We start from the raw sequence: 57,671 nt of genomic DNA on the forward strand, positions 1-57,671 counted from the left end.
GCTGAAAAGCCTTTTTTTCTGTTACCTGCACAAAAGCAAACGCCCCGAACAAGTCGGGGCGTTTGCTTAGGCCGCCTTCAGCGTGTTTTCACACACTCTGCGAAGCGGGTTTTTTGTCTATCCAGTCAAACAGCGCCCGACCTTACAGCTCGGAGAAGCACTCTTCGATGATCGCCAGACCTTTGTCCAGTTGCTCATCCGGCGAGGTCAGCGGTACGAGTACGCGCAGAACGTTGCCGTAGGTGCCGCAGGACAGCAGGATCAGGCCCTTGTCGCGAGCCTTGGCCACAACGGACGCCACAGCGGCAGCGTTCGGCTTGTGGCTGTCGCCGTTTTCGAACAGCTCGACGGCGATCATTGCGCCCAGGGCGCGGACTTCGCCGATGACCGGGTACTTGGCCTGGATGGCTTTGAGGCCAGTGACCAGTCGCTCGCCGACAGCCTTGCAGCGATCCAGCAGTTTTTCTTCTTCGAAGACTTCCATCACCGCCAGAGCCGCCGCGCAAGCGATCGGGCTACCGGCGTAAGTGCCGCCCAGGCCGCCTGGAGCGATGGCGTCCATGTATTCGGCCTTGCCGCACACACCGGCCAACGGGAAACCACCAGCGATGGATTTGGCGAAAGTGGTCAGGTCGGCAGCAACGCCCATCTGTTCCATGGCGAAGAACGTACCGGTGCGGCCAGCGCCGGTCTGCACTTCGTCAGCGATCAACAGAATACCGTGCTGGTCGCACAGTGCGCGCAGACGCTTCATGAACTCTTTAGGCGCGACGTAGAAACCGCCTTCACCCTGAACCGGCTCGATGATGATGGCAGCGATGTCACGCGGCTCAGCGTCGTTCTTGAAGATGCGCTCGATGGAAGCGATCGAATCGTCGATGCTCACGCCGTGCAGTTCGTTAGGGTACAGCGCGCGGAAGATGCCGCCTGGCATCAGGCCCATGCCGGCCGAGTAAGGCACGACCTTACCGGTCAGGCCCAGGGTCATCATGGTGCGACCGTGGTAAGCGCCGGTGAAGGCGATCACGCCGGCACGGCCAGTGGCGGCACGGGCGATTTTCACAGCGTTTTCCACCGCTTCGGAACCGGTGGTGACCAGCAGGGTTTTCTTGTCGAAATCACCTGGCACCTTGGCGTTGATTTTTTCGCACAGCTCAACGTACGGCTCGTAGGCCAGCACCTGGAAGCAGGTGTGGGTCAGCTTGTTCAGCTGTTCGGTCACGGCGGCGATGATTTTCGGGTGCACGTGGCCGGTGTTCAGTACAGCGATACCGCCAGCGAAGTCGATGAATTCACGACCTTCAACGTCCGTCACGGTAGCGTTCTTCGCGGATTCGGCGAAGATCGGGTGAATCTGGCCAACACCACGAGGTACGGCAGCGGTACGGCGGGCCATCAGTTCAGCGTTAGTCTTGCTCATTACAGTCCTCATTCGCCGCTCATCGGGCGGCGCGGTTCAAGGATTAAGCGGGAGGAAGCGACGGTGGCAGCATGCGATGATCGACTGCCACGGCGTTCCCGGCCGCAGAGAAAATTCCGGTTTGAAACGACGCAAAGGGACAGCGCTCTCGTGCCCTTTGCGTTTGCAGCAATCCCTTTCTCGGCTTAGATGCCCAGGCAGAGGTATTTGATTTCCAGGTAATCTTCGATGCCGTACTTGGAGCCTTCACGGCCCAGGCCCGACGCCTTGATGCCGCCGAATGGCGCGACTTCGTTGGAGATCAGCCCGGTGTTGACGCCGACCATGCCGTATTCCAGGGCTTCCGCCACACGGAACACACGGCCCAGGTCACGAGCGTAGAAGTAAGAGGCCAGACCGAACTCGGTGTCGTTGGACATCGCGATCACTTCGGCTTCGTCTTTGAAGCGGAACAGCGGCGCCAGCGGACCGAACGTTTCTTCCTTGGCGACCGCTGCGTCTTTCGGCACGTTGGTCAGGATGGTCGGCTCGAAGAAGTTGCCTTCCATCGGCTTGCCACCGGCCAGCACGGTGGCGCCTTTGGCCACGGCGTCAGCGATGTGTTCTTGCACCTTAGCCACGGCTTTTTCGTCGATCAGCGGGCCAGTGGTGGTGCCGTCTTCCAGACCGTTACCGATCTTCAGCTTGGCTACTGCCACTTTCAGCTTCTCGGCAAAGGCGTCGTAGACCGAATCCTGAATGTACAGGCGGTTGGCGCAGACGCAGGTCTGGCCATTGTTGCGGTACTTGGAAATGATCGCGCCTTCGACGGCCTTATCCAGATCCGCGTCGTCGAACACGATGAATGGCGCGTTGCCGCCCAGTTCCAGCGAGACTTTCTTGATGTCCTTGGCGCATTCGGCCATCAGTTGACGACCGATTTCGGTCGAACCGGTGAAGGACAGCTTGCGCACGATCGGGTTGCTGGTCAGCTCGCTGCCGATGTCGCCGGCGCTGCCGGAAACAACGCTGAACACGCCCGCAGGAATGCCGGCACGCTGGGCCAGTTCAGCCAGTGCGAATGCGGAGAAAGGGGTTTGCGAAGCAGGCTTGAGCACCATGGTGCAACCGGCAGCCAGCGCCGGGCCGGCCTTACGGGTGATCATCGCGGCCGGGAAGTTCCACGGGGTAATGGCTGCGGTCACGCCGATTGGCTGCTTGATCACGATCAGGCGTTTGTCCGGCTGGTGGCCCGGAATCACGTCACCGTAGATGCGCTTGGCTTCTTCGGCGAACCACTCGATGAACGAAGCGGCGTAAACGATTTCGCCCTTGGCTTCGGCCAGCGGCTTGCCCTGCTCGAGGGTCATCAGGCGAGCGAGGTCGTCCTGGTTCTCGATCATCAGCTCGAACCAGCGACGCAGCTTGCCGGCACGCTCTTTGGCGGTCAGTGCACGCCAGGCCGGCAGCGCTTTATCAGCGGCTTCAATGGCGCGGCGGGTTTCGGCAGCGCCCATCTTCGGCACGGTACCGAGAATTTCGCCGGTGGCCGGGTTGTTGACCTTGATCGTCTGACCGTTGTCCGCGTCGACCCAAGCGCCATCAATGAAGGCTTGCTGGCGGAACAACAGGGTGTCTTTAAGCTGCATGTCGGCTTTCCTTAACAGCACCGCGGCCTGCGCGGAGCAAATTATGATTGTAGAAAGGCGCCTCGCAAGGCTGCCGTCAGGGAAATCAGTGACCGGGTGAGGCGCATCAATCGTGCACGACTCGAAACACCTGCGCTTCAACGCCCAGTCAACGAGCGTTTGAAATCTCAAACGGATCGTAGGAGCAAAGGGTTTAAAGGACAATAGGGCGTTCGAAAAAAAGAACAAAAACGGCGTGTTTGTGAAGTTTTTCAGATCAACGAGCAAAACGCCCCCACCGCAGGAAAACCATAGAACACCCCCGTCAAAGCGCCAAGCGAGGGTTTTGCAGGACGTTACCGCTTTATGGAATACAGCGACTCCAGCCGACACGCGCACTGACAATACGCCCCAAAACCCAGCATGGACGCCCTGACCCGACCTAGGTATGATGTCGCCCGCTGCACCAGTAGCTCAGCTGGATAGAGTACTGCCCTCCGAAGGCAGGGGTCGTGGGTTCGAATCCCGCCTGGTGCACCACGAATAGAAATGAAAAAGCCCCGGACTGTAATGGTCCGGGGCTTTTTTGTGGGCGTTGGCTTTTCGGGTGAATAATTCCAGCTTTTTGATCAATGAAGCCTCGGCCGGGCGGGCAGTTGTCAACTTAGAGTTGACAACTGCCTTCAAACGCAACGACCAAAAGCCATGAGTTGCTGGGTTTCACCGAGCATCCAAACTTCAACCATCACTCCGTCGTCCAATCAAACTCGTCGTAATCCTCATCCTCGTCCTCTTCCTCCCCAACCTCCTCTTCAAAAACGTCCTCTTCCTCGGGCACATCCTCTTCCTGCTGGCTCAGCAGAAATTCCTTACGCGCTTCGGTAATCGCGCGGCGCATCTCTTCGCCCTTTTGCGGGCAGTTGAGGAGTTGGGCGATGCGGTCGATTTTTGGTGCCACGGTGTTCTCCAGCGATTCAGCTATGGCCCGATATTGCGCGTTTTTGCGGGGCAATGCCAAATGGCTGGGCGAACAGGCGGTCAGTTCTGCTGGATTTGCTTGAGCCGGGCGTCGAGGTCGGCGTTCGGGTAGCGTTTGTGCAGGTGGTTGAACAGGGTGTCGGCCGCTTGTGATTGGCCGGATTCGCGCAGGCGCAGGACTTCGCGCAGTTGTTCGTCGACGCCGTTGGCGGGGGCGGCGGCGCGTTTGCTGAGTTTGGCTTCGTCGGCTTGGATAGCCTCGCTTTGCATCGGCGCGGCCATTTCTGCCATGGGTGCGGGGGCGGACAATGCTTCAGGCGCTTGTTTGCGTGCCATTGACGCAGCCGGTTTAGGCGCCGGGGCGAAGTCGAATGGCGGCTGTGGTCCGGGGACGCGTTGCACCAGTGACAGCATCAGGGCCACGCCGACGAGACTGGCGAATGCGACTTGCCAGCGCGGTTTGCGGCAGGCGTCGAGCCAGCGTTGCCACAGGCCTGGCTTTGGTGCCGAGACTTCGCGATGGGCGGCATTGAGGATGAACGCGTCGAGGTGCGCGGGCGGTTCAGCATTGTGCTGTTCGCGAACATGTTTGATCACAGGATCTTCGGGTGTCTGGCGGGCGTCAGTCATGTCAGTACCTCCTCGGCCAGCAGCCGACGCAGTTTTTGCTGGGCGTAGCGCAAGCGGCTCTTGACGGTTTCCAGCGGTGTTTCGGTGAGGCTGGCGATTTGTGCCAGGTCGAGGTCGCCGTGGGCGCGCAGCAGGAACACTTCGCGCTGGTCGGCGGGCAGGTTTTGCAGGGCGGTTTCGAGGCGTTGGCTGTCGCGGCTGAGGCTCAACAGTTGCTCGGGATCGGTCGCCTCGTCACTGACAGCGTGGGTTTGCTCATCGTAACTGTCGTGCAGCGGTTGCTGGGCGCCGTGCTTGCGCCAGTGATCGATCAGGCGATTGCGGGCGATCTGGAACAGCCATGTACGAAAGGTCGCCCGTCCTTGTGGCTGACTGGCGCTGCGAATCAGGCTCAGCCAGGTTTCCTGAAACACTTCGTCGGCCATTTCGGGTTTGCCGCTCAAGCCGAGCAGGAACCGATACAACGCTTGGCGATGGCGGGCGTACAAGATCTCGAACGCCGCGCCGTCGCCCTCGCGGTAGCGCGCCAGCAACGCTTCATCGCTGCTGGCGGTTGAGCTGTCTGGCGAAGCAAACAGCTGACTGATGAAGCCTTTCAGGCGACTCACTATTCAATCCGTCGCTCAGTGGGCTGCGCACTCGATGCGGTTGTGTGGCGCAGGCTCTGCGCCAGTTCGACCAGTTGCACGAACTCATTGCGCAGGCCAAAACGATCGTCACCCCGGGCACCACGGGCCAGCGCTTCGGTGTCCTTGAGGTTGAAATCGCCGGTGTAGCGACCGTCCTTGAGTTGCTGGGAAAACGCAGCAACCGCCGCCGCAAAGCGCAGGTCTTCGCTGGCCGGTGCAACCTGATTGGCAATCGGCCGCTCGATCAGCAGACTTTTCCCACCTTCGGGCTGTTGATATCGCACACGCAGCATCGCCAATTCTCCGTTCTTCTGCGCAACAACCGCACTCGATTGACCATAGCGCAGTGGCTCCAGCCAGCCCTTCTCGCCTGCCGGAACAATTTCGTACAGCGCGGTCACCGTGTGTCCTGCGCCGATTTCGCCTGCATCGACTTTGTCATTGCTGAAATCCTCACGCTTGAGTGCACGGTTTTCGTAGCCGAGCAGGCGATATTCACTGACCTGCGCCGGGTTGAACTCCACCTGCAATTTGACGTTTTTCGCCACGACGGCAAGGGTCGAGGCGAGTTGATCGACCAATACTTTGCGTGCTTCACGCAGGTTGTCGATGTAGGCGTAGTTGCCATCGCCAGCGTCCGCCAGTTGTTCCATCAGGTGTTCATTGTAGTTATCCACACCGAAACCCAGGGTGGTCAGGGAAATTCCGGTTTTACGTTTATCCACAGCCATTTGTTTAAGGCTGTCGAAGTCGCTGACGCCGACGTTGAAATCACCGTCGGTGGCCAGCAGGATGCGGTTGATGCCTTTGGGGATGAACGCCTGTTGGGCCATTTGATAGGCCAGTTCGATACCCGACGCGCCAGCGGTCGAGCCGCCGGCGGTCAATTGCTCGATGGCGTTACGAATCCTGGCTTTTTCCCGCCCGGATGTTGGCTCAAGCACCACTCTGGACTCGCCGGCATACACGACCAGCGATATACGATCCTGCTCACGCAATTGATCGACCAGCAGTTTCAGTGTGCTTTTGACCATCGGCAGGCCTTCGCGACGATCCATCGAGCCGGACACGTCCACCAGAAACACCAGATTGGTCGGGGCCAGTTCTGCCACGGCGCGGTCGGACGCCTTGATGCCGATGCGCAACAAGCGAGTGTGCGGGTTCCATGGCGACGCCGCCAGTTCGGTGGTCACGCCAAACGGCGAGCCGTCGCTGGACAGCGCATAGTCATAGGGGAAGTAATTGACCATTTCCTCCAGCCGCACCGCACCTTCCGGCGGCAGGCGTCCCTGATTGAGCAAGCGGCGGACATTGGCATAGGCGCCCGTGTCGACGTCGGCGCTGAAGGTCGAGACCGGGGTTTGGGCCACGCTGTGGATGGGGTTGTCGGCCAGCGTTTGATATTGCTCACGCGGCTCGTCGCGATAGCCTTGTGGATAACTTTCCCGCGCGGGCATCGCTGCGAAACTGGCAATCGGTGCAGGGCGAACACTGCGCTTGGCCTGCGCACTGTCGGCCAGCATCGCCTCCTGTTGAACCGATGGCTGGGCCGGCGCGGGGACAGCAACGGATTGCGGGTTGGAGGAAACACCGCAACCGGCGATGGACAACAGCACGCTGACCGCAGCAGGTCGCAGAAAAGGCAGGGAACGGGACATGGGGGCTGACCTCGGGATGAAATTGATCATTCATCCACTGAGACGGGCAGTCCGTTGCGTTCGGGTTAACGCCGTTGAAATATTTCTGCTGTGGATAACGCCGCAGACTACGCAGCGTTCTCGGCGCATTCAAAACAGGCTGAGCGGTACATTCGCCACCAGACGGAACTCGTCGTAACTGCCGTCGATCTGCCCGCCACTCGCGCGGTGGTTATAGACGATACTGCGCAGCGCCGTATTTTTCAGGGTGCCGGACTGCACCACGTAGGCGAGCATCAAGCCATTTTCGTTGTGCTTGGCACCGTCCAGCCCGCGCACGTTGTAGCCGGTGTTGCGTCCGTCGCGGTCGCCGCTGTAGTGGGTGCCATCGATGCCCCAGCCCTTGGCGTGCCACAGGCTGGCGGTCAGGCCCGGCACGCCGTAGCTGGCGAGGTCGAAGTCATAGCGCAGTTGCCAGGATTTTTCGTTCGGACCGTTGTAGTCCGAGTACAGCGAGTTAGCCATGTAGTTGCCTGTGGACTCCCACACGTAGTCGAAATATTCGTTGCCGAACACCTGCTGCCACGCCGTAGTCAGAGCGTGCGCGCCATGGGCGGCGGTGATTGCCAGGCTGTAGGCGTGGTTGTCGATGAAGCCCAGGTTTTGTTCACCCTGATCGCGTGTGCGGTAGTAGTTGAGGCTGGTTTTCAGCGCGAGGTTGGCGCGATCCCCCGTTACGTGAGTCGCGCCCAGATAGTATTGCTGCCACATGTCCTCGAACCGCGAGCCGTAAGCGTTCAATGTCAGACCGTAGGGCGCTTTGGCTGTCGCGCCGAGATAGCTGATACGTGAACCGCTGTAGGCGCGATTGCCGAAGGTGGTGGTCAGGCGTTCGCTGCCAGTGCCGGTACGCGGGATGGCGCGCTCGAAGCTGCCCGCTTGCAGCGCCAGCCAGTCGAGTTCGTTGCTGTTCAGGCCAATGCCCTGAAAGGTTGACGGCAAGGCACGGTTGTCCTTGTAGCGCAGGATCGGGTTTTCCGTGAGCATCCGCCCGGCCTTGAGTTCGGTGCTCGACACTCGCAGTTTCACGTCGCCGACACCCAGACGACTCCAGCTCGGGACCGCGTCGCCATCGCTGTCGACCAGCACCCGGTCACCGCCATTGGCCACCGCACCGTGCCCACGCTCAAGGGTCACTGCGCTGAACAGCGAGGCATCGACACCGAAGCCCACCCAACCTTCGGTGTAGCCCGAGATGTAATTGAGCATCGCGGTCTGCACCCAGGTGTCGCGCTGGCGTGTGGGCTGTGCGACGCCGGCCTTTTTGATCACCAGGTGGGTACTGCGCTGGGTGTGCTGGTTGGAATAGTAGTGGCGCAAATTCAGGTTGAGGTGGCTGCCATCGATCAGACCTATCGCCTGATCCTGCGCTGTGACGGGGTCACCGGCACAAGCGGGCTGGGCGATGAGCAGCATTGGCAGCAACGCCCGACGTACATGTGATTGCATGGAAAAAGGCCTTTAAAAAAGAGTGCACGCAGCCTAAGCGTCTGGCGCTTGAGCGGCCTACGGGCACGGCCAGGGATCAGTGGGGTGGCGCAGACGGCCAGTGTTTGATCGGGCCGCGCCAGCCTTCGTAAGCCTTGGCGCACTGCAATAACCATTGATCGGCAAACCGCGGTGCAACCATTTGCAGGCCGATCGGCATACCCGCTGATGTGAACCCGCAGTTGATCGACAAGGCCGGTTGCTCGCCCATATTCCATGGCAGCGTGAACACGATGTGTTCAAAAGGCTGGCGCGGGTCATTGCCGGGCGAGGGCCATTCAGCGGGAAAGCTGCTGACCTGATTGGTCGGCGACAACAGCAAGTCGACGTCGCCGAACAACTGCGCGCAGCGACGACGGATTTCAAAGGTCTGATTGAAACCTTCAACCGCATGCACCGCGCTCATCTCGGCCGCCGGTGCCGCCCAGTCCTGAATGTAGGGCAAGACGTTGTCGCGTTGCGCCGTGCTCAAGCTTTGCAGTTGCGACAGCTGGCGGGCGCGCCAGAAATCATCGAGGCCGTCGAGCAATTGTCGATCCATCAGCGACCCGATCAAGTGCACCTGCGCGCCATGCGCCTCGAACATTCGCGCGGCATCTCGCACCGCTTCACAGACTTCATGTTCAGGCTGGAAGCCGCAGCCGGGGTCGAGCATCAGCCCGATGCGTAGACCCTGCATCGACGGTGTTTGCAGGTTCCAGTCCAGCGCTTGCGCCGGCAGGCTGGTGGCGTCGCGCGCATCCGGTAACGCCAGATAACGCATCATCAGCGCGCAATCATCCACGGTGCGGGTCATCGGCCCCGCGCAACGGCCGGTGTAATACGGATCAATCGGGATCCGTCCAAGCGTTGGCTTGAACCCCACCAACCCACACCAGCCGGCCGGCAAGCGTACCGAGCCGCCGATGTCGGTGCCGACATGCAGCGGACCATAACCCGCCGCCGCCGCAGCCGCCGCGCCGGAACTCGAGCCGCCGGGGTTTTGCGTGGTGTCCCACGGGTTGCGCGTGATGCCATGGAAACTCGACAACCCCGACGACAGCATGCCGAAATCCGGCACCGTGGTTTTGCCCAGAATGATCGCCCCGGCTTCACGCAAACGCGCGGCCGGCGGCGCGTCGGCAGTCGCCGCGATCAACGTCGTGGCGCGCGAACCTTGGGGGATGCAATCGCCCTCAGTGGCGATCAATTCCTTGAGTGTCACCGGGATGCCGTCGAGCATGCCGCGCGGGGTTCCACGACTCCAGCGTTCAGTCGACGCGCGCGCCTGATCGAGTACGCGCTGCGGATCGAACGCGTACAGCGCATTGATGCTCGGTTCCCAGCGCTCGATGTGCGCCAGCAGGTGATCGTAGTAGTCCAGCGGCGACAACTTACCGCTGGCAAACAAGGCCAGCAGTTGTGCCGCCGACAAGTCATGTAAATCAGTCATCCAATAGCCGTCCGTGCAAAACCATAGTGCGCAGGCTGCAAAATGTCTGCCTTAGCGCTCGGCAACCAGCGTCTGACTGGTTTGAGCCGTATCGCGCCCACCGAAATATGCGGCGCAGGCGACGCCCACCGCGCCCATCACCAGGCTGTACGCCACACACACCCACGGGCTCCACGGCATCAGCCCGATCAACAACAGCGGCGTGGTGCTCGCCCACAGTGCATAGGCAATGTTGTAGGTAAACGAAATGCCCGAGACGCGGATGTGTGCGGGAAACAGGCTAACCATCACCGACGGCACTGCGCCAACCACACCACAACCCAATCCCGCCAGCGCATACGCCAGCCCCAGCCACGCACCGCCACTGATCAGGCAGCCATAAAGCAAGGCCACGCCGACCGGCAGCAGCACGCTGTACAACATGACCGTGCGCCAGGCGCCGAGCCGGTCGACGATCAACCCGGCCAGCACACAACCGATATTCAGGAAGACAATACCGAGGCTGCTCAGGGCGAATGTATGGCTGGGGCTCATGCCGAAGCTTTTTTGCATGACCGTCGGGGTGATCACCACCAGCACCACCACTGCCGACGTCAGCACGCAGGTCAGAATCATCGCCGGCAACAACATGTGCCGATGCTCGCGCATCACGGTGCGCAACGGCAGTTCGGCGTCAGCCTCACGGCGCGCCTGCAAAGCCATGAACACCGGCGTCTCGCTCAGCCAGCGACGCAGCCAGACACCGATCACGCCGAACAGTCCGCCGAGCAGGAACGGAAAGCGCCACGCGTAATCGAGAATTTCCGCGGGAGTGAACACTTGCGCCAGCAGGGTCGCGGTCAGCGCTCCGAGCAAATAGCCAAAGGTCAGTCCGGCTTGCAGGAAACCCAGCGCATAACCGCGATGACCGGCCGGCGCGTGCTCGGCGACGAACACCCAGGCACTCGGCACTTCCCCACCGACTGCGGCGCCTTGCAACACACGCAGCAGCAACAGCAGCAACGGTGCGAAGTAACCAATCTGAGCGTAGGTCGGCATGATGCCAATGAGCAGGCAGGGCAACGCCATCATCAAGATGCTCAGGCTGAACACGCGCTTGCGCCCCAGCTGATCGGCGAAGTGCGCCATCAGAATTCCGCCGAGCGGTCGTGCCAGATAGCCAGTGACAAAAATGCCGAAGCTTTGCAGCAATCTCAGCCACTGCGGCATCTCTGGCGGAAAGAACAGCTGACTGAGGGTCAGTGCGAAAAACACGAAGATAATGAAGTCGTAGATTTCCAGTGCACCACCCAGGGCTGCGAGGCCCAGGGTCTTGTAGTCAGACCTGGAAAACCGATGGGATCGCGAACCGGTCAGGGCAGTCATGGGCAAACTCTGAATAGACAGATAGAGAAAACGACGCCTGCCAACAGGGCCCGAACGAACGGCCCCCCAGGTGCGCCAACTGATCAATTTCAACAGCGCGACATCGTCCACGCAAAAGGTCATGCAAACAACCAAACCGAGGCTCTGTGTTGCTTTTTAGCCGAAATCTGTACATTGAGTTTTCTTCCGATTAAACAATAATCAGGCCTCCCTAACTCCCTGAATATCTGGCCAATCATGGAAGAAATTACAAGTAACTTCGCCGATTTTGCTAATCCTGACATAGAATCCATTGCCATCGTCCGAGGACGTGTCCTACAGGCGTTACAACAATATTTGCTTGAGCGTGACTTCAAACAGTTGATGCCGATTCTGATGTCGCCCATCACAGATCCGCTGAATCACGCGGTGTATCCCGCTGAACTTCAATATGAAGAACGGCGCCTGAAACTGACCGCCAGCATGATCTTCCACAAGCAGTTGGCATTGACCGCCAAAGGCCACGACAAGATCTTTATCGTGGCGCCGAACATCCGCCTGGAAAAGGCCGAGATCAAGGATTCGGAAAACCATTTGCTGGAGTTCTCGCAGTTCGATTTCGAGATCCGCGACGGTGACATGCATCAGGTCATGGCCCTTATTGAAGGCCTGATAAAGCATGTGTTCGCCGAGGTCACTCAGCACTGCGCCGCCGAACTGTCCCAACTCGGCCGCCAACTGCCGCATTTCGCCACAGCGTTCCCGATCTACAGCTCCGACGCGTTGCGCGCCGAACATGGCGACGACTTCGAGAAGATCATGTCGGCCAAAGCGCACACGCCGTTTTTCGTCACCAACTACCGTCGCGAGTTCTACGATCGCGAAACCCCGGGCAAGCGCGGCACGTACAACAACTATGACCTGATCTATCCCGATGGCTATGGCGAAGCCCTGTCCGGCGCGGAGCGTGAGTTCGAATACGAGCAGATCGTCTACCGCATGAACGAGCTGTCGATGGACCTGCAGCCGTTCGCCAACTACCTGGAAGTCGCTCGGCGCGGCTTGCTGCACCCGAGCGCCGGTGGCGGTCTGGGCATCGAGCGTCTGCTCAAGTTCATCTGTGGCAAGCGACGCATCCGCGATGTAGCGCTGTTCGACCGCACGGTCGGTACCCGCTTCCTGTTCTGATCCGGACCTGACTCTCACAGCCTGCTCCGCTGCCGCGGCGGCAGGCTTGGCCATGGAGAAACATAATGTCTGCACTGCGTATTCACTGGTGCTCACCGCTCGATAGCGGTCAGCAAAAGGCCTCGGAAAAATACGACACCGGCGCCCTCGACTTCGCCGGGATCGTCGATTTCGCCAAGGAAGCCGATGAGCTGGGCATCGACTCGCTGTTGATGGGCATCAGCTACCACATGCCCGATCCGCTGCCGATGATTGGCGCGCTGGTGCGTGAGACCGATCGCGTCAAATTCATTCTGGCTTACCGTCCGGGGCTGGTGCCGCCGACCCTGTTCACGCAGATCGTCAACACCGTGTCGTGGATGTCGGACAAGCGTATCTCGCTGAATCTGGTCGCCGGCATTTCCCCGGACGAACAAGCCTATTACGGCGACTTCGTGGCGCACGACGGACGCTATGAGCGCACCGGCGAATTCCTCGACATCCTCAATCGGTTCTGGAGCGGCGAATCACCGCTGACCTACCACGGCAAGCACTACCGCATCGAAAAAGCCCAGCTCGGGTTGCCGTTCAAGGATGCCGAGCGTCCGCGTATTTATCTCAGCGGCGCCTCGGACGTTGCCCAGCAGATCGCCATCCAGCACAGCGATTGCTGGCTGCGTTACGGCGATACACCGCAAGGAATTGCCGAGGCCGCCCGCACGGTTTTGCAGTCCGGTTGCTCGGTGGGAATTCGCATGCACGTACTCGCCCGCGAAACCCGCGCCGAAGCGCTGGCGGCGGTCGAGAGCATGATGGAAAACCCGGACGAACAGCATCGCGAATGGGTGCGTGAGTTCGTCGGACGCTGCGATTCGGAAGCGGTGAAAACCTCGTTCCGCCTTGCCGACAAAGCTGAACACGACTGGCTGTCGCCGATGCTCTGGTCGGGTGCCGTGGCCTATCGTGGCGGTCCGGCATTGTGCGTGGTCGGCAGCTATCAGGAAGTCGCCGAATACTTGTTCGAGTACAAAAAAGTCGGCGTCAGCGAGTTCATTTTCTCTGGCTGGCCAACCCGCGACGAAATGCGCCGTTTCTGCACATACGTGCTGCCTTATCTGCGCGAGCTGGAAACCGTCTGGGACCACGAGCATGCATGACATCAACGACGCTGCACGCAATAGCGCGATTCGTTGGTTCGGTGCCGGGTTGCTGTGTGCCTTGCTGGCGGAGCAGACCGTGCTGTTTGCCGTGCCGTTGATGATTTTCCAGCTCACTGGCAACGTGCGCTATTCCGGCGTGGCGTTTGCGCTGGAGTGGCTGCCGGCACTGATTGCCTATCCGTTCGCCGGGTTGCTGGCTGACCGGTTTGGTGGGCGCCTGCTGTTTCGCGGCGCCAATACTGCGCGGGGACTGAGCCTCGCCGTGACACTGGGGATCTGCTGGTATCAGCCGCAATGGATGATCTGGGCGTTGATCGGCAACGGCATCGTATTGTCGGTGCTAATGGCGCCGGTGCGCATGGCGGTTGAAAAAAGCGTGCCGCTGATCGCCGGCCCTGAACGCCTCGCTCACTGTCAGTCGCTGGTGCAGAACATGGAGCTGCTGGCCATGGCACTGGGCCCGGCACTCGCCGCCGGGTTGGCGATGTATGCCGACAAGCGCTGGCTGCTGGGGCTGGCGGCAGTCGCACTGTGTGCTGCGGCGCTGTTCTGGACAGGTTTGCCGACGGCGCGCTCCGTCAGTCGCCCGACCAGCGTGTTCAAGGATCTCGCGCTCGGCTGGCGCCTGTTGCTTGGCAACCCGCCAGTGCTGTCGCTGGCCGGGCTGAATTTCAGCATCAATCTGGCATTCGCTGCCGTGCTCAGCGCCAACGCGTTCGTCATCAGCGGCGTGTTCAGCGCCGCCGACGGCGTGTTTGGTCTGATGAATGCAGGGGCCGGCGCGCTGGGTCTGTTGAACTTCATTCTGGTGCCGCGACTGTTGGCGCGCATGTCGATTTATCGACTCGGTGCACTGGGTTTTGCCTTGCTGTGCCTGGGCCTGATCTGCATGGGCGTGGCCAGCGGTGTGTTGCTGTATGCCCTGAGTTTCCTGCTGGCAATGGCCGGATGCGCACTGTTCAACGTGTTCAACCGTACGCAGCGGATCAAGGCGATCGAGAGCGCTCATCTGGGCAAAGTCATGGGGCCGTTTTATCTGGTCAACCTGCTCTCTTATCCCCTGGGTGGTTTGCTCACCGCCAGCGTCGGCCACGTCTACGGCGTGCAGGTGCTGATTCTGGTGCTGGCACTCGTGCTGACCGTGCCCGGCACGCTGCTGTTCATTTTAACCACCCGGCGCTTTCGCCTCGCCCTCGAAGGTCCATCGCTCGCCATGGAGGCATCCCAATGAAAACTCGGCCTCACTGCCTGCTCGCCACCGTCGAGTCTGACTCGCACATGTGGAATCTGGTGTACCTGCAACTGTGGCTGGGCGAGCACGGCTTGAACGTGAAGAACCTCGGCAGTTGCACGCCGATGGACACAGTGCTCAGTGCATTGCAACAGCGCCGCACGCAGTTGCTGGTGGTCAGCAGCGTGAATGGCCACGGTTACTCCCAGGGTCTGGAGCTGATCCGCAAGGTGCGCCAACTGCACCCGCAACTGGCCTGCGTGATCGGCGGCAAGCTGACCACTTCCGAAAATGAAACCCTGGCAGTCCGGCAAGCCTTGATCGATGCCGGTTACAACCAGGTGTTCGTCGGCCCCGACGCTATCGACACCTTCAGCTGCTATCTGGGCTCGCTGCACGCGCAGCCCGACGCTGACTCCGTACTCGCCGACAGTGTGACGTCCTGGGGCTGACCCTCCGGCCACGACTGACTTCACTCATTCAAAGGATTACCACGATGCACATCGTAATCGTCAACCGCTGGCCGCGCTTTCGTGATGGGCGCCGCTGGGACAACGAACTGACTCGCTACGAAGATTTCTTCGACCATCAACAACACCGGATCAGCTACGTGGTCGATGCACTCGGCGCCGACGGCGTACTCGCTCCGGCGCAGCATATCGCTCATCAGGTGCAGGTCGCTGACGTCAACCAATACGAGCAACTGCTCGGCGCGGTGCAGGAAGTCATCGAACGCGTCGGCCCCGTCGATCAGTTGATTGCCCTGTCCGAGTTCACCCTGGAAATCGCCGCGCGCGTGCGCCAGACCCTGAACATTCCCGGACACGGCCCGGATGAAGTGGCGGTTTACCGCGACAAGGCACGCATGAAGGAAATCCTGCAAAACCATGGCCTGCCGGTGCCGCCGTTTGCGCGTTGCGAGTCGGTGCAACAGGCCGTGGATTTTGCCCGGGAAATCGGTTTCCCGCTGATCGTAAAACCAGTGGACGGCGCCGCGAGCATGGGCGTGGAGAAAGTCGAAAACGAGATTGAACTGCGCACGCTGCTCAATAGCATCGACCTGTCGCGCTATGAGATCGAAGGCTTCATGCACGGCCAGACCTACCACATCGACGGCTTCGTCGATGTCGACGGCAGCGTGCCGTTTCAGGTGGTGTCGCGTTACATCAACAGTTGCCTGGATTTCGCCAAGGCGCAGCCGCTGGGCTCGGTGATCGTCCAGGCATCGGCCCTGCGTACGCGCATCGAGGCTTTCAGCCAACAGATCATGCGTGCCCTCGATCTGCGCTGCACGGCGTTCCACCTGGAAATTTTCGTCGAACCGAACGACTCGCTGGTGTTCCTCGAAATCGGTGCGCGGGTCGGCGGCAGCGAAGTCCCGCACCTGATCAACAAAGTGTTCGGAGTCAATCTCTACGAGCATTGGCTGCGCCGCCTCGCCGGCGATCAAGTGCCGGTGCCCGCCGTCAGCCACGACCCGAGCGGCGGCTGGCTGGTGATCCCGAAACCCGCTGCCCTGCCGTGCCGGGTAGTGCAAGCCGATTCGTTGCGCGAAACCGTGCCCAATCTGTGGCGCGAGTTGCTGCCCGAGCCGGGGCAGATTCTCGAGTCCGGCGGCAGCTACGACGCCCTGCACAGCGGACGCTTCATTTTTGTCGGCGGCAGCGAAGTGGCCACTGAAAACGATATCCGCCACACCACTCAGGTATTCCAATTCCAGGCGGAACCACTATGAACGCCCCCACTTCCCAAGCCTTGAACGACGAACCGCTGCTGGGTCAGATCAACCACTATTTGCGCGCCGACGAACGTCGCGCAGTAGCTGTCCTCGGCGAGCGTCTGATTGACGCTGCGGGCGGTCTCGACGGGCTGACCGGCTACAAATTGATGGTCGCTTACGGCGGCGGTAAAGACAGTTCGTACACCGTGGCCATGCTGCGCGCCACCCAGTTACAGCTGTCAATCCTGCATGGCCGTACCTTTCAGTTGCGCATCGCCAACATGCGCCATGCCGGCGTGCCGGATGCGGTGATGGCCAACATTGATCGGGTCTACCGCGCGCTGCACCTGTTCGATGATCCGCGAGTAGAAATGCTGGTGGTCGATCACCGCCAGATTCGCCCGTTCGAACGGCATCTGCCGTTCCCCGACGATGTACAGGCGATGAACCGTTTCGACGTGCTGATGAACGGCCACCGCACCGCTGGCGACGGTCGCCCGACCTTCTGCAACAGCTGCAACCTCGCCGTGGCGGATTTCTATGGTCGCGCCGCGTGGTGGCAGGGCGGCGTCAATGCAGTGGTCACCGGTGATTCGCGCAAAGAGCAGAAGCACTATTTCACCTGGATCATGCGTCTGGCGCAGCGTCTCGGGCTGGATGTCGAAGAATGCCGCCGGCAGGGCTTTCGCGGGTTGCTGCAAGCACTGGATGGCGTGGCCCAGCGCTATTTCATCGAACTATTCGGCGAAGGCTTCGATCAGCATCGCGAGGAACGACGCGTTGCCTGCGGTGACGACAACGCCGATCCAGCGTTCATCAGCATTTATGATCTGGTCAGCTACAAGGTCGAGGATCATTGGGAGCTGATTACCGAATTCCTCGATTTTCGCTTCGAAGAGCTGGCATTCAGCTTCACCGAATCCGATTGCGCCAACCCGATGTTGATGGCGCACTTTCGCGGGCTGAAGGCCGAGTACGTGCAGGGTCGCAGCTACAACCAGGGGATTGCCGAATACCTGGAGCTGGCGCAGGCGCTCATGCGCAAGAAAGAAATGCCCCAGCGCCTGATCGATCTGGCCATGTCGGCCTATGTCGATGCGCCGGGCATGCAGGCGCGCCGCACGCTCGCCGAGCGCTTCGCCGAGCAGGCGTTCGGTCTCAATGAAATGCAATTGGTGTGTATGCAGTTTGCGCCGTTCGTTGATCGTGGCCGCGAGTTCTCCAGCTTCGTCGGGCTATGCCATCCGCAGCGTCTGGCCGATCTCGACAACCTGCACCGAGTGCTCGCAGGCGAGCACGACGAGCCGGCCCTCTGTCAGTGGCTGAGCGAGGTCAGTGGCCTGCCGCTGCCGGCGTTGCGCAGTCTGTACGCCCATCAACGCATCGATTTCGACAGCGACGTCACGCTGATCGCACGGGTGCGCGCCGGTGATCCGCACAAGGGACGCATCAGTCGCTACGACCCGGCGACCGGTGAAACTGTGGTTGAACTGGTCTCGGGACGCTAAAGCATGACGGCGTTCAACGGCGGCCATTTTCAACAGTTCATCGAGCGCGCCCGCGTCCGAAATGAGCTGGTGGTGCAACCGCGCATGGGTTTTGGCGCACTCAGCCAGATGCGTGCGGGGCTGGCGAGCGTCGCCGCCCTGCCCTGCGCGGCCATCGGCACCATCACGCTCGACAGCTACACCCGGGTCGGCGATTACCAGAGTGCGTTGCAATGTCTGAACAGTTCGGCGCCGATGAACGGGTTCCCGATCATCAGCCATCCGATCGAAGCGGTACGCGGCATGCTCGCCGGACTGTACAGCGCAGAGTTTCCGATCCAGATCCGCCACGGCACGGCCAAACCGCAGAATGTGTTCCAGCGTCTGGCGGCATTGGGTCTGGACGCAACAGAGGGCGGCCCGGTGTCGTACTGCATGCCCTACAGCCGCCTGCCGTTGGCCGAGGCGGTCAGTGCTTGGGCGCAAAGCTGTCAGGTGCTGGCCGGCGCAACCGAACATGCGCATATCGAGAGTTTCGGCGGCTGCCTGTTGGGGCAGTTGTGCCCGCCCTCGCTGCTGATCGCCATGACCTTGCTGGAGGCCCTGTTTTTCCGTCAGCACGGGGTGCGCGGCGTCTCGTTGAGCTACGCCCAAGGCACTTCGATGGAACAGGATTTCGGCGCGTTGCAGGCATTGCGCGAATTGGCCGCCCAGTATCTCGACGGCGATCACTGGCATGTGGTGGTGTATTCGTACATGGGCGTGTTCCCGACCTCCCGCCACGGCGCACGGCGTTTGATTTGCGACAGTGCGCGGCTGACCAAGGCTGCCGGTTGCGAGCGGTTGATCGTCAAGACCGTCGCAGAATCGCGGCAAATTCCCTCGGTCGAGGACAACCTTGATGCCTTGTGCATGGCCGCCGAAGTCGCTGCTGGCGAACTCCCGACGGTAGACGCGGGCAGCGCCGCCTATTACCAGGAAACGCTGTTCGAAGCGCGGCGACTGGTGGAGACCGTGCTCAATCTGCACGCCGACATCGGCGTGGCGCTGGTGCAGGCCTTCGCGCGCGGCTTGCTCGACATTCCCTACTGCCTGCACCCGGACAACCCGGGCCGCGCCACCACCCGTATCGACGACCAGGGCGCGTTGCGCTGGGGCAACACCGGCCGTTTGCCGTTGCCTCGCAGCAGTGGCTGGTCGGTCGACGGCCCCGGTATCAGCTCGTCCGAGCTGTTTCAGATGTTGCATTACACGGTGAACCGTTATGACCAACCCTTGCATTGATTCCAGCGCGGCGCCGTTGATTCTGGTCGACGCTTACTCGACCGGAGCCCTGCTGGCCCGCTCACTGGCCGGACAGCGGCCTCTGCTCCATGTGCGTTCACGCGCACACATGCCGGCCGCATTTGCCGCGAGCTGCCCGACAGAATTGTTCGCCAAGGACTACAGCGTCGCCGAGGAAGGCCTTGAACCATTGTTGCTCAAGCTCGCCGCCTATCGCCCGGGCGCCGTGCTGACGGGCAGCGAATTCGGCGTAGAACTGGCGGACTTGCTGGCCGCACGTCTGGGCCTGCCCGGCAATAATCCGGCGACCTCCGCCGCGCGTCGCGACAAGTCATTGATGGCTGAACGCGTGGCCGAGGCCGGGTTGCCAGTGGCGGCACAGCTGCGCACCCGCTCGCTGGAGCGAGCGCTGGTCTGGTTCAATGCCCGCGGCGGCGAAACCGTGGTGGCGAAACCGCTGGACAGTGCCGGTTCGGATAACGTGTTCATCTGCCACGATGCGCTGCAACTGGAAGCCGCCATCGAGTCGATCCTCGGCGCCACCAATCTGATGATGCTCAACAATGAACAGGTGCTGCTGCAGGAATACCTGACGGGCGCCGAGTACGTGATCAACAGCGTCAGCCACGCGGGCGAGCACTGGATCACCGACGTGTGGAAATGCTCGAAGACCTTCGCCGCCGACGGCCGCAAGATCTACGACCGCGAGGACCTGCTGCCGGCGGACGCCCGCGAGCTGCCGCAACTGATTGAGTATGTGCAAGGCGTGCTCGATGCGCTGGGGATCGTGCATGGCCCGGCGCACACCGAGTTGATCCTGACCGGCAATGGCCCGCGCCTGCTGGAAACCGGTGCACGCCTGTCCGGACTGGCCTGCCCGCCCGCCCTGCAAGCGGCCACCGGCAACGATCAGGTAGCCCTGACCTGCCAAAGCTATCTGGACCCGGCGCGTCTGGCGCAGTGGCCCAAACGCTATCAGCTGTTGCAACACGCGCGGGGCATGAACCTGATCGCCCACCGCCACGGGCTGTTCGCGCAAGCGCATGTGCGCCAACGCCTGGAAGCCTTGCCAAGTTTTCACAACGCCAGGTTCCGCTTCGCCGAAGGGGCAAGGATTGCCCCCACCGTAGACCTGAACAGCTCACCGGCTGCGGTGTTTCTACTGCACCCACAGAGCGAACGCATCGACGCTGATTACGACGCATGGCGTGGATGGGAAAGGGATTGGTTGTAACCACTGACGCCCCCGACCACGGGGCTTAACAAGGAAGAGAGCCATGAGCCTGCATACCCGAACCAAACGACTTACCGTTCCTCAATTGGTCGCGATGAAGGGGCAACAGAAAATTGTCTCCCTGACTGCCTATACGAGCTGGATGGCCAGATTGATGGACCCTGTTGTCGACTTCATCCTGGTGGGTGACTCGACCAACATGGTCGGACTTGGCCGCCACTCAACGCTGGACATGAGCCTGGAGGAAACCATCGTTTTCACCCGCGCCGTGGTCAGCAGTACCCGGCTGGCCTGCGTAATCGCCGATATGCCGTTTGGCAGCTATCAGGAATCGCCGCAGCAGGCCTACCGCAACTGCGCGCAGGTGATGGCGCGCACCGGTTGCGATGCGGTCAAGCTCGAAGGCGGCGCGGTGTTCGCCGAAACCGTGGAGTTTCTGGTCAAACGCGGCATCCCGGTGATGGCGCATCTCGGCCTGATGCCGCAATACGTCAACACCATGGGTGGCTTCAAGGCCCAGGGCATGAATGAGGCTGGCGCCATGAACCTCGAAGCCGATGCACGCGCACATATTGAGGCCGGTGCGTTCAGTCTGTTGCTCGAAGGCGTGGCCGAAGGCGTGGCGCGCCGGATCAGCGACTTTTCCCCCGTGCCGACCATCGGCATCGGTGCTTCACCGGCGTGCGATGGTCAGGTGCTGGTGACCGAGGACATGCTAGGACTGGGCGGTGATCACGTACCGCGCTTCGTCAAGCAATACACCGATGTTGGCGCGCAGATTCGCCAGGCGTGTGAGGCGTTCGCCGACGAAGTGCGCGCCGGCACATTCCCCGAACCCCGGCATTGCTATGGCATCAACTGAGCGCCGGCCATCGAACCTTCATCCTGAATGGCCTGAGTCAGCACTTTCAGCGCGTGGGTGATGTCCTTGCTCCAGTCGATGGTGTAGCTCAGGCGCAAATGATGCTGCCACGCCCCCTGCTGGCTGAAGATTTCGCCGGGAGCAATCACGATGCGTTTGGCCAACAAGCGCTCAAAAACCCGGCGCATGTTCACCGGGCGCGTGGCCTCGATCCAGAACGCCGCGCCGCCCTGCGGGGCGACAATGCGTAACTGACCCTCCGTGTGTTCGTGCAGCATGGCTTTCATGCGCTGCATGCGGTCGATCAGCATGCTGCGCAACATCTGCGTGTGTTGGTCGATGCGCCGCGTGGTGTAGAGCTTGGCAATCGCTTTTTGCCGAATCGGCGACAAACGAAAGGCACGTTCCAGAAACAGCCGATGCAGTTCGGGCCCTTGAAAGCGACTGAGCACAAAGCCATACGGCGCCTCCGAACCGATGATCTTGTCGAACGTGGAAAACACCAGCAGCCGTTCCGGGTCGGCAAAGTCACGGTAGCGCGCGGCTTCAGGGACGAAGCTGAATTCGCCATAGCAGTCATTTTCGAACAGCCAGACCCGCCGTTCCGCCAGCCAGCGGCAGATCACTTGCTTGTCTTCGGCGGGCATCAGGCTGCCGTGGGGAATGTTCACGGTGGAGGACAACACCGCCAGAGTGATGGGTTCTCGCTGCAACAACGCCTGGACTTTGAGCAAGTCAAAGCGGCCATCGTCACCCAGCGGCACTTCGATGACGCGGATGTTCGCCGCGTGCAGTTGCCGCAGAATCGCCCACGAGCACGGCGATTCCACCAGCGCCACAGTGCCGGTCAGCTTCAACGCCTCAAGGGACAAATCAAGCACGCTGCGCAGATCGGAACCGATGTAAACGTGCTCGGCACGCCAGTAGCAGCGCGTCGAACGGGTGTAACGATCGGCCAGAACACTGCGCAATTCGGTTTCGCCAAACGGTTGATACAGCGGCGCATGCGAGCGCGGGTATTGGCGCGTCAGTTCGCGTTCGGTCATCAATAACGGGTTTTCCAGCGACAGCAGCATGGCCGGGGCATCACTGCTCAGCGCCAGCATTCCCGGTTGCCGGGCGTTGGAGAACACGTTGTCGAGCAGGTTCGGCGAGCCTTCGTTGATCAGCGCGGATGGCATAGCGCGGGTGTAGTAGCCAAGCTTCGGCCGGGCGTAGATACGCCCTTGGTCTTCCAGCAAGGAATAGGCGTATTTGGTCGTGGACACTGACACATTCAAGCGCTGCGCCAATTGTCGCAACGACGGCAGCTTCTGTTCTCCCTCAGGGCTCGCGGCTTCGATCAGTTCGACGAGATAGCGGTATACGGCCTGATAGGCAAATGTCGAATCTTTATTTGGGTTCATGCTCAATCGCTTTAAATCCTGGTGCGTTAGGTACTGCGCCTACCACGCGCGGTCGGGACCACGGGGAAAACGCTTGCACTCGGCCATCCATGCCAACGCTCGGGCATCGAACGGATGCCCGCAGGTTTAAAAACATCATCAGCAATGGACGTTGCGAAGGGGTGAAGTCGCTATCTGGAACCAGCGGGGTGTTGCGCAAGTTTTCCGCTGGATGAATCACGCACATCATCCATAGGGTAAGCCTCCTGCCCGGCGTCGATCGTCAGGAACAGCGCCGATAGTGCTCGCTTTTATCAGTCGATACCAAGCGCAACCGCGCATCCCGGACGGAACGCGCGGCAGGAGAGCCGCATTCAGCGATGATAACGCCGCACCACGCTGCTGTTACGCAGCACATGGCCTTTGATTTTTTCCATCAGCTCGGCGCGGGTCAAACCGGCAGGCAAGGCATCCGGGGCCAGATCCAGGGCGTAGATCTGGATGATGTAGTGGTGCGCGCTGTCACCCACCGGTGGGCAAGGTCCCATGTAATGAGTGTTGCCCTTGCTGTTGGTGCCACCGACGCCTTCAAGCGCCGATTTGGCGCCGACACCGGCGGGAATCTGCCGGGTCGTGGCTTTGATGCCGTAGTGAATCCAGTGATCGACGCCCAAACCTTTCTGGCCGTCCGGGTCGTGCATGACGATCGCGTAGCTTTGGGTACCGGCAGGTCGAGTACTCCAGCTCAGGGCCGGCGACTGGTTCTTGCCGTTGCAGCCCGGCGCATCGCTGGCCGCTGCCGAGGTGAACAGTCGATTATCGGAAACACCGGGGATGCTGAGCGTGAAACGCTCCTGGGCCTGCGCCGGAAACTGCACGCAAAGGGCAACGGCAATGGCCGCCAGCCAAGGGTTGAGAGAGGTCAATCGGGTCATTCCGGGAGCACCTTGTACAGTGAGGCCGTCGTCGGCCTGCAAACTATAGCTGTACCTTCCGTGCCATGGCAGCAGCAAATGCCCGAACCTCGCACCGCGCCGCACACTCACGAGAGCAATACCCGAGAGGAAGCCCTGTACCCTGCCGCCCGTTCAGCGGCTCATGGGCTCAGCGGCTGACGATTGTCGTCGGCCTCGGCATGCAGAAAGATCACGCGCGGGTGCTCCAGCGGCGCCAGGGGTGGCGGTAGCTCCGCCGGTTCTACCGGCCGGAAATTCAGCACCACGTTGCTCACGTCACCCTCTTGATCGTTGTGAATGGTCATCACCCCGGGCGTGCGCAGTTTCTGCAAACGCTCGTCGCACAGCTTGAAGCTCTTGCTCAACCCCTCGTCATCGGCCACCGGCGCTGGCAAACGGCGTTGAGCGAAACGGCGGCTTTTGCGCTGTTGGTAACGCGCCCAAGCGATCAGGATCACAGCATTGACCACCGCCACCCACAGATAAATCTGCAAGGTGGCCAGCGCATCAAACGCCGAGCTATCGATCCGCGGCGCACCTTCGTGGCTTTCGATCAGCGGCCACAACCCTCGCGCCATAAGATACAACAGACCAACCCAGGCAATAACGGTAAAGAATGCATCGACCACGACCAGAAACGGCCGCTGGCGAGTCCGGATGATTTTCATTTGATGACCTCCTCTTCGTCGTCCCCGATCGGTTTGATACCCCGATCAGGACTGACCCAGCGCGCACGCTTCTGATGTTGACCAAACAGCACCTTGGGGAAACTCACAAGCGTGGTCAGCAAGCTGACTAGCCAGAACGCAATCGGGTACCACACCACCCAGAACATGGTTTTGCCCAGCCCCGGTTCGTAGCGCCGATCAATGATGATGCTGACGGCGAACTGCACGAGGCAGACGAAGGCCAGCAACAACCCGGTAAACGCCGGCGGCATCAGGTGATCCACGGCGATGGCTTCGGGCATGACCACGAACTTGCCGACACCCCAGAAGATCACCGACAGCAGGAAGGTGAACGCCCAACCGGTCGACAAGCAGTATTCGAACAACAGCGGCCACAGATAACGATGGCGGTATTGCCAGATGCCGCGGATGTTCTTGAACAGCACCTCGGCGCCGCCCTGGGCCCAGCGCAAGCGCTGCTTCCACAAACCACCGAGGGTTTCCGGCATCAGGATCCAGCACAGTGCGCGCGGCTCGTAGAAGATGCTCCAGTGGTCCAGTTGCAGCTTCCAACTGATGTCGATGTCTTCGGTGATCATGTCCGGGCTCCAGTAACCGACCCGGTGCAGCGCGGTGCGGCGGAACGCGACGATCACGCCCGACACGGTGAAGATCCGCCCGAATACCCGCTGCGTGCGTTTGATCAAACCGATGATCGAGGAGAACTCACCCACCTGCACCCGCCCGACCAGCGTCGAGCGTGTACGAATCCGTGGGTTGCCGGTGACCGCGCCGAGGCGGTTGTTATCCAGCATGGGCGCCACCAGATAGGCCGCCGTGTTCGGCGCCAGCAGCGCGTCACCGTCGATGCACACCAGATATTCGCTGCGCGCGGCGATAGCGCCCATGCGTAGGGCAACTGCCTTGCCCTGGTTTTCTGCCAGGTGCAGAACCCGCAATCGCGGGTCTTCCTTGGCCAGCCGGTCGAGCACTTGGGCGGTGTTGTCCTTGGAGCCGTCATTGATCGCGATGACTTCGATGTTCGGGTAATGCTGGGCCAGCGCCGCATGGATGGTGTCGGCGGCGTTGTCGCCTTCGTTGTAGCAAGGGATCAGGATCGAGATCAGCGGCTCGCCGGCCAGTGGTGGCGGCAGCGTGTCGTCCTTCCAGGGCCAGTGGCGTTCCCAGTGCAGCCAGAAATACAGGCCACCGGCAATCCACAGCCCCGACATGAACAACGGGTAGAAGAACACGAAGTCCATCAGGAACTGCCCGGTGACGAGGAAAATCAGTCCCAGCGGTAGACCGAGGACAAGCGCCAGAACAAGCAGGGCTAACAGTCTATCCAGCATGTCATGGGTTCCATTTGTTGGAGAGCGCAGGCCGGACGGTTTTCAGCTCCGGCAGGTTGTCGAGGAAGTTGTCCGGGTAATAACCGAAACTGGTCGCGCCCTGACGTTTGAGACGGCTCATCCAGTCAGCCAATTGCTGGCTGTCGATGTCGGCCTGGTCCTTTTTCGTCCAGTCCCGTGCCTGCAATTCGAACACCGTGCGATCCAGTGCGCCGGGACGGGCCTTGACCGTGTCGACCAACGTTTCGAGCCACGGCCCGGATTGCGCCTGAGTCTGTTTTTCCATGAGTGGCATGGCCATCGGGGCCGTCCAGTCGTAGGTGGCGAGGAAGTCGTCGAGGTTCTGCGCGTACCACGCTTCGCTCTCGGGATTGAGCATCGGTTCGGCAAAGATATTGCGCGCGGTCTTCACCTGCGGGCCGCGAATGGCGCGAACCTTGGCCGTCAACTCGTTGGTGAAATCGATCAGGTAGCGGCTCTTGAAACGCGTCCAGCGCTGCATGGCCGCCGGATCATCACGCAGCGCTGCAATCGAGCCCGGCAAGCCGTTGGCCGCGTAGACTTTGAGCGCCGCCGGGCTGGCGTCTTCGAAGTCCGAGAGCACCGCGTCATCGTGATAGAGAATGCCGTCGACCGACGTCAGGCGCGCCACGTCCTCGTAGATTTCACCGATGATCCGTCGTACTTCAGGGTCGAACGGTGACAAGCGTTGATACTGATCCGGGTCCACCGAAGTGGTGCCGGTTTTCGGGTCCCAACGGGTCACGCGCGGCAGTTTTGAGTCCAGACCAAAACTCAGCACCGGCATCCACGCGAAGACCTTCACATTCGCGCGGGTACGCAGTTGCCAGGCAACGCGGTCGAAAATGTCCGCACGCATGGGCAGATGGCGGTTGGGGAAGTACAGCGAGTGCACCAGACCATCGCCCTTCGGGTCGCCGAACGCCTGCAGGAACACGGTATTGGCACCCATGTCGGCCATGCGCTGGATCAGCTTGCCGAGGTTGATTTCTTGCTGCGCCGGGTCCGGGTCGTAGACGTTGTCCAGATCCACATGCACCACCCGCATCACCGCATCGGACTGCACCTCGACGACGCTGCTGGCGAAATGTTCGCCATCCGGGTCAGAGGCGACCAAAAAGCGCGGGCTGCTCATCAGGTTTTCGAGGCTGTCTAGGCCGTCGTTCAGAGTCAGGGCCATCTGATAGCCCTGTTCATCGACCACCGTCAGCGACGTGCCGTCTGCCGCACCGTAAGGCCAGACCCAGACACGCGGCTTATGGCCGGTGACCTTGCGGATTTTTTCCGTGATGGCCGCTACGTCGGTGCGAATTCGCGCCTGAAATTCGGCCTCGGTTTCGTAGCGTTTGGTCTGAGGGTTATAGCCCCGGGTAGCCGCCGCAGGCTGCAAATTGCCTTGCGGGTTGGCCAGGATGCCTTTGTGGCTGGCATCGGTGTGGGCGGCGATTTCCACCAGCCCGGAGCGCGAGATTTCGCGCACCTGATCCCAGGTCAGAAAGTCGGAGCGAGCACGCGGCGTGCCGGCGAAATCCACCGGTTGATCGAGCGGTGTATCGAGCCAGGTGCCGACTGGCGCCAGCAGCGCATGCCAGTTGTAGGCGCGCAGCACTGGCAACACACGGGTGTAGAAACTGGCATAACCGTCGTCGAAGCTGAGCAGTATGGCCTTCGCTGGCAACTCCGGCCCGCCCTTGCGTGCAGCCATGATCTGATCGACCGTAACCGGCTGGTAGTTGTTCTCCCGCAGCCACGCGAGTTGCTCGATCAGGCGCTCGGTACGCACCGCCACCACGGCCTGATCGGGGTCGACATCCTCGACGTCGTGATAGGCGATACCGAGTACGTAATTTTTCGGCCACGGTTTTTCGCTGGCCGCCACCGTGCGCTCGGACGGCGGGGCGAACGCCGGGGCTTGCTGGGCACAGGCGCTGACCAGCAGCACCCCCAGCAGAAGGATGAAACGCGAAGTCAAAGGCATCTTCAAACTCTTCTAGAAGCGGAAAGTGAGGTCGACGAGCAAACGCAGATCGGATTCCCGGTCACCGTCGTAAGGCCGGTTGATCACACTCAACATGCCTCCCACCTCGAATACGTCGTTCCAGGCATAGCGCTGACCATAACCGAGCAACGCCATGCCACCGGTGCCCTGGTCGCGCTGGCTGTAAGTGCCTGCCCCGACCTGGAACTGCTGACTCCACGAGGTTTCGTAGCGGTGGTAGAGCACATGATTGACGTTCAGCAGCGGCATGACGCTGAAGTCCGCCTTCGGGTTGAAGTACGGCACGTCTGCGGAGTTGGAGTTGTGGCTGGTGCCGACCTCAAGACCGGCGTCGACCTGCACGTTCGGTGCGCTGTAGAGACCTTCACGCCCGGTCAGCAAGGCTTCGACCCGGTTGTTGCCATCGCTGAAGTGCGAAGGGCTGACGGACAGGCGCCACTCGCGACTTTCATTGGCGCGCCAGCGAATGAAGCCGCTGCCGCCATTGGCGGTGATATCGCTGTTCAAGGCCCGCAGCGGGGTTTGCGCCGACAGGTATTCGAGGCTGGCGCCGTACTGCCAGTGGTCGTTGATATCGCGGGCAATCGCCAACCGCGCGCCCAGCTTGTCGCCGAAACCATAAGCGTGATTGGAGACCTCGGCTTCCAGGCTCATGTCGCGGGTGCGCCGCTCCAGACCCACACGCTGAAAACGGTGATGACCAGTGCCTTCGGCGAAGTCGCCGGTGGCATAGCCGACACCGGCGAACACACGCCAGTCTTCATCGATTGGCGGGCTGTACAAGGTGCTTTCGATACCGAAATCCTTGCTGCCGGTAACCGCCCCGGTATCGCCGCTGTTGCCGCCGTAAGCCTTGCCACCATAGCTTTCGACACGCAACTCGGCCATGTCATGCACGTCGCGCTGGCGGGCCAGGCGCTGTGCTTGCCGGTTATCCGGGAAGCGCTCGATCACGTCGTCGGTCAGCGCCTCCATTTGTCGCCATTGCTGCAACTCCATCGCCGTTTGGGCTTGAGCGATTTCCAGGCCCATATTGCGCGGCGCCATGGCCTCGGTTTCCTTGAGCAGGTTCTCGGCGCGGCGCGGCCAGTCACGGGCCAGGTACAAATCAGCCTGGGCCAGACGCAAACCGATGTTGCCCGGCGCCTGCCCGACCAGCACCTGCAAACGTTCTTCGCCGTGGGACAAATCGGAGCCGTAAGTGCCGGCCTGCGCCGCGAGTTGCTGGGCATCCATCCATTCGTCGTTGGGGTTGCCGATGGGCAGACCTTTGAGCTCGATACGCGGGCGCTGAGACTTGGCTGCATCCTCGGCCACGTTTCGGGCCTCATCGGCGCGATCACTTTCGAGCAGCGAGTAATACAGCGCGGTCGTGTCTTCCAGGCGATCACCGACATCGGCGTCCGGTGCCGAAAGCACTTGGCGGTAGAGGTCAGTGGCGATTTCCGGTTCGCGTTGATCCAGATACGAGGACGCCACCCAGCGTTGGGCATAGGTCGGCACCGTCACGCCTTCGGCTTGCAGCTTTTCGTATTCAGCAATGACGTCTGCGGTACGCGCCCGCGCCTTGAGCGCGCCCATGCGGTCGATGCGCCAGCGGATCACGTCGTCGTGAGCCGTCGCGTCCGGTGTCCAGGTGGCGAGCAGTTTGTCGTAATCGGCCAACGCCCGGTCAGCGATCACATAGCGTTCTTTTTCGCTGCGGGTGGCCAACTCCGCCAGACGCACGCGCTCGGCGGCCAGATCGCCTTCGAGGCGACGCAGGGTCACCGGATCGATCAGACCCGGACGCTGATGGGCCAGCCGCAGCGCCGGCTCCGGCAAACGTGCCTTTTGCAGCGCAACCACGTATTCGCGGGCGACTTCAGGTTTGTTGCCGGCGCGAATGAACGCCTGATCGTATTCAAACAGGGCGTCGTAAGGTTTGTTGGCGCGGGTCAGGGCATAGCCCAGGGCGAGGCGGCGTGACGGGTCGTCGGGTTTGGCGGCCACCAGCGCTTTGGCGCGCGAGACCGACTCATCGGGCTTGCCGGCGTCAGCCTGGGTCAAGGCCAGGCCCAGTTGCAGGTCGGCATTGTCCGGCTCCAGCGCCAGTGCCTTGTTATAGACCTGAGTGGCCTGATCCCAACGTTTGAGGTTGCGATAAGCACGGGCGGTGGCGGTCAGCGCCTGAATCGGCAGTACCCGGTCGCGGCCCTGGGTTTCATAAACCTTGACCACTTCGGCGTCGAGCCCGGCCCAACCGGCAATTTGCAGGTGATCGCTGATCTGCCCAGTGGTTGCCAGACCCGGCGGCACCTGACGCAGCACGGTCAGCGCAGGCGTGTAATGCCCCGCACGGGCATCGAGCACCCGTTGATCGTATTCAGTGTCGGCAAGCGCCAGCGCCGGCCACAGCAACTGGCTACAGAGCGCGATTCGAATCCAGGGGCGTAGACCACGATGTAATACAGGACCATCAATACGCGGCATTCGTCAGCATCCTTACATGGCCAGCCGGGTCGTCATGCCCTTTTTGCCCAATTCGTAACGGAGACTGGGTGAAAAACACTCAGCCAAGCTCAGTCGGGCAGTTTTGCACGCAAGCATGGACCTGGATTCAGAACACAATAATTGTTCAGATTCACGGTAACGGCTTAGCCGGGATGCCGAAAAGCCAAACGCCAGACAGCAAAACGCCCGGCGTCTGCGCAATGCAGAGGCCGGGCGTTGCTATTTAGAGCGCAGTATTACTGCACTTGCGTGACGCCTGCGAACTTGCTCATCAGGAAGCCAACGAACTGCTCAACGGTCATCTTCTGGCCGTTGAATTCCACCTGATTGGCGGCGTAATGCAGCTTGGTCACGACGTTGGTGCCATCCACGGTCGCCAATTGCGAACCAACGGCCATGGCGGAGAACATGTCGGCGGTGCCGCTGGCCCCATCGACGATGGCTTTGGCGTCGGTCTGACCATCAAGCTGCGCCTGTACGCTGAGCAGATCGACCAGCATCGGCTTGGACACCGTGACATTGAGGTCGAGCAGCGCGATCAACTGTCTGGCCAGTTGATCCGGTGGCAGATCCATCGACTGCGGCTTGGTCAGGTCGATCACCAGATTGGCGCGGCTCTCACCATTGGCGGTCTTGAGCGACAGGTTTTCCAGCGCCACTTGCGGGCCGGCGGCCAGCAACTTCTGCAAGTCGGCTTTGACCTGGGCCGATTCGGCTTCGGTCAGGTTCAGCTCCGGTGCCGGCAGGCCAGCAGCGGCCGCTTCGGCCGCGGCTTTTTCGTACGGCTGCAATTTGGTCTGGTAGACCTGCATCAGCGACATCGTCGACGGGATGTCGAGGTTCTTCAGGCTCATGGCCATGCTGGCCGAACCGATTTTCTTGTCGTTGAGGGTGACTTCGCCGATCTGGTAGTCCGCACGGCCGGACGCATTGCTGCCGTTTTCCTCGGTGAGGTTCTTCATTTCGAAGTTCTTCACGCCGAGCACCGATTGCTTGGCGCCGAAGGTGGTTTTGCTGCTGGACAGTTCCAGGGTATTGCTGCCGGTGTAGTAGCCGTAGCTGCTCTTGGTGAGGTTGCTGGCCAGGGTCAAACCGTTGAGTTCGATCTGCACCGGCGCCTGATCTTCAGCCACAGTGACCAGTTTCAGGCTGTCCATGTAACCGTCAGCCTTGACCTTCTGCGCTTGGGCGCTGGCGGAGATGTCCATGGTCAGGCCAGAAAATTTCAGGCTCGACTGCTCATCCAGAGCGATTTCCAGTGGCAACAGGTCGACGGTGCTGGTGGTGGATTCGTCGTAGCCGATGTTGGTCACGCCTTTGAGCGGTGCGGCGCCCTTGGTGGCGGCGAACCATTTTTCGGTGGCCGGACTCTTTTCGAGTTCGTAATTGCTGGTGGCCATGACCGGCAACCACTTCAGCGACACCAGACGCGAGAACGGCAGCGGGCCATGCTCGAGGTGATCGACAAACAGCAATTCAACCGGCGCATCGCCGAACATTTCACCTTCGGCTTTGAGGCGATAGTGCGCGGTGCTGGTGAAGGTGTGACGTTCCAGCGACACCAGTTCCAGCGACATCGTGCCGTTGGAGCCGGCCATGGCGGTTTGCAGCTCTTTGTTGGTATTGGTGACGGCGTTGTTCAACACGCCTTCGATCTTGGTCCCGGTGTACCAGGCCCCGCCTGCACTGATCGCGCCGATGGCAACAACAATTCCGAGTAGCACGCCTGCTGATTTATTCATGAATGACCTGATCGATTTCCGTGGCTGAAAGTGGGGTCGTCTTCCCTGAACCCGTGACCGGGTTGCGGCTCGACTCCGCTTGAATTAGCGGTGGAGATTAGCACTGGGCGCGGGAGACGGCCCAATGTTTAAAGGTTAAAGAGTGTCTATGGGGAGTGTGGACAGTTGGCAAGCCTGGAGAGTTTCGGTGTCGGCACTGACGCTATCGCTGGCAAGCCAGCTCCCACAGGGATCTTTGGTGAACACAAAATCTGTGAACACCACAAAACCTTGTGGGAGCTGGCTTGCCAGCGAAGGGGCCGGTTGATTCAGCCGAGATTCAGGAATACTGGACTTCTATCTCATCGAGTTGATGATCAAAGCTTTTGAGGCGTGCGGTCCAGGTATACACCAGCACTTCAAAGTCCCGATCGATCACCGCCCCGCCCGGCCCATCGGCGCGCGGGTCGCAGTAGTCGAGTTGATAGCGCTCGCGGGCCATGGCGGTGGCGACGTCGGACAGTTCACGGGCATTGTTCAGCCAGTGCCAGCCCTCGCTGTCGATCTGCTTGTCGAGTTCCAGGCACTGCTTCTTCAGTGCTTCGAGGCTTTTTTCCAGCGGGGTGCCGGTGAGTTCGCCCATGACGTCGGCGAACGTGCGGCCGGGCTGCCAGTAGCTGCCCCAGAAATACCGGTCGAACACGGTTTCGACCCGGCGCAGAGCGACTTTGGTGTCCCAGATCAGCACCAGCGTCTTGCCCTGTTCAAGCTGTCTTTTTTTGACTCGCTGAACCTGGACCGACGCCCACGCCACCACGACGATTGCCATGACCGCAATCAGCGCCACGGCGCTGTCGAGGAAAACCATGGCCTTGTCGATCTGGTGGGCCAGCATGATGCCGTAGAAATAGGTGGCCGAGAGCAGCACCAACGCTGCGAGGGCGCACCAGAAGCCGAGAGCGTAAGGGTTTTTCATTATTGGTTTCCCCTAGACCAGCGCTAGCAATGTGCGCTGAAGGGGCGCTTTGCTCGGGGCGCCCTTTCAACACTTCAAAGCATAGCTATGGCCTCAGGGTTTGCTCGGGCTTGAAGCTTGCGTTCGTCCGCTTTCCCAACCGCCGCCGAGGGCGAGGAACAAATCGATCTGGCTCATGGCGACTTGCGTGTTGGCAGCGGCCAGTTGCGCGGTGACATCGGTGTAAGTACGGGTCGCTTGCAAGTCGGCGAGAAACGACTCGCGACCGGCCTGGAAGAAGCGGTGCGTCTGGTCGGCGGCCAGTTTCGCCGACTGCTCGGCATCGGCCAGCGCGTCACGGCGTTGCAGCACAGCGCTGTATTGCGCAAGGCCAGTCTGGGCTTCACGGATGGCGTTGAGCACCACGCCGTCGAAATGCGCCAGTGCGCCTTGCGCCGCCGCTTCGGCTTCGCGGATGCGCGCGCGGGCGCCGTTGGTCGGCACCTTCCAGCTCAACGACGGGCCGAAGCCCCAGCGGTTGGTCGAGGGATCACCCAAATCGTCAATGATACCGACAGTGCCGATGGTCGCGCCGATGCTGATGTCGGGGTACAACTCGCCCGTGGCGACGCCGATCCCGGCCGTCGAGGCCGCCAGACGCCGTTCCGCCTGACGAATATCTGGGCGGCGCTTGAGCAGCGCGGCGCCATCGCCGACCGGCACCAATTGGGCGATTTTCGGCAACTCGGCACAGGTTGCGGTGCCGGCCGGCAACTGATCGACCGGTCTGGCCAGCAGCATCGACAGGCGAAACAGCCCGGCCTGACGCGCCGCTTCATAACGCGGCATTTCAGCGCGCAAGGATTTGAATTGGGTTTGCGAGCGGGTGACCTGGGTTTCATCACCACGCCCGGCATCGCGCAAGCGCTGGGTCAGCGTGGTGCTTTGCGATTGCAAGTCGAGGGAATGCTGGGCGATTTCTCGCTCTTCATTGGCCGCGCAGACCTGGGTATAGGCGCGAACCACATCGGCCACCAACGTGATACGTGCGGTGTCAGCAGCGGCTTGAGTTGCATCGGCATTGGCCTTCGCGCCTTCGATCCCGCGTTGCAGGGTGCCCCACAGGTCGAACTGATACGAAGCGCTGAGGCCTATGTCGGCGACGTTGGCCACTGGCACTTTCTCCGGCAGCAAAAACGCCTGACCGGATTCCTGCAAACGCTGCGCGCCCATCTTCACCCCAGCGCTCCAGCCACCCGCGGCCTCGGCCTCGTCGACTTGAGCGCGCGCCCGCGCAAGGTTCGCTGCCGCCACGCGCAGATCCGTGTTGGAGGCCATGGCTTGCTGCACCAGTTGATCCAGGCGCGGGTCCTTGTACAGCCGCCACCAGTGCGCCGGCACCGGCGCCGACACCACGGGTTTGCCGGCCACCGCCAACTCACCCTGAAAATCCTTGCGCTGGACCGCCGCGTCCTCGGGCACCTGATAGTCCGGCCCGACCATCTGACAGGCCGAGAGCATCACGCCCAAACCGGCGATCATCAGGGCCCTGTTCATGGCGCGGGCTCCTGTTGCTGATCATCGATGATCGACACCGTCGCGGTACGCCCGGCAATCATGCGAAAGTCCGCCGGCACATCATCAAAGGCAATGCGCACGGGAATCCGCTGCGCCAGACGCACCCAACTGAACGCCGGGTTGACGTTGGGCAGCAGGTTGCTGCCGCTGGTGCGGTCACGGTCTTCGATGCCGGCGACGATGCTTTCGACATGCCCGCGCAGCCGGGCGCGGTCGCCGACCACGCGGATATCCACCGACTGGCCGACATGGATGCCGTCGAGTTTGGTCTCTTCGAAATAGCCGTCGATGTGGAACGAGTTGCTGTCGACCAGCGACAACACCGGACGCCCGGCGGTAACGAATTCCTGAGCACGCGGCGCACGGTCGTTGACGTAACCGTCCACCGGGCTGCGGATTACCGAGCGGTCGAGGTTGAGCTGGGCGCTGTCCACCGTCACCCGCGCTTCGGCCAGTGCCGACTGCGCACGGGCCACGCGAGACTGGCTTTCTTCCAGTTGTTCGGCCGGCACCAGGTTGCCCAGACCACGATTACGCTTGGCTTCGCGTTGTGCTTGCGCGAGCGTCTCTTCGCGATCGGCGGCGGCCGCTTTGGCTTGGCGCAGGGCCAGTTTGAATCGATCCTGATCGATGCTGAACAGCACCTGACCCCGTTTGATCAACTGGTTGTCTTTCACCTCGACCTGCTGGATCAACCCGGAAACGTCCGGGGCGATCTGCACGATGTCGGCACGGATGTGGCCGTCACGGGTCCACGGCGCGAACATGTAATACATCACCATGCGCCAGACGAGGACAACGGCAAAAGTCACGATCAGCAGGGTCAGTACCACGCGACCGATGGTCAAAAACGGTTTTTTCATGTCATCAGGTATCGACTGAGTGAGTCCACGCCGTACAGCAGCACGGCGTAGAGCGCCACGTTGAACAATGCCCGGTGCCAGACCAGACGGTAAAAGTGCAGACGCGTGAGCACGCCATGCACCAGCAAAAACAGCACATACGTGATGCCCATCAACACCAGCAAGGTCGGCAGGAAGATGCCGCTGATGTCCAGATCACCAATCATAGGGGCGCTCCATCGGGCAACGGTTCTTCGGGCTCGGCGCTGGAAACGAATTCAACGCCGGGCAGCAGCGCCAGACGCAAACCGCTCAAGGCGTGCAACAGGTGGAAACGGGTTTCTTCGTCGCCGTGGCCATTGAGCGCGCGGCGCGTGCGATCCATGGTCATCAGCAGCGGACTCGGCGCCGGCAGGCGTTCGCCAGCCTTGAGGCAGGCGCGAAAATACTCGCCGACTTCGGCCACCACTTGCTGCAACAGCGCCTTCGGCACGCCGTTGACCCGTGGGGTGTAGGCGAGCAAATCGAGCAGGTTCAGGCCCACACGCACTTCACGCATGGCGATGCCGGTGTCCTGGCCGGTCAGGGCCAGACGCGGCAGGTGCTGCATCAGGCGATCGAGCAACTGCACGCCCAACTTGCGGTGTTCGGCAAGGTTGGCCGGCTCGGTCATGTCGACGATGTCTTTCCAACTGAAGCGGGTCAGGCGCTTGGCCGCCAGCTCGGCGCCAAACGGCCGCGCCACCAGAGTCCAGATAAAGGCGAACAACAGGCCCATCGGCCCCGCGAGGTTGGCGTTCACGAAGGCGAAAAAGTCCGCATCGTAAGCGCCCTGAATACTGATGAACGATGAGGTGTTGACCAGCGTCAGGAGCATGCCGAGGTAGAACCGCGGCTGCACCGTCAGGGTGCCGATGCAGATGAACGGGATGGCAAACGCCAGAACCAGCATCGGGAAGTCATGCAGGTTGGGCAGAATCAGAAACAGATACAGACTGGCGAACAGCACCGACATGCCCGTCCAGAAAAAGAACCGGTAAATCTGCGGCGCCGGGTCGTCCATCGAGGCGAAGAAGCTGCACGCCACCGCCGCCAGAATCACCGCGCTGCCGCCGTCCGGCCAGCCCAGCAGAATCCACAGCAGCGAAGCGACGATGATCGCCAGAATGGTCGAGGCCACCGAATAGAGCATCAGCCCGCGATCGAGAAACGGCGTCAGGCGACCGAGGCGCCAGTGGCGATACACCGCGCGCCAGCTGTCCTGACGCTCACACACAATCGCAGCCTGCAGGCTGCGGCAGTCTTGCCACAGATCGATGAATTCACCGAGGCGATAGATCGCGTTGGAGAAGAGCAATTGTCGGCGCTCCTCCAGCGCCTGCGCACTTGGTTGCAGGGCTTGGAGCTGATCTTTCAGGGCTTGCCAGCGGTCGAGATCGGCGTCCTGATGGTCCAGCCATTCCCGGGTCGCGGCCAGCAGCGGAGCAAATTTTTCCACCAGCTCCGGCGTGCGTCGTTCGAGGGCGTAGAGCGAGTCTTCGAGGGCATCGATGACCGGCAACAGATGGATCATGCGCCCGCGCAGTTCCTTGGTATTGCGCACGGTTTGCGGCAGCGAACCTTCATGGGGTAACTGACCGATCATCAATTCCAGGCTGTTGAAATTGGCAACCATGGCCATGCGCAGGGCCGTGACTGCTTCGGGCTGCACGTCGCGGCTGAGAAACTTCAGGCTGTAGCTGGTCGCATCAATGAACCATTTACCGACGGCATCGTTGAACACCGGCGCCAAGCGGCGTGGCCAGAACATCGCGCCGACCACAGCGGCGACGGCAATGCCGAGGAAAATCTCTTCGGTACGTGCTTGTGCGACATCCCACACCGCCAGCGGGTTATCCACCACCGGCAAGGCAATCAGCGGCAAAGTGTAGCCGGCAAGCATCAGCGCGTAACTGTTGGCGGTGCGCAAATGCAGGGATAGAAACAGCAAAATACCCGTCCACAGCGCGATGACGACTACCAGCACATAAGGGCTCTGCACGAACATCGGCACGAAAAAAACTGCCGCCGCTGCGCCGAGAAAGGTACCGATTGCACGGTACAACGCCTTGGAGCTGGTCGGCCCGAGGAACGGGCTGGAGACGATGTACACCGTGGCCATCGCCCAATACGGACGCGGCATTTGCATGAGCAAGGCGATGTACAACGCGATCATCGACGCGGCAAAAGTACGAACCCCGTAGAACCAGTCGCGGGCCGGCGGAATGCCTGAGAAAAAACCGTTCAAGAATTGACCACCAGCGGCGGATTCGCCGCCTCAAAAGCTCTGAGTACCCTAAGCGTAGCCTCCAGATCGCTCTGATCGATCCCGTCGAGCACTTCGTGACGCAGGCGCACCAATTCGACTTCCACCGCTTGCACGAGCTCACGACCGGTGTCGGTCAGGCTCAGGCATTTGGCCCGGCGATCCTGCACATCCTCGGTGCGACGCACGTAACCCGAATGGCACAACTGATCGAGCAGACGCACCAGCGACGGGCTCTCCATCCCGGCCGCCTGCGCCACCTGCACCTGACGCACACCCTCCCCCAAACGCCCGATCATCAACAACGGCACGGCGCAGGCTTCGGAGATTCCATAGTTGACCAGCGTGGTCTGGCAGATCTTGCGCCAATGCCTGGCGGCCACCACCATGGCACTGCTGATGTTCATCTGGAGAGCGTCGAGGGTATCGGGCACGGGACAAGGCACACTGTTAGTTTGCTAACTATCAATATCGCATTGCGAGGGAAATTCAGTCAAGTTTTGAAACAAAGTGATTGTCAGCCGAAGAGAAACGACGAGGTGGGGACCTATTAGCGTTTTTGGGCCTTCTCGTAAACTCTGCTGCGCTCACGTTTACCTACAGCGACGACAACTCGCTCATCGATTACTTGATAAACCAAACGGTAACCCGACGCTTTGAGTTTGATTTTGTAACAGTCGGGCACCCCGTGGAGTGCATCAGCCGGGACTCTCGGCAGCGCCAATCTTTCGGCGAGCTTCTTTTTTCAATTGATCTCGGAGCGAATGATTTCTGCCAGTTCCAAATCATCAAGCCGTTCCATCATTACTTCGTAAACATCGGCTGGCACCCATCCGGCAGGAAGTGATCACCCTTCGGTTAGGCCTACCGCCCCATACGCAACAACACATTCAATTGATCAACCACCTCCGCCCAATCGGCATCGTCCAGAATTTCGTCGCGCAAAAAATCAGCCTGACTCTTGGTCCAGAAAAATGCGTCTGCCAGGTGCAATTCGGGTTTGAGCGGAGAATGGCTCGTGATGAATTGGTCGATGCTGACGGGGTCGTTGTCCAGGCCGAGTTGTTTGAACAGGGATGGCAGGCTATGGGTTGGACTTTCCATGGGGGAACTCCTTGGGAACATGGTGTCTGGGCGATTATTCGCGAGCGGCATCCAAGGGGTCGCGGTCACCTGTGTGGGCTTGCTCGCGAAAGCGCCAACGCGAACGCCACGAAACCTGATGACTCAACTCCCGGCCTGATGCACCTCGGCGCTGCACTGAACGGTTGTAGCGGTGTGTTTGAGTCTAGTTCGGCGAGTTGCAGGCGCCGGGAAATCCGCTCACTGGACACATCCGCACATTGATCAACATTCATCCAGCGAAACCCTCAACTAGACTCAAAGAAGCACACCCATGACGCGCCCGGAGGGTCACGTGAACAGTCGATGTTGTGCGTTTCTCTGGTTACTCCTGTTGAGCGGTTCAGCTATCGCCGCCGATGTTCCGCTGTCGTCGGTCAACCCGATCGGTCTCTGGCTGGTCACCCTCGGTATCGTTTTTCTGATCGCTGAAGCCGCACTGCCCAATTACGGCGTGATTGGTCTGGGCGGGATCATCATGTTCGTGATCGGCGCGCTGATGCTGGGCAACGCGGACTTGCCGGTGCCGATGATGATCGGTCTGGGGCTGATCAGCGCTTTGCTGTTGCTTGCGCTGATCATCCGCGCCCTGAAAACCCGACCGCGCCACGCCGTCAGTGGCGATGCGGGCCTGGTCGGCAGTGTGACGGCAATAACCACGGTGCAGACTGAAGATGCCCATCACGGCTGGATACACCTGCAAGGTGAGCAATGGCAGGTGCACAGCGCGACACCGCTGCACAGCGGACAATCGGTACGCGTAGTGGGACGCAAGGGCTTACTGCTGAAAGTCGCCGCGGCTGACGCGGCTCGACACGGAGAGTGATCATGGGTCTGCAAATCGGTTTTTTCGCGCTGCTGTTATTGGTGATCGCCCTCGCCGCGTCGACGTTTCGCATCCTGCGCGAATACGAACGCGGCGTGGTGTTCCAGCTCGGGCGCTTCTGGCAAGTCAAAGGTCCGGGGCTGATCCTGCTGATTCCGGTGGTTCAGCAAATGGTTCGGGTCGACTTGCGCACCATCGTTCTCGATGTACCGCCGCAGGATGTGATCACACGCGACAACGTTTCGGTGAAGGTCAATGCAGTGCTGTACTTTCGCGTGCTCGACCCACAAAAGGCGATCATTCAAGTCGAGAACTTCCTCTCCGCCACCAGCCAGTTGGCTCAGACCACCCTGCGTGCGGTACTGGGCAAGCATGAGCTGGATGAACTGCTGGCCGAGCGCGAGCAGTTGAACATCGACATCCAGCAAGTGCTCGACGCCCAGACCGACGCATGGGGCATCAAGGTCGCCAACGTTGAGATCAAACACGTCGACCTCAACGAGTCGATGGTGCGCGCCATCGCCAAACAGGCCGAAGCCGAACGGGAACGACGGGCCAAGGTGATTCACGCCGAAGGCGAGTTGCAGGCTTCGGAAAAACTCATGCAGGCCGCCGAAATGCTCGGCCGTCAGCCAGGGGCCATGCAGTTGCGTTATATGCAGACCTTGAGTTCGATTGCCGGCGACAAGAGTTCGACCATCGTCTTTCCGCTGCCGATCGAGTTACTCAAGGGGATGGCGGATTTGTCGGCCAAGTCCTGAGATGACGCAAGCGTTCCAGCGCTTCATAGGGCGCGTGAGCGAAATGTTGCACATGCCTGTGCAACAACGCCGAAGCCTCGCCGCGCTTTTCCTCACTGTCGGCGACGAACGTCCGTGAGGGCTGCTTGGCATGTTGCGCCGTCGCCGCTAACACTGGCTGAAGCTGCTCAGCGCTCAACTGAAAAAAACTTGCCAGTCGCCCTGCCATCGCCCCGGGCAACTCGCTGTAATTGACGGGCAGCCCACCTGACACTTCGCATTGCGTCCGACCCGCCTCCAGCAATCGACCCAAGCGCCGGGCAATGAAATCCTCACGCCCCTCAAACGGCAAACCGTCCTCCAGCACGCCGTCACCGAGCATGCCCGGCACCATGTGCATGCCCGGGCGGCGCAGGTGGGAAACGGCGATTTCCAACGGGTCGCGATACAGAAACAACCATGGCGTATCAGGAAAACATTCTTGCAGGAGCGGCCACTCACCGATGTTCCACGCATCAAGCTTGATCACCAACCGCTGCTCCACGCCTCGACGACGCTGCCCGTAAGCCGAGAGCAATCCGCTGATAGCGGCTCGACGTTCAGACGCCGGCAGATCGCTGCGCAACAAGGCGTCCAGCGGTGGTGGTTCCGAGACAACAATGTGGTCATCGAGCCGGGCGAGCATCTGGCTGATCAGCGTCGAGCCGCAGCGCGAGGCGTGCAAAATGAATGCGCTCGGCGCCACCCCCGGGCTTTGCGCCTGCCAATCGGTCAGCGCCGACAGCGGCGTCTGTCGACGAAATGCCTGATTGAACGGCAAGCGCAACGCATCCTCGACCGCGTCGCGAAAAAAGGGCTGATGCAGTGGCGTATCGCCGAACCAGCACCAATCCACCTGCCAACACCCTGCGACCGGCCAGACACGCACCGGTAACCAGCCGTCCAGGTTCAGCCGCTCCATTGTTCGTTCCATTGCCGCCGTCCCTGGCGCATGGCCGCGCGCAGTTCTTCGCGAGAGAACAGCAAGCCCTGTTCGGCGGCCAGTTCGAGGGTTCGCGTGATGAATTGTTCAGGGTCGTTGAGTGCCCGCAAGGCTGAGGACAGCGAGGCATCCTCAGCGACCAGTCGCTGAAAACGCTGCAGCGACGTGTCGGCCCATTGCGCTGGAGGCGTACTCGGCAGCCCTTCATCAATCATCCGCGCAAGCCAGGCGCCAGGCCGGCAGTCGAGCACCAAATGAACCCGCGTCGAGGTATCGCGGTTAACCACCCGATGCGGTCGCGCCAGATCGAGAAACCAGCATTCCCCCGCCATCATCGGCACACGTTGACCGTCGAGCCAGAAATCCACATCGGGCGGACTGAGCAACGGAATGTGCAGACGCACATCGGCGTCCGGCTCGGCGAGATCGTAGTCGCGGTGCTCATGAATTCGCCCACCGGGCCCCAACCGCAACAATCGCGCACTGACGATGTCCAGCGGCAAATCCCGCAGACCGTGGCGCCAACGTTCATCCAGCAACCAAGGCGCGCGCAGTAACGGTTGACCACGTCCGGGCGACAATTCGGTCAGCGCATCGGCCGCCGAAATCAGCGCCACGCCGCTCCAGTCTCCCGAGAAATATTGCGTGTTGAAGTGACTACGCCAGGCGTCTTCGGCAATCGCCGCCAGCGCCTGCAACAACAGTGGCAAATCCACCGGCACCGGCAGTCGCGAATACGCCGGACGGCTCATGTCTTGGGCAGCACCGAGCAATCGCCGAGCCAGGTCAACAGACGATCAAGACAGGCCTCAACGGTCTGCGTACCCGTATCGAGCACCAACGAGGCCTGCAACGGTGGCTCATACGGCGCCGAGACCCCGGTAAACCCGGCCAACTCACCTCGTCGCGCCCGAGCGTAATGCCCTTTCGGATCACGCTGCTCGCACACTGCCAATGAGGCGCTGCACCAGACCTCGCGATAGTCCTCGCCCAAACGCTGGGCAAACATTTCTCGCAGTTCGGCCAATGGCGCAATCATTGCCAGAATCACGATCTGACCATTTTCCACCAGCAAAGCGGCGAGCTCGCTGGCGCGGCGAATGTTTTCCTGGCGATCCGCGTCACTGAATCCCAAATCCCGATTGAGCCCGGTACGCAAGCTATCGCCATCAAGCACCACCGTTTGCCAGCCACACCCGAACAACGTGGCGTGCAGCGCTTGAGCCAGCGTCGATTTGCCCGCCGCCGGCAAACCGGTCAGAAGAATGGCCGCACCGCGATGGCCATTGCGGACCTCGCGTTGCATACGGCTGATGCTGGCGCTTGGCGCCAGCACGTCATTGCGCGGAGGCATTCGCCACCACTGGCAACGAGATATCCCCCGCCGCCCACGCCGACTCACGATTGGCCAGTGCGTTCGCGATCGCCTGCACGTCCGTGGACTGCACTTGATCCGGCAGCGGGTCGAGCCCGGCACTGGCGAAAATCTGGCCGTAGGCATTGCGCAGATCGGCGTAAGAAAGATCACGACGCAGGTCGGCTTGCAGGTTGTTCAGCTCACCCTGAATCAACTCCAGTTCACCAATGCCGGCGGCCTGATGACGATTGCGCAACTGGCCAACGATTTGCCCGTCAATGTCGGACAACTGCTGGCTGGTCTTGAACTGGCGCAACGCCTCTTGATAGTTGGCGTTGGCCACATAAAGCTGCGCCAACACCGCAATCGACATCGCCTGACGCCTTGCCGTGGCGACCTCTTCGCCGGCCTTGGCGACGTTGATCGCCGCCGGAGCAGAGATCACGTTGAACAGGTTCCAGGTGATTTTCACGCCGTAGTCGGCCCAGCCTTGCTCAACGAGGAACGAGTTGCTGTCGTAATGCCCGCCGGCCGAAAACTCCAGACCTGGCAGCAAGCGCAGCATGGCTTTGCGGGTTTCGGCGGCGCTGATGCGCGTCTGGTAATCCTGCTCGCGCAGTTCCGGACGGCTGGTCAAAGCCTCCTGTTCGAGTTTCGCCAGATCGACCTTGAGCTCGGGAACCTGATATCCATCATCAGTGGCCAGCGTAAGATTTGTGCCCAGCGGCAGATTGATCAGAGTGGCCAGTTCGGTTTTCGCCAGCGACAGCGCACGGCGCTGCTCCTCCAATTGCCGCGTGGCTTCGATGAGTGAGCGCTGATAACCCAAGGCCTGAACCGGGTCGCCAATGCGCTGCTCGCTCATGCTCTGGCTGTTTTTCCGGGCGGTGTCGACTCGCGCCATCAGGCTGTCGATCTGCTTGAGCAGACGTTCGGCGGCCATCGCTCGCCAGTACGCCGAGCGCACATCCTGGACGATGGTGTTGATCACTTTGCGCCGACGTTCCTGCACGATCAGGCGCTGATCACCCTGTTGTTTGGCGCTGATATAGCTGACACCGAAGTCGAGGACGTTCCAGACCATGGTCAGATCCGCCACTTCGCGGTCACGATCCTGCGAGGTCGACGGTTCCAGCGACTGGGTGCCGGTGCGCACGCTCTGGCTACTGGAAGCACTGACGTTGTTACGCCCCACATACCCGGCATCCAGCGCCATGCGCGGCAGCATGTCGAAACTGGCGAGGTCGAGTTGCCGCTTGGCCAGCGCTTCCTCCATGATCTTCAAGCGGCCTTCAAGGTTGTACTTCACTGCGCGGGCCATGGCCTGATGCAGCGTCAGGGGGCCGCGCAGCGGTTCCTGATCCTTGTACATGTTTTGCAGGTCGGTTCTGGCCCGCTGCTCACTGACGCTGCGCTCAATCGGTTCGCTGGTGACTGCACACCCGCTGATCGCTAGCGCCAGCAGGCTGGCGCCGAACAACTTCTGACTTCTTCTCATCCCTGGATCGCCCCTAGGTCCCGCTCAGTGTTAAGTAATTGTGTGTTGTCAGGCCGATATTTCGCTGATGCCAGCCTGTTGCAGAGCGCACGCCAGGTTGTCGACCCGGTGCTGCTCGCTGTCTTTGAGTTGCTGCAATTGCTCAACCAGGGTCGGGGCGCCAAACACGCCGCGCAGCCCTTGGGAAACATCGCCGGCCTTGATCGAATGGCTGCCGAAGGCATTCAGCGAATCACGCGCGGCGTCGCTGTTCTGATTGAACAGACTGGAGAGCGTACTGGTGCCGAACACCCCGCCATCGCCGCCGCCAAAGCCAAGGAAACCATGGCCGGCGCCGTCACCAACGTTGTCACTGCTGCTGAACACCTGAGCAAGGAAACTCGGGCTCAGGGCACCGTGGTTCATGAATATGTCGCCCAATGGGCGGATGCCGTTGCCGATCACCCGCTGTTCGAACAACGGCGCAAAAGTCAGCGGTGAGCCAAGGTCGCCCGTCGGGGCGCTGAACACGATCGGTTGCAGCGCGGTGTAAGGCACATCGGGGAACGTCACCGGATCACTGCTGCGGAACTGTGGATTCGGCGTAACCACGAAGGCCGGCGTCGTCGCCGTGTTCACCACGTAGTTGCCGGACTGGCTCACACCGCTGCCACTATTGCCCGCCAGGTCACTGACGCCGCCCCGGTTGACGGTGATCGCATTGCTGGCGCTGCTGACATTGGCGCTTGGCGTCAGGGTCGCGGTCCAGGTCTTGCCGCCGTCATTGCTGCTCAGGTTGGACAAGGTGCCATTGGCGACACTGATATCAGAGAGATCAAAACCGCTGACCGCCTCATTGAAGGTGATCGTCACCTGCGAGGTCTGGCCAACACCCAGGTTCGGATTGGCGACCACCACGGTGGCAGTCGGCCGTTCGCTGTCCAGGGCATAGTTGTTCGACACCGCCACGGTGCTGCCGACGTTGCCCGCCAGATCCGTGACGTTGCTCGTGTCGAGCGCGATGAAATTGCTCGGGTCGGTCACATTGGCGGTTGGCGTGAACGTGGCGGTCCAGGTTTTGCCGCCGTCATTGCTGCTCAGGTTGCTCAATTCGCCGTTGGTCACGCTCAGGTCGGACAGGTCGAAGTTGCTCACCGCCTCGCTGAAGGTGAACGTCACAGTGGTGGTCTGGCCGATACCCAGAGTCGGGTTGGCGACCACGATGCTCACCGTTGGCCGGGTCGCGTCGAGCGCGTAATTGTTGGAGATGGCGATGCTCGCACCGAGGTTGCCGGCCAGGTCCTGCACGCCGGCAGTGTCGATCACGATCAGGTTGGTCGCATCGTTGACGTTGGCAGTCGGCGTCAGCGTGGCGATCCAGGTGATGCCGCCATCGCTGCTGCTCAGGTTCGACAGCGTGCCGTTGGCGACGCTGATGTCCGACAGGTCAAAGCCGCTCACCGCTTCACTGAAGGTGATCGTCACGGTGGTGGTTTCGCCGATGCCCAGGCGATTGTCGGCCACCACGATCGTGGCGGTGGGCAGTGCGGTGTCGATCGCGAAATTATTCGAGTCCGTGGTGCCCACGCCGCTGTTGCCCGATGTATTGACCACACCGCTGTTGTCGAGGGTGATGACGTTGGTCGTGTCAGTGATATTGCCGGTGGGTGTGAACGTCGCCGTCCAGGTAATGCCGCCGTCGATGCTCACGATGTTGCTCAGGGCGCCATTGACGATGGTCAGATCAGCGTTACTGAAGTCTGCGACGGCCTCGCTGAAGGTAATGGTCACCGTCGAGGTTTCCCCGGCCTTGAGCGCGGTGTCTGCGACAACAATGGTTGCGGTCGGCACTTCGGTATGCACTGCGTAATTGCCCGAGTTGGTGGAGCCAGTGCCAGCATTACCGGCCAGATCGCTGATGCCGGTATTGTTCAGGGTGATCAGGTTGCTGGCGTCGCTGACGCCAATGGTCGGGGTAAACGTCGCCGTCCAGGTGATACCGCCGTCGCTCGACGACACGTTGCTCAGCGTGCCATTGGCGACGCTCAGGTCGGAATTGTCGAAACCGGTCACCGCTTCGCTGAAGGTGATGGTCACGGTCGCTGTTTCACCGGGGCGCAGATCGTTGTCGCTCACGACGATGGTCGCGGTCGGACGCTGACTGTCGACGGCGTAGTTGTTCGAATCGGTGGTGCCGCTCCCGGCGTTGCCTGCCCCGTCGACGATACCGGTGTTGTCCAGGGTGATCAGGTTGCTGGTGTCGGTGATGCCGGCCGCTGGGGTAAACGTCGCGGTATAGGTGATGTTGTCCGAGGTGCTCAGCCCTGAAAGCGTGCCGTTTTCGGCGGTCAGGTCAGCCAGGGTGAAACCGGTCACTGCCTCGCTGAAGGTAATGGTGACCGTGGTGGTCTGGCCAACGCCCAGCGCCGTGTCCGCCACCACAATGGTCGCGGTCGGGCGCTGGGTGTCGATGGCGTAATTGTTCGAATCCGTGGTGCCGACCCCCACGTTGCCAGACCCGCTCTGCACCCCGGTATTGTCCAGGGTGATCAGGTTGGTCGCGTCGGTGATATTGGCGCTTGGGGTAAAGGTCGCCGTCCAGGTGATGCCACCGTCGCTGGTGCTCACGGCGCTCAGCGTGCCGTTGGCGACGGTCAGGTCAGCATTACTGAAGCCCATCACGGCCTCGGAGAAGGTGATCGTCACCGTGGTGGTCTCGCCGATGCTCAGGCTGTTGTCGGCGACCACAAGAGTGGCCGTCGGCACCATCGTGTCGATCACGAAATTGCCGGAGTTGGTGACGCCGGTGCCGGCGTTACCGGCCAGGTCAGCGATGCCGGTGTTGTTCAGGCCTATAACGTTGCTCATATCGTTGACCCCGAGCGTGGGCGTGTACGTCGCCGTCCAGGTGATGCCGCCATCGCTGCTGCTCACGGCCGTCAACGTGCCGTTGGGAATGTTCAGATCGGCGTTGGTGAAGCCTGTCACCGCCTCGGAAAAGGTGATGGTCACCAGCGACGTTTCACCGGCACTGAGGCTGGTATCGGCCAGCACGATGGTCGCGGTTGGGCGTTGCGTGTCGATGGCGTAGTTGTTCGAATCGGTGGTGCCGCTGCCGGCGTTACCGGCCAGGTCAGCGATGCCGGTGTTGTCCAGGGTCACCAGGTTGGTGGCGTCGGTGATATTGCTGGTCGGGGTGAACGTTGCCGTCCAGGTGACACCGCCATCGCTGCTGCTCACGGCCGTCAGCGTGCCGTTGGCGATGGTCAGATCGGCGTTGCTGAACCCGGTCACCGCTTCGGAGAAGGTGAAGGTCACCAACGATGTGTCGCCGATTTTCAAGGCTGTGTCAGCGAACACGACAGTGGCCGTCGGGCGCTGGTTGTCGATGGCGTAGTTGTTGGAGTCGGTGGTGCCGCTGCCGGCATTGCCGTTCAAGTCACTGACCCCGCTGTTGTCCAGGGTGATCAGGTTGGTGGGATCGGTAATGTTGGCGGTCGGCGTGAAGGTTGCCGTCCAGGTGATCCCCCCATCGCTGCTGCTCACGGCGCTCAGCGTGCCATTGGCGATGGTCAGGTCGGCATTACTGAAACCCGTCACGGCTTCAGAGAAGGTGATGGTCACCAACGATGTTTCGCCGATTCTCAAGGCGTTGTCGGCGACGACGATGGTCGCGGTCGGACGCTGCGTGTCGATGGCGTAGTTGTTGGAGTCGGTGGTGCCGCTGCCCGCATTGCCGGACAGATCGGAGATGCCGGTGTTGTCCAGGGTGATCAGGTTGGTGGTATCGCTGACGTTATTGGTTGGCGTGAAGGTCGCCGTCCAGGTGATCCCGCCGTCGCTGCTGCTCAAACCGCTCACGCTGCCGTTGGCCACGGACAGATCGGCGGTGGTAAAACCGGTCACGGCCTCGCTGAACGTGATGGTGACCTGCGAGGTTTCCCCAGCCTTGAGCGCGGTGTCCGCGACGACAAGGGTGGCCGTCGGGCGCACAGTGTCGATGGCGTAATTGTTGGAATCGGTCGTACCGCTGCCGGCGTTACCGGCCAGATCAGCGATCCCGGTGTTATCCAGCGTGACCACGTTAGTGGTGTCGGTGACACCGGCGCTCGGCGTAAACGTCGCCGTCCAGGTAATACCTCCGTCGCTGCTGCTCACGGCGGACAACGTACCGTTGGCGATGGTCAGGTCGGCGTTGCTGAAACCGCTGACCGCTTCAGTGAAGGTGATGGTCACCAGCGACGTTTCACCGACTTTCAGGGCGGTATCAGCAAAAACGATAGTGGCCGTCGGGCGCTGGGTATCGATCACGTAATTGCTGGAATTGGTGGTTCCGACACCCACGGTACCGTCAGAGACGGTCGCCACACCGGTGTTGTCCAGAGTGATGACGTTGGTGGTGTCGGTAATCCCGTTGGTCGGCGTGAAAGTCGCGGTCCAGGTGATTCCGCCATCGCTGCTGCTCACGGCCGTCAACGTGCCGTTGGCGATGGTCAGGTCGGCATTGGTGAAACCGGTGACTGCCGTGTTGAAGGTGATGGTCACCAGCGAGGTTTCGCCAATTTTCAGGGCGCTGTCCGCCAGTACGATGGTCGCGGTCGGTGGCTCGACGTAGTTGGGGTTGTACGTGCCGCCGGTACTGTAAACCGCATCCGTGGAACTGGGCGAAGCGCCTGTCGAGCCGCTGTTTGAAGGACCGCCAACACCACTGGCCGCCGCGTTGCCGGTCATGGCGGCGACGTTGGCAGCGGTGATCAATACCGTACCGCCGTTGTTCCAGATGGCCCCGACGCCACGGCCACCGTCACCGCCGTTGGCAAGGTTGCCGCCGCTGCCACCCCCTCCGCCGCCACCACCCGCCGCGAGGTTGTTGCTGATGACTGACGTGCCGATGACTTTCAAGGTGCCGGTCGAGGCGTTGTAAATACCGCCGGCCGCGCTGCCACCAACGCCGCCGACCGCGTTCCAGCCCGAACCACCACCGCCGCCACCAATGAACAGCGTGCCATTGGTCGCGGAGCCGCCGTTGCCGCCGTGACTGTAGCCGGAGGCGCCATTGCCGCCGACGCCGCCAATGTTGGTACCGCCGCGCCCGCCCATGTCGTTCTGGGTGTAGCCGCCGCCATAACCACCGGTATTGGCAGAGCCGGCCCCACCGGCATAGCTCAAGTTGCCGGGGCCTGTCGAACCGCCATGGCCACCGTTACCGCCACCGATCCCACCGCCGCCACCGCCGCCGCCACCGGAGTATCCACCGGACAAGCCACCGCCGCCGCCGCCACCGGAAGCGGCGTTGGCAGTGACTGTCACGTTATTGAGCGTAAGAATGCCGGCGTTGAAAATCCCGCCACCCATGGCGCCCGCCGCTGCCGCGCCACCGTTACCGCCATTGCCGGCCACCAGTCCCTTGGTGATCACCAGCCCGTCCAGTGTCACGGTGCTGCCGGAAGTGACTTCCACCACACGGGTCTTGTATTGCCCATCGAGGGTCACGTCGGCCACGCCGTCGTTATTCAGATCGCCATCGACGGTGATGTTCTTGTTGATCAACAACTCGGAGTTGAGCTGCACGGTCATGCCGGCGTTGAACGTGACAATGTCGCCGTTTTGCGCAGACGCCAGTGCCGTACGCAACGAGCCGACACCCGAGTCGAGGTTGTTAGTCGCGGTCCAGGTGGCCAGGCCCCACTGATATTCGCTCATCGCCTTGGTCGACAGGACGTTGGCGCTTTCGATGGTGCCGGTGGCAATTTCCAGATCCCAGTCGCCGCCGACACCGGTGCGGTTGTTCGAAGCGGCCACATCCCGGCCGGTCAGCTGCGCCAGCGAGTCGACGAAACTCAAGCCGCGATCCCCCTCGGCGGTGTAGCAGCCGTAGATCAGGATGTCGCCGCCAACGTTCATGTCCTTGCCGATTTCGCCGAGGATCGCACTGCGTTGCGCGACGTTATCGGCAGACAGATAACTGTTGCCCAGCCACAGATCGCCTGCGTTGCCGTGGGCAATGATCTGTACAGAGCTGACGCCTTGATGCTGATCGAGATAATCGGCGATCTGTTGCAAGCCGTCCTTGGTCGCGTCGAGTCTCACCACTTGGGTGCCGGGAGCAATGCCCTGGAGCAGGCTGTCGGCGTCCTTGACCCGGGAATCGACGAACACCACGCTCTGACCCGGCACAGCGACGGGGCTGGCGGCTGGTGTCGCATCGGCCTGACCGTGGGTGTCCTTACTGGCCACCGGCTGATCGGCCGTCGGCGTTTTCGCTGCGTCCGCCGTGGTGTGGCTGTCAGCCTGGGCAGCGGTATCGGCCACCGTCGCCGCAACGGCTCCGTCGAACAGCATGCGCGGCTCCAGCGACATGATCATCGGCGCGGCAAGCGTCTGCTGACATTCGGTTACTCGCGACTTCTGCTTGCTCCACCACATGCTGCTCACCCGGATTCGAACACAGTTATTGACGCATCAATGAAAAACGCCGCGATCAACTGATCGCGGCGTCGGACTTCATACGAATGACATTGGCAGCGCTGGCTGAGCCATCGAGCCAAAAAGACAAATCAGCGTATTGCTTGAACAGGTCCGGCGGCAGAATCGTGCGCCGCGACTCCAGAGCGACCTTGGGTTTGACCTTGTGCAGGCCGGCAACGCCAAGGGCTTGATCGAATTGCGGCGCGTCGTACGCCAGATGGTCAAAATCGTGTTCGAACCATGGCTCGCCGATAAAATCGTAGACCAGCCGCAGTACCCGCTCCGGGGCCTGGGTCAGCAAGTCGTAATCGATGATCAGCAACGAGTCGGCGTGCTCGCCGTAATAGGCTTCCTTGAGCGCCGCCCAGGCAAAACCCACCAGCCGGTTACGCTGAGCCAGGGTTTCGCAGCGGCTGTAGACCGTGTTGCGCTCGACGGCGTCGCCGAACAGCTTGGTGTTTTCGTAAGGATTGGCGCGGTAGAGGCGTTCAAGGCTGTCCATCACCCACGCGACGTTGCGCACGCAAGCGATGATTTTGGCGTTGGGGAACAGGTCGTTGAGCGCGGGCAGCCGCGAGCTCCATTGACGGTTGGTGTCAAACACCACCGGTTTGTTGGTCTTGTCGGCATAGTAGGAATCGAAAAGACCACGCAGCAAACGGCGGCGCGTCTCGGTGTCGATCACCGCGCCGAACTCACTGCCGGCGCTGCATTGCTCGAGCACACTGGAAAACAGCGAGCCCACCGGGCTGGTCATACCGGCGTGAAACCGCGGATTCTGCAAAAGGATCGCAGAAAGCAGGGTCGAGCCTGAGCGCGGTAAGCCGGAGACAAAGTGGAACTGCTGCAATCCCTTCACCGTAATCGGAAGTCCTTTTGTTCGACAAAGCGTAGTTCAAGAACAACCCTACGACTAGTAGTGTTTTGACATCATTCAAGAGCAAAAAGAACTAACCGGTTAATTTTTTATCGCGAATAAAAAGGTGAATCGATTAAGTCCGCACAGGACTTATTCAACTGCCGGCTTCACATCGAATAATCGCGCCTGCGCCCCACCGGCGCGCACCTCGGCGCTGAGGTGCCAAGTCGCCGGCAATGGCAGGAATTCTCCAGGTTCATCAACGGTTCCCACCAGCCAGACCCGGCGATTGCCCGTCAGTTCGGCCAAGCTGTCGAGGTAGACGTTAGTGCTGACCAGCGTGCCAAAACCGTACTCATTCGGCCGTGTCGAATGGCCGTCCGCGCGGGGTGGCGTGTAGAGGCGCACTTGAGCGCCGGTTTGATCGTAATAGACGTAGCTCAGGTACCAGAGCATGTCGCTGATGACGATGCCGTCACCGGGCTGGAACTGCTGATTGACGTAACTCACCATATGATCGAGTTGATCATTGCTGTCGACCGTGGCGTTGTTGTTCACGCCAATAAGTTCGACCCCGACCAGCGACACCAGCACCGCTAACGCCAGCCCCCGGAAACGACTGTAAAAACGGTCGATGGCCAACGCCGCAAGCATCGGCAGGCCCAACGCAAACGCGGTCAGGTAGCGCTCGATGAACACTGGCGTGATGAACGACACCGCAAACACCAGCAACAGCGGCAGGCCGGTGTAAAGCGCCAGCAGCACACTGCCGCGCGATACGCTGCGGTCACGGGCCAATGCCACCCCGGCCAGCACCAGCAAGGCCAATGGCATCGCGATGAAGACCAGCAGCGGCAGGTTTGCGCCATCATCCTGAATCAGCCAGGACCAGATCATCGCCGGCAACGAGGTCAGGCTCACCGGGTCTTCCCAGCCCACATCGCCAGCGGCCTTGAGCTGTTCCATGTGCTGCATCAGATTCAGCAGTTTCGGCAACCACGGCAGATAAAGTCCGGCAATGGCCAGGTTCGCCAGCCACCATGGCGGTTGTTGAATATGCCGGAATCGATAACCGCGTTGCGTACGAATCACGCCCAGATAAATCCAGTGACTCAACGCCGCCAACACGGCGAAGTAATGGGTGTAGAGCGCCGCGCTCATCAACAGCACGTAAAACACCAGATAACGCCTGCGTTGCGCACGTCTGATCCAGTAAACCAACGCCAGACTCGCCGCAATGAGCAACAACCCGAGCAGCGAATACATGCGCACTTCCTGGCTATAGCGCACCGCCGTGGGCAGCAATGCCAGCAACACACCGGCGATGATCGCGGCGCGGCGAGTGGCCAAGCGATCCACCAGCCAAACCCCTGCGCCCACCACAGCAATACCCAATAGCGCGCTCAGGCAACGGATCGCAAAAATCCCGTCACCGAACAGTTCGATCCAGCCGTGCAACAGCATGAAGTACAGCGGCGGATGCACATCGAACGCCGCATGGTTCCAGATCCCGCCCAGCGAATAACGCGCCAGCAGCAGGCTGGAACCTTCGTCGCCCCAGATCGCAGCGGCCGTCAGGTCGTAAAAACGCACAATCGCGGCCAGCGCCATGATGGGCAGCAGCCATTGTTTTTTCGCCCAAAGGATCACTCGCCAGTTGCCGAACCAGGAGCCGGGTGTTGCCTGGGGGTCTTGCGTATCGCCAACCGGCGTGACTCTGTTTACCGTCATTGTTTCCTCTGGCCCGTGGCAAAACACCGCTAATGCAGATCCCCAGAAACCTGCCGGTCACTTTAGGTCAGCCACGCGATAGCCGTCGATGCCGGCGTGCGGTTTCACGACATCCGGCAACCTCGCCGATCCGGGTCTACGCTGAGCCGTGGCGTAATCTGGCAAAGGAGGGGGAGGCATCACCGCAGCCTGAATCCTCACGCGGCCCGCCGACCATCAATCAGAAGGGAGAGGACTTTATGGACGTTTACATGGGCACTGTTTTGACGTTTGCCTTCAACTATGCGCCCAGCGGCTGGGCCTTGTGCAACGGTCAGATGATGAGTGTTTCGCAATACAGCGCGCTGTTTGCGTTGCTGGGCACCAACTATGGCGGCAACGGTGTCCAGACGTTCGGACTGCCTAATCTGCAGAGCCGAATGCCGATCTGCCAGGGCACCGGCCCCGGCCTGTCGACTCGCGTAATGGGGGAAATTTCCGGCACTGAAGCCGTCATACCGACCCTCAATAATCTGCCGAACCACACTCACACACTGGCGGGCCTCACGGCCACCACCACCGTGCAACTGGCCAACCCAGCGAGCAACCCGTTGGGCGCCCCGACGGCCACCAACGCCTATATCGGTGCTTCGGGCACCGGACCCGGTCTGGCGAATATCTTCTCGGACGCACAAGGCGCTTCGCCCGTCCCCCTCAAAGGTGCGCAGACCGCGATCAGCGGGACCATCACCTCCACGGGCAACGGCCAGTCGATGGCGATCATGAACCCGTACCTGGTGCTCAACTTCAGCATCGCGCTGCAAGGCATTTTCCCGTCGCGCAACTGACCGACTGCCGGGGGTGGCGACCCTCCCCCGGTTTCCTCACTGGCTGGAGCGAAACCATGTTGCAAACGGTTCAAAGCCAACATTTCCAGGCGCTGCTGGGCCGGATCGGCACCCTGTACCTGCCCGATGGCAGTGCACTGCAAATCCATATCGAACACCTTGAAGAGCAGCCCGCCGCAAAAATGCGCTACAGCGAACGAATGCCATTCAGTGTCGAATTGAGAAGTCTGGAGCCGACTGAATTTGTCGACGGATTGTGTGCGCTGGAACTGCCAGAAATCGGGCGAGTGCAGGACATCTTCGTGTCCCGGGTGCCGCCGATGGGGCGAGATCCGCAGTTGGGCTATTTCCACATCACCTTCAACTGACTCAACAACAATCCCCCGGTGGGAGCGGGCTTGCTCGCGAAGGGGATTTGGATTTCAGGCCGCAGGGTCGAGGTTGTCGAGGGCTTGGTTGACGGTCAGTTCGCCGAGCATCATGACCTGCTGGATGCCCGGCAAGGTGTGGCGGTAGGGCGCGTCCAGCAAACCGGCGAAATCACTGAGCCTCACGCAAGGTTGTGTAGCCTGGGTCCGCGTCCGGGAATGTCGCTTGAACATTACCGTTCAAGACCCGGCTCCTGCCGGGGTTTATTGGGGATACCAGACAAGTCTTTCGGCGGCGGGATTGCTTTCTTCCACGGCAAATCCCAGGGCCAAATAGTGCCGGCGTGCCTGGGGATTGCTGCTCCAGACCACCGTCGCCACCGGGCAGCGAATCTGCTGCGCGGCTTTCTGCACGCCTTGCAGCACGGCGCGGCCAAAACCCTGGCCACGCGCCGGCGGGATGAACGCCAGATACAACACGCGAATTTCGTTGGCGCCGAAATCGGTGCTCAAGGCACCGATGGCCGTGCCGAGTTTTTCCACCACGTAGTGCATGGCGTTGGGGTAGTTATCCCCCATGCCCTGCTCCTGCACCTGAAACTGCTGGGCGGCTATTTGCTGCACCTGTTCAGGCTCGCCGTCGATCCATTGCAGATCCGGCCGCGCCGTTTGATACAGGCTTTGCAGAAATGGCCCGTCGGTTGCCCGCGAAGGCCGCACCACCAATCCCTCTGCTGCCACTGCTGCGTTATCCGTCATCGCCGCTCTCCGTTAAAAACCGCTTTCCCTGACCCCCAGCGCCGCCAGTCGCCGCCATGCCACACCCAGCAACGACTCGCCGCGCCCCTGCAACACGACCACGCCGCGCAACGGTTGCAGCGGCGTCGGCGCGCGATCGAGCACACTCAAGCGCGCGCCATATTGCGCCTGCACCGGTTCCGCCCGTTGCTGTTGATCGCGGCGCACGGCAATCGGCCCGTGGTGATCGGACGTCAGTGCTTGCTGATCGACGTAGGCCACGCCGTTGGTGTCGATTTCATCCAGTTGCACCGCGAGCGCCGGGTGCATCGGGTCGTCGGCGATGAACCGGCCGCTGGCGCCGGGTTTGACCCGCCACAACTGCGCTTCGGCCAGATAACCGCGCAGGCGTGTGCCGTCCTCGACTACCCGGGCCAGTGCATCCTTGCTCGAAATCCAGCGCCCGATGCTCAGGTTCGGTAGCAAATCACGCACATATCCAGCGTGCGGGGCGCGCAGCAACAGGCGTTCACGCCGGGCCGTGAGCCCGCGGTATTCGGCCACCGCTTCGGCCAGTTTTTGTTCAACGACACCGGCGTCCGCCGCTGTTTCACTGCGGCCTGCCTGCCGGCGCATCAGCAACTGCTGGATCTGGATTTCCCGCCGCACGATGGCGCGCTTCGAATCAAGATCCGGAGATTCCAGCTCGATCAACACATCCCCTTGGGCCACCTTCTGACCGTCGTGCACTTTCACCGCTTTGACCCGCGCCGCGGTGGGTGCATACAGAGCGCTTGCACGTCCGGCCTCCAACATCGTCGGCAGTTCCACGGCGCTGCGCCAAGGCACAATCAGCACCAGCAACAACCCCAGCAATGCCAGACTGAAAAGCAAGACGCGCGGGCCATGCGCCTGCTCGCGGCGGCTCCACCACTGGCGCCACTCACGCATGATCGGCAGAAAGATGAACCACACCAGTTCCACCAGCATCAGGAAGATCCCCAACACCTTGAAGAACAGGTGATAGACCGCCAACGCGATCCCGAAAAACAACGCCGCACGCCATAACCACGAGCCATACCCCCAGATCAGCAAACGCCGTTGCATTTTCGGCGACCAAGGCTCCGGCGCAGGTGCGCCATAACCGAACAAAAACTCGCGCAAGCGCCAGCGACACAAGGCAAACGCCCGGCCCTGAAGGTTGTCGACTTGCCACAAATCGCTGATCAGAAAGTAGCCGTCAAAACGCATGAAGGGATTGAGATTGACCACCAGCGTGGTGATCCAGGTGGCGCTGGCGAGCATGAACGCCGCCGTGCGTCCCGGGCCATCAGGCAACAACGACCACGCCAGCAGTGCAATGCACGCCAACAGCAACTCAGCCAGCACGCCACCGGCGCCAATCAACAACCGTGCGCGACGATCATTGACGCGCCAGGCATCGCTGACATCGGTGTAGAACATCGGCAGCAGCACCATGAACGCCACGCCCATGCTCTGCACCCGACACCCGGCGCGCTTGGCCATGAACGCGTGGCCGAACTCGTGGCACAGCTTGGCAAAGAACAGCGCCACGCCGAACGCCAATGCGCCGCCGAGGCTGAACAGGTGCGGAAAGGTGCCGACAAACCGCTGCCAGTCCCGCGAAACCAGAAACACCCCAAGCGCCAACGTCGCCGGCAAACCATAGCGCAACACGCGTGGGCCGAAGCGTTCCAGCCACGGCCAGGCGCGATTGAGAAAGGCGTCCGGACGCCACAGCGGTATGCGGAAAAACAGGTACTGATGCAGAAGGATTTGCCACAGGCTCTGTTTCTGCGCCAAGGCCTTGAGCCGGTAACTGGCGCGCTGTTGATCGTCGAGGGCACTGATCAAATCGTGCCCACGGAGAAACTCCAGCAATTGCTCAAGCTCGGTGCCGTCCAGCGGCAGGCCCGGCTCACGATTGGCCGCACGCAGGACCTGATCGGCATCGCCCAGCGACCAGTGGCGCAACAGGCGCATCGCCGCCGCGCCCAGTTTGAAATAACGCCCGCGCACCGGGTCGGCCAGGGTCCAGCGTGGCGAGCCGTCCAATGCTGGCGCTGCGGGCGACAGTTGCAGGTCGGCACGCAGGCTCGGCAGGTTCATTTACAGGCCCACGCTCTGGCGCAGACCGGCCAATGGACGACGCAACAGGTACAGCGCCAGCGGCGCACGGTCACCGAAGATTTTCGCCGTACCGCGCAGGCCGATGCGCGGCGGTGCGTCGACGAAATTGGCGTCGAGCCGATACGCCAGTTGCCCGCCAGCCGTCGGTTGTGCCTCGTAGGCCGAGCGCTCCAGCGTCGCGAGGTGGCGCTTCAAGGGATCGCTGTCGAGAAACAACGCGATCTCGGCACCGGGCTCTAACGATATCGCGTCGCCCACCGCCAGTTCGATACGCAGTTCGGCCTGGTTCGGGTCGGCAATTTCCATCAGGCGTTCGCCGGTCTGCACGGGTTTGCCGGTCAAGCGTTCGGCATCGGCGAACACCGCGATGCCATCGCGTT

General features: G+C 61.2%; 47 protein-coding genes, 1 tRNA gene and 2 pseudogenes (1 of these 50 running past the window's edge). 14 read left to right on the plus strand and 36 right to left on the minus strand.

The window, feature by feature from the left end:
- Positions 1-142 precede the first annotated feature (142 nt).
- Both gabT and gabD read right to left on the minus strand, forming a co-directional pair.
- Complete coding sequence (gabT, locus tag ACIOU6_RS16505; protein WP_221730981.1) at positions 143-1,420, minus strand: 4-aminobutyrate--2-oxoglutarate transaminase; 1,278 nt, start codon at positions 1,418-1,420, stop codon at positions 143-145.
- A gap of 185 nt (positions 1,421-1,605) precedes the next feature.
- Entirely contained in the window at positions 1,606-3,048 is a 1,443-nt protein-coding gene (gene gabD / locus ACIOU6_RS16510; protein WP_221730980.1) for an NADP-dependent succinate-semialdehyde dehydrogenase, read from the minus strand.
- A gap of 442 nt (positions 3,049-3,490) precedes the next feature.
- On the opposite strand from gabD, the gene ACIOU6_RS16515 reads away from it, so the two are divergent.
- Positions 3,491-3,567: transfer RNA gene (locus ACIOU6_RS16515), tRNA-Arg, on the plus strand.
- A gap of 205 nt (positions 3,568-3,772) precedes the next feature.
- Here the strand turns inward: ACIOU6_RS16515 and ACIOU6_RS16520 are convergent.
- The 7 genes from ACIOU6_RS16520 to ACIOU6_RS16550 all read right to left on the minus strand — a co-directional run bounded on the left by ACIOU6_RS16520 (position 3,773) and on the right by ACIOU6_RS16550 (position 11,246).
- Complete coding sequence (locus ACIOU6_RS16520; RefSeq protein WP_221730979.1) at positions 3,773-4,045, minus strand: hypothetical protein; 273 nt, start codon at positions 4,043-4,045, stop codon at positions 3,773-3,775.
- A 20-nt stretch (positions 4,046-4,065) separates the two neighbouring features.
- On the minus strand, positions 4,066-4,635 hold the full coding sequence (locus tag ACIOU6_RS16525; RefSeq protein ID WP_401137936.1) for a hypothetical protein: 570 nt from the start codon (positions 4,633-4,635) through the stop codon (positions 4,066-4,068).
- Positions 4,632-5,213 carry an RNA polymerase sigma factor gene (locus ACIOU6_RS16530; RefSeq protein WP_401138029.1) on the minus strand — a complete coding sequence of 194 codons (582 nt, stop codon included), beginning with the start codon at positions 5,211-5,213 and terminating at the stop codon, positions 4,632-4,634. The genes ACIOU6_RS16525 and ACIOU6_RS16530 overlap by 4 nt, the downstream gene beginning before the upstream one ends.
- A gap of 29 nt (positions 5,214-5,242) precedes the next feature.
- Entirely contained in the window at positions 5,243-6,922 is a 1,680-nt protein-coding gene (locus ACIOU6_RS16535; protein WP_401137939.1) for a von Willebrand factor type A domain-containing protein, read from the minus strand.
- 129 nt (positions 6,923-7,051) lie between these two features.
- Positions 7,052-8,410, minus strand: coding sequence for an OprD family outer membrane porin (locus ACIOU6_RS16540; RefSeq protein WP_401137942.1), 1,359 nt, complete (start codon positions 8,408-8,410; stop codon positions 7,052-7,054).
- Between the two features lie 76 nt (positions 8,411-8,486).
- Positions 8,487-9,881: an amidase gene (locus tag ACIOU6_RS16545; protein ID WP_221730975.1), complete on the minus strand. Its 1,395-nt coding sequence runs from the start codon at positions 9,879-9,881 to the stop codon at positions 8,487-8,489.
- A 51-nt stretch (positions 9,882-9,932) separates the two neighbouring features.
- Positions 9,933-11,246: an MFS transporter gene (locus ACIOU6_RS16550; RefSeq protein WP_221730974.1), complete on the minus strand. Its 1,314-nt coding sequence runs from the start codon at positions 11,244-11,246 to the stop codon at positions 9,933-9,935.
- 237 nt (positions 11,247-11,483) lie between these two features.
- Between ACIOU6_RS16550 and ACIOU6_RS16555 the strand changes: the two genes are divergently transcribed.
- The 9 genes from ACIOU6_RS16555 to panB all read left to right on the plus strand — a co-directional run bounded on the left by ACIOU6_RS16555 (position 11,484) and on the right by panB (position 21,370).
- Positions 11,484-12,413, plus strand: a complete 930-nt coding sequence (locus tag ACIOU6_RS16555) for an asparagine synthetase A (protein WP_221730973.1) — start codon at positions 11,484-11,486, stop codon at positions 12,411-12,413.
- A 65-nt stretch (positions 12,414-12,478) separates the two neighbouring features.
- Positions 12,479-13,549 carry an LLM class flavin-dependent oxidoreductase gene (locus ACIOU6_RS16560; protein ID WP_401137947.1) on the plus strand — a complete coding sequence of 357 codons (1,071 nt, stop codon included), beginning with the start codon at positions 12,479-12,481 and terminating at the stop codon, positions 13,547-13,549.
- Complete coding sequence (locus ACIOU6_RS16565; RefSeq protein WP_260455749.1) at positions 13,542-14,783, plus strand: MFS transporter; 1,242 nt, start codon at positions 13,542-13,544, stop codon at positions 14,781-14,783. Before ACIOU6_RS16560 ends, ACIOU6_RS16565 begins: the two co-directional genes overlap by 8 nt.
- Positions 14,780-15,235 carry a cobalamin B12-binding domain-containing protein gene (locus ACIOU6_RS16570; RefSeq protein ID WP_401137951.1) on the plus strand — a complete coding sequence of 152 codons (456 nt, stop codon included), beginning with the start codon at positions 14,780-14,782 and terminating at the stop codon, positions 15,233-15,235. The genes ACIOU6_RS16565 and ACIOU6_RS16570 overlap by 4 nt, the downstream gene beginning before the upstream one ends.
- A gap of 44 nt (positions 15,236-15,279) precedes the next feature.
- On the plus strand, positions 15,280-16,518 hold the full coding sequence (locus tag ACIOU6_RS16575) for an acetyl-CoA carboxylase biotin carboxylase subunit family protein (protein ID WP_221730970.1): 1,239 nt from the start codon (positions 15,280-15,282) through the stop codon (positions 16,516-16,518).
- Positions 16,515-18,011 carry a hypothetical protein gene (locus ACIOU6_RS16580; protein WP_401137955.1) on the plus strand — a complete coding sequence of 499 codons (1,497 nt, stop codon included), beginning with the start codon at positions 16,515-16,517 and terminating at the stop codon, positions 18,009-18,011. The genes ACIOU6_RS16575 and ACIOU6_RS16580 overlap by 4 nt, the downstream gene beginning before the upstream one ends.
- A 3-nt stretch (positions 18,012-18,014) precedes the next feature.
- Positions 18,015-19,274, plus strand: coding sequence for a methylaspartate mutase (locus ACIOU6_RS16585; protein WP_221730968.1), 1,260 nt, complete (start codon positions 18,015-18,017; stop codon positions 19,272-19,274).
- A complete protein-coding gene (locus ACIOU6_RS16590) occupies positions 19,255-20,508 on the plus strand; it encodes an ATP-grasp domain-containing protein (protein WP_401137958.1) in 1,254 nt (417 codons plus the stop codon). The genes ACIOU6_RS16585 and ACIOU6_RS16590 overlap by 20 nt, the downstream gene beginning before the upstream one ends.
- 43 nt (positions 20,509-20,551) lie before the next feature.
- Positions 20,552-21,370, plus strand: coding sequence for a 3-methyl-2-oxobutanoate hydroxymethyltransferase (gene panB / locus ACIOU6_RS16595; protein WP_221730966.1), 819 nt, complete (start codon positions 20,552-20,554; stop codon positions 21,368-21,370).
- On the opposite strand, the gene ACIOU6_RS16600 is transcribed toward panB, so the two are convergent.
- The 16 genes and pseudogenes from ACIOU6_RS16600 to ACIOU6_RS16675 all read right to left on the minus strand — a co-directional run bounded on the left by ACIOU6_RS16600 (position 21,355) and on the right by ACIOU6_RS16675 (position 38,749).
- Positions 21,355-22,776 carry a PLP-dependent aminotransferase family protein gene (locus tag ACIOU6_RS16600; protein WP_221730965.1) on the minus strand — a complete coding sequence of 474 codons (1,422 nt, stop codon included), beginning with the start codon at positions 22,774-22,776 and terminating at the stop codon, positions 21,355-21,357. The two genes, panB and ACIOU6_RS16600, sit on opposite strands and share 16 nt — an antisense overlap.
- 353 nt (positions 22,777-23,129) lie before the next feature.
- Positions 23,130-23,690, minus strand: coding sequence for a YbhB/YbcL family Raf kinase inhibitor-like protein (locus ACIOU6_RS16605; RefSeq protein ID WP_221730964.1), 561 nt, complete (start codon positions 23,688-23,690; stop codon positions 23,130-23,132).
- Positions 23,691-23,851: 161 nt separating this feature from the next.
- Positions 23,852-24,379, minus strand: a complete 528-nt coding sequence (gene pgaD, locus ACIOU6_RS16610; protein WP_401137963.1) for a poly-beta-1,6-N-acetyl-D-glucosamine biosynthesis protein PgaD — start codon at positions 24,377-24,379, stop codon at positions 23,852-23,854.
- On the minus strand, positions 24,376-25,731 hold the full coding sequence (gene pgaC / locus ACIOU6_RS16615) for a poly-beta-1,6-N-acetyl-D-glucosamine synthase (RefSeq protein WP_221730962.1): 1,356 nt from the start codon (positions 25,729-25,731) through the stop codon (positions 24,376-24,378). Before pgaC ends, pgaD begins: the two co-directional genes overlap by 4 nt.
- Before the next feature lies 1 nt (position 25,732).
- Positions 25,733-27,730 carry a poly-beta-1,6-N-acetyl-D-glucosamine N-deacetylase PgaB gene (pgaB, locus tag ACIOU6_RS16620; RefSeq protein ID WP_401137966.1) on the minus strand — a complete coding sequence of 666 codons (1,998 nt, stop codon included), beginning with the start codon at positions 27,728-27,730 and terminating at the stop codon, positions 25,733-25,735.
- 12 nt (positions 27,731-27,742) lie between these two features.
- The gene (gene pgaA / locus ACIOU6_RS16625; protein ID WP_401137968.1) at positions 27,743-30,223 is read right to left on the minus strand and encodes a poly-beta-1,6 N-acetyl-D-glucosamine export porin PgaA; all 2,481 of its coding nucleotides are present in this window, start codon (positions 30,221-30,223) and stop codon (positions 27,743-27,745) included.
- Positions 30,224-30,480: 257 nt separating this feature from the next.
- Positions 30,481-31,986: a YdgA family protein gene (locus ACIOU6_RS16630; protein ID WP_401137971.1), complete on the minus strand. Its 1,506-nt coding sequence runs from the start codon at positions 31,984-31,986 to the stop codon at positions 30,481-30,483.
- Between the two features lie 319 nt (positions 31,987-32,305).
- Positions 32,306-32,941, minus strand: coding sequence for an NADH:ubiquinone oxidoreductase subunit N (locus ACIOU6_RS16635; protein WP_401137974.1), 636 nt, complete (start codon positions 32,939-32,941; stop codon positions 32,306-32,308).
- Positions 32,942-33,034: 93 nt separating this feature from the next.
- Complete coding sequence (locus tag ACIOU6_RS16640; RefSeq protein ID WP_401137977.1) at positions 33,035-34,477, minus strand: efflux transporter outer membrane subunit; 1,443 nt, start codon at positions 34,475-34,477, stop codon at positions 33,035-33,037.
- Positions 34,474-35,361, minus strand: coding sequence for an efflux RND transporter periplasmic adaptor subunit (locus tag ACIOU6_RS16645; RefSeq protein ID WP_401137979.1), 888 nt, complete (start codon positions 35,359-35,361; stop codon positions 34,474-34,476). Before ACIOU6_RS16645 ends, ACIOU6_RS16640 begins: the two co-directional genes overlap by 4 nt.
- Entirely contained in the window at positions 35,358-35,567 is a 210-nt protein-coding gene (locus ACIOU6_RS16650) for a DUF1656 domain-containing protein (protein WP_027611129.1), read from the minus strand. The genes ACIOU6_RS16645 and ACIOU6_RS16650 overlap by 4 nt, the downstream gene beginning before the upstream one ends.
- Entirely contained in the window at positions 35,564-37,627 is a 2,064-nt protein-coding gene (locus ACIOU6_RS16655) for an FUSC family protein (RefSeq protein WP_401137982.1), read from the minus strand. Before ACIOU6_RS16655 ends, ACIOU6_RS16650 begins: the two co-directional genes overlap by 4 nt.
- Positions 37,624-38,052 (minus strand): MarR family winged helix-turn-helix transcriptional regulator, encoded by a 429-nt coding sequence (locus ACIOU6_RS16660; RefSeq protein WP_221731065.1) that lies wholly within the window; start codon positions 38,050-38,052, stop codon positions 37,624-37,626. The genes ACIOU6_RS16655 and ACIOU6_RS16660 overlap by 4 nt, the downstream gene beginning before the upstream one ends.
- A gap of 143 nt (positions 38,053-38,195) precedes the next feature.
- Positions 38,196-38,412 (minus strand): annotated as a pseudogene (locus ACIOU6_RS16665) (type II toxin-antitoxin system RelE/ParE family toxin); the annotation flags it as partial.
- Positions 38,403-38,474, minus strand: a pseudogene (locus tag ACIOU6_RS16670) (antitoxin); the annotation flags it as partial. The pseudogenes ACIOU6_RS16670 and ACIOU6_RS16665, both read right to left, overlap by 10 nt.
- A 35-nt stretch (positions 38,475-38,509) precedes the next feature.
- Complete coding sequence (locus ACIOU6_RS16675) at positions 38,510-38,749, minus strand: DUF2789 domain-containing protein (protein ID WP_221730954.1); 240 nt, start codon at positions 38,747-38,749, stop codon at positions 38,510-38,512.
- 313 nt (positions 38,750-39,062) lie between these two features.
- Here ACIOU6_RS16675 and ACIOU6_RS16680 point away from each other — a divergent pair, with 313 nt between their 5' ends.
- A complete protein-coding gene (locus ACIOU6_RS16680) occupies positions 39,063-39,593 on the plus strand; it encodes an NfeD family protein (RefSeq protein WP_311775947.1) in 531 nt (176 codons plus the stop codon).
- A 2-nt stretch (positions 39,594-39,595) separates the two neighbouring features.
- On the plus strand, positions 39,596-40,354 hold the full coding sequence (locus ACIOU6_RS16685) for a slipin family protein (protein ID WP_221730952.1): 759 nt from the start codon (positions 39,596-39,598) through the stop codon (positions 40,352-40,354).
- Here the strand turns inward: ACIOU6_RS16685 and ACIOU6_RS16690 are convergent.
- The 7 genes from ACIOU6_RS16690 to ACIOU6_RS16720 form a co-directional block, all read right to left on the minus strand.
- Positions 40,320-41,294: a sulfotransferase family protein gene (locus ACIOU6_RS16690; protein WP_401138032.1), complete on the minus strand. Its 975-nt coding sequence runs from the start codon at positions 41,292-41,294 to the stop codon at positions 40,320-40,322. The two genes, ACIOU6_RS16685 and ACIOU6_RS16690, sit on opposite strands and share 35 nt — an antisense overlap.
- Positions 41,282-42,067, minus strand: a complete 786-nt coding sequence (locus ACIOU6_RS16695; RefSeq protein ID WP_401137987.1) for an aspartyl/asparaginyl beta-hydroxylase domain-containing protein — start codon at positions 42,065-42,067, stop codon at positions 41,282-41,284. The genes ACIOU6_RS16690 and ACIOU6_RS16695 overlap by 13 nt, the downstream gene beginning before the upstream one ends.
- Positions 42,064-42,669, minus strand: a complete 606-nt coding sequence (gene cysC, locus ACIOU6_RS16700; RefSeq protein WP_221730950.1) for an adenylyl-sulfate kinase — start codon at positions 42,667-42,669, stop codon at positions 42,064-42,066. Before cysC ends, ACIOU6_RS16695 begins: the two co-directional genes overlap by 4 nt.
- Positions 42,653-44,170, minus strand: coding sequence for a TolC family protein (locus tag ACIOU6_RS16705; RefSeq protein ID WP_221730949.1), 1,518 nt, complete (start codon positions 44,168-44,170; stop codon positions 42,653-42,655). The genes cysC and ACIOU6_RS16705 overlap by 17 nt, the downstream gene beginning before the upstream one ends.
- Before the next feature lie 48 nt (positions 44,171-44,218).
- On the minus strand, positions 44,219-50,575 hold the full coding sequence (locus ACIOU6_RS16710; RefSeq protein WP_401137991.1) for an Ig-like domain-containing protein: 6,357 nt from the start codon (positions 50,573-50,575) through the stop codon (positions 44,219-44,221).
- A 55-nt stretch (positions 50,576-50,630) separates the two neighbouring features.
- Positions 50,631-51,476 carry a sulfotransferase family protein gene (locus ACIOU6_RS16715; RefSeq protein WP_401137994.1) on the minus strand — a complete coding sequence of 282 codons (846 nt, stop codon included), beginning with the start codon at positions 51,474-51,476 and terminating at the stop codon, positions 50,631-50,633.
- 150 nt (positions 51,477-51,626) lie between these two features.
- Positions 51,627-53,207: a glycosyltransferase family 39 protein gene (locus ACIOU6_RS16720; protein ID WP_221730946.1), complete on the minus strand. Its 1,581-nt coding sequence runs from the start codon at positions 53,205-53,207 to the stop codon at positions 51,627-51,629.
- 239 nt (positions 53,208-53,446) lie between these two features.
- Between ACIOU6_RS16720 and ACIOU6_RS16725 the strand changes: the two genes are divergently transcribed.
- Positions 53,447-54,034: a phage tail protein gene (locus ACIOU6_RS16725; RefSeq protein ID WP_221730945.1), complete on the plus strand. Its 588-nt coding sequence runs from the start codon at positions 53,447-53,449 to the stop codon at positions 54,032-54,034.
- 56 nt (positions 54,035-54,090) lie between these two features.
- A complete protein-coding gene (locus tag ACIOU6_RS16730) occupies positions 54,091-54,402 on the plus strand; it encodes a DUF6916 family protein (protein ID WP_221730944.1) in 312 nt (103 codons plus the stop codon).
- A 54-nt stretch (positions 54,403-54,456) separates the two neighbouring features.
- Here ACIOU6_RS16730 and ACIOU6_RS16735 read toward each other — a convergent pair whose 3' ends face one another.
- The 4 genes from ACIOU6_RS16735 to ACIOU6_RS16750 form a co-directional block, all read right to left on the minus strand.
- Positions 54,457-54,588 (minus strand): DUF6124 family protein, encoded by a 132-nt coding sequence (locus tag ACIOU6_RS16735; protein WP_401137999.1) that lies wholly within the window; start codon positions 54,586-54,588, stop codon positions 54,457-54,459.
- Positions 54,589-54,666: 78 nt separating this feature from the next.
- A complete protein-coding gene (locus ACIOU6_RS16740) occupies positions 54,667-55,161 on the minus strand; it encodes a GNAT family N-acetyltransferase (RefSeq protein ID WP_221730943.1) in 495 nt (164 codons plus the stop codon).
- Between the two features lie 12 nt (positions 55,162-55,173).
- Positions 55,174-57,270 (minus strand): biotin/lipoyl-binding protein, encoded by a 2,097-nt coding sequence (locus ACIOU6_RS16745; protein ID WP_401138003.1) that lies wholly within the window; start codon positions 57,268-57,270, stop codon positions 55,174-55,176.
- Positions 57,271-57,671, minus strand: partial view of an efflux RND transporter periplasmic adaptor subunit gene (locus ACIOU6_RS16750; protein ID WP_401138006.1) — the final stretch only. Its footprint extends 919 nt past the window's final position; 401 of the gene's 1,320 nt are visible here — the last part of the coding sequence; the start codon falls outside the window, past its right edge; its stop codon occupies positions 57,271-57,273. It lies immediately after the preceding gene.

Source organism: Pseudomonas sp. NPDC087615 (assembly GCF_044743445.1).
Classification (GTDB): domain Bacteria; phylum Pseudomonadota; class Gammaproteobacteria; order Pseudomonadales; family Pseudomonadaceae; genus Aquipseudomonas; species Aquipseudomonas baetica_A.

Bases quoted from the DNA above. Each gene is read 5' to 3' on its own strand.
- gabT (WP_221730981.1), bottom strand. From the start codon at position 1,420: ATGAGCAAGACTAACGCTGAACTGATGGCCCGCCGTACCGCTGCCGTA.
- gabD (WP_221730980.1), bottom strand. From the start codon at position 3,048: ATGCAGCTTAAAGACACCCTGTTGTTCCGCCAGCAAGCCTTCATTGAT.
- ACIOU6_RS16525 (WP_401137936.1), bottom strand. From the start codon at position 4,635: ATGACTGACGCCCGCCAGACACCCGAAGATCCTGTGATCAAACATGTT.
- ACIOU6_RS16535 (WP_401137939.1), bottom strand. From the start codon at position 6,922: ATGTCCCGTTCCCTGCCTTTTCTGCGACCTGCTGCGGTCAGCGTGCTG.
- ACIOU6_RS16540 (WP_401137942.1), bottom strand. From the start codon at position 8,410: ATGCAATCACATGTACGTCGGGCGTTGCTGCCAATGCTGCTCATCGCC.
- ACIOU6_RS16545 (WP_221730975.1), bottom strand. From the start codon at position 9,881: ATGACTGATTTACATGACTTGTCGGCGGCACAACTGCTGGCCTTGTTT.
- ACIOU6_RS16550 (WP_221730974.1), bottom strand. From the start codon at position 11,246: ATGACTGCCCTGACCGGTTCGCGATCCCATCGGTTTTCCAGGTCTGAC.
- ACIOU6_RS16555 (WP_221730973.1), top strand. From the start codon at position 11,484: ATGGAAGAAATTACAAGTAACTTCGCCGATTTTGCTAATCCTGACATA.
- ACIOU6_RS16560 (WP_401137947.1), top strand. From the start codon at position 12,479: ATGTCTGCACTGCGTATTCACTGGTGCTCACCGCTCGATAGCGGTCAG.
- ACIOU6_RS16565 (WP_260455749.1), top strand. From the start codon at position 13,542: ATGCATGACATCAACGACGCTGCACGCAATAGCGCGATTCGTTGGTTC.
- ACIOU6_RS16570 (WP_401137951.1), top strand. From the start codon at position 14,780: ATGAAAACTCGGCCTCACTGCCTGCTCGCCACCGTCGAGTCTGACTCG.
- ACIOU6_RS16575 (WP_221730970.1), top strand. From the start codon at position 15,280: ATGCACATCGTAATCGTCAACCGCTGGCCGCGCTTTCGTGATGGGCGC.
- ACIOU6_RS16580 (WP_401137955.1), top strand. From the start codon at position 16,515: ATGAACGCCCCCACTTCCCAAGCCTTGAACGACGAACCGCTGCTGGGT.
- ACIOU6_RS16585 (WP_221730968.1), top strand. From the start codon at position 18,015: ATGACGGCGTTCAACGGCGGCCATTTTCAACAGTTCATCGAGCGCGCC.
- ACIOU6_RS16590 (WP_401137958.1), top strand. From the start codon at position 19,255: ATGACCAACCCTTGCATTGATTCCAGCGCGGCGCCGTTGATTCTGGTC.
- panB (WP_221730966.1), top strand. From the start codon at position 20,552: ATGAGCCTGCATACCCGAACCAAACGACTTACCGTTCCTCAATTGGTC.
- ACIOU6_RS16600 (WP_221730965.1), bottom strand. From the start codon at position 22,776: ATGAACCCAAATAAAGATTCGACATTTGCCTATCAGGCCGTATACCGC.
- ACIOU6_RS16605 (WP_221730964.1), bottom strand. From the start codon at position 23,690: ATGACCCGATTGACCTCTCTCAACCCTTGGCTGGCGGCCATTGCCGTT.
- pgaD (WP_401137963.1), bottom strand. From the start codon at position 24,379: ATGAAAATCATCCGGACTCGCCAGCGGCCGTTTCTGGTCGTGGTCGAT.
- pgaC (WP_221730962.1), bottom strand. From the start codon at position 25,731: ATGCTGGATAGACTGTTAGCCCTGCTTGTTCTGGCGCTTGTCCTCGGT.
- pgaB (WP_401137966.1), bottom strand. From the start codon at position 27,730: ATGCCTTTGACTTCGCGTTTCATCCTTCTGCTGGGGGTGCTGCTGGTC.
- pgaA (WP_401137968.1), bottom strand. From the start codon at position 30,223: ATGCCGCGTATTGATGGTCCTGTATTACATCGTGGTCTACGCCCCTGG.
- ACIOU6_RS16630 (WP_401137971.1), bottom strand. From the start codon at position 31,986: ATGAATAAATCAGCAGGCGTGCTACTCGGAATTGTTGTTGCCATCGGC.
- ACIOU6_RS16635 (WP_401137974.1), bottom strand. From the start codon at position 32,941: ATGAAAAACCCTTACGCTCTCGGCTTCTGGTGCGCCCTCGCAGCGTTG.
- ACIOU6_RS16640 (WP_401137977.1), bottom strand. From the start codon at position 34,477: ATGAACAGGGCCCTGATGATCGCCGGTTTGGGCGTGATGCTCTCGGCC.
- ACIOU6_RS16645 (WP_401137979.1), bottom strand. From the start codon at position 35,361: ATGAAAAAACCGTTTTTGACCATCGGTCGCGTGGTACTGACCCTGCTG.
- ACIOU6_RS16650 (WP_027611129.1), bottom strand. From the start codon at position 35,567: ATGATTGGTGATCTGGACATCAGCGGCATCTTCCTGCCGACCTTGCTG.
- ACIOU6_RS16660 (WP_221731065.1), bottom strand. From the start codon at position 38,052: ATGAACATCAGCAGTGCCATGGTGGTGGCCGCCAGGCATTGGCGCAAG.
- ACIOU6_RS16675 (WP_221730954.1), bottom strand. From the start codon at position 38,749: ATGGAAAGTCCAACCCATAGCCTGCCATCCCTGTTCAAACAACTCGGC.
- ACIOU6_RS16685 (WP_221730952.1), top strand. From the start codon at position 39,596: ATGGGTCTGCAAATCGGTTTTTTCGCGCTGCTGTTATTGGTGATCGCC.
- ACIOU6_RS16690 (WP_401138032.1), bottom strand. From the start codon at position 41,294: ATGGAGCGGCTGAACCTGGACGGCTGGTTACCGGTGCGTGTCTGGCCG.
- ACIOU6_RS16695 (WP_401137987.1), bottom strand. From the start codon at position 42,067: ATGAGCCGTCCGGCGTATTCGCGACTGCCGGTGCCGGTGGATTTGCCA.
- cysC (WP_221730950.1), bottom strand. From the start codon at position 42,669: ATGCCTCCGCGCAATGACGTGCTGGCGCCAAGCGCCAGCATCAGCCGT.
- ACIOU6_RS16705 (WP_221730949.1), bottom strand. From the start codon at position 44,170: ATGAGAAGAAGTCAGAAGTTGTTCGGCGCCAGCCTGCTGGCGCTAGCG.
- ACIOU6_RS16710 (WP_401137991.1), bottom strand. From the start codon at position 50,575: ATGTGGTGGAGCAAGCAGAAGTCGCGAGTAACCGAATGTCAGCAGACG.
- ACIOU6_RS16720 (WP_221730946.1), bottom strand. From the start codon at position 53,207: ATGACGGTAAACAGAGTCACGCCGGTTGGCGATACGCAAGACCCCCAG.
- ACIOU6_RS16725 (WP_221730945.1), top strand. From the start codon at position 53,447: ATGGACGTTTACATGGGCACTGTTTTGACGTTTGCCTTCAACTATGCG.
- ACIOU6_RS16730 (WP_221730944.1), top strand. From the start codon at position 54,091: ATGTTGCAAACGGTTCAAAGCCAACATTTCCAGGCGCTGCTGGGCCGG.
- ACIOU6_RS16740 (WP_221730943.1), bottom strand. From the start codon at position 55,161: ATGACGGATAACGCAGCAGTGGCAGCAGAGGGATTGGTGGTGCGGCCT.
- ACIOU6_RS16745 (WP_401138003.1), bottom strand. From the start codon at position 57,270: ATGAACCTGCCGAGCCTGCGTGCCGACCTGCAACTGTCGCCCGCAGCG.